The sequence below is a fragment of the Shinella sedimenti genome, assembly GCF_022601905.1.
GTDB lineage: Bacteria > Pseudomonadota > Alphaproteobacteria > Rhizobiales > Rhizobiaceae > Shinella > Shinella sedimenti.
The window spans coordinates 1-46,662 of the sequence record NZ_JAKVIN010000014.1 but is presented as its reverse complement, the minus strand read 5'-3'; the positions used below and the strand labels follow the sequence as shown (position 1 = coordinate 46,662).

The 46,662-nt window shown below is 61.3% G+C and carries 39 protein-coding genes and 4 pseudogenes; 19 read left to right on the top strand and 24 right to left on the bottom strand.

The genetic code is table 11. From position 1 onward, the window contains the following. Positions 1–18: 18 nt before the first annotated feature. The 3 genes from MKI86_RS23010 to traG are packed head-to-tail and all read left to right on the top strand — an operon-like array spanning position 19 to position 2,460. Positions 19–306, top strand: coding sequence for a TraC family protein (locus MKI86_RS23010; RefSeq protein ID WP_241605717.1), 288 nt, complete (start codon positions 19–21; stop codon positions 304–306). Then, positions 296–538 (top strand): conjugal transfer protein TraD, encoded by a 243-nt coding sequence (locus MKI86_RS23005; protein WP_241605715.1) that lies wholly within the window; start codon positions 296–298, stop codon positions 536–538. The genes MKI86_RS23010 and MKI86_RS23005 overlap by 11 nt, the downstream gene beginning before the upstream one ends. After that, on the top strand, positions 535–2,460 hold the full coding sequence (gene traG, locus MKI86_RS23000; RefSeq protein WP_241605714.1) for a Ti-type conjugative transfer system protein TraG: 1,926 nt from the start codon (positions 535–537) through the stop codon (positions 2,458–2,460). Before MKI86_RS23005 ends, traG begins: the two co-directional genes overlap by 4 nt. 469 nt (positions 2,461–2,929) lie before the next feature. Here traG and MKI86_RS22995 read toward each other — a convergent pair whose 3' ends face one another. The 13 genes from MKI86_RS22995 to MKI86_RS22935 form a co-directional block, all read right to left on the bottom strand. Then, the gene (locus MKI86_RS22995) at positions 2,930–3,097 is read right to left on the bottom strand and encodes a hypothetical protein (RefSeq protein WP_241605723.1); all 168 of its coding nucleotides are present in this window, start codon (positions 3,095–3,097) and stop codon (positions 2,930–2,932) included. 333 nt (positions 3,098–3,430) lie between these two features. Then, positions 3,431–3,754, bottom strand: coding sequence for a DUF736 domain-containing protein (locus tag MKI86_RS22990; RefSeq protein ID WP_241605712.1), 324 nt, complete (start codon positions 3,752–3,754; stop codon positions 3,431–3,433). Between the two features lie 911 nt (positions 3,755–4,665). Beyond that, positions 4,666–6,048 carry an NAD(P)-dependent oxidoreductase gene (locus MKI86_RS22985; RefSeq protein WP_370880055.1) on the bottom strand — a complete coding sequence of 461 codons (1,383 nt, stop codon included), beginning with the start codon at positions 6,046–6,048 and terminating at the stop codon, positions 4,666–4,668. 22 nt (positions 6,049–6,070) lie between these two features. Beyond that, a complete protein-coding gene (locus tag MKI86_RS22980) occupies positions 6,071–7,504 on the bottom strand; it encodes an NAD-dependent succinate-semialdehyde dehydrogenase (protein WP_241605710.1) in 1,434 nt (477 codons plus the stop codon). Positions 7,505–7,551: 47 nt separating this feature from the next. After that, positions 7,552–8,811: an NAD(P)/FAD-dependent oxidoreductase gene (locus MKI86_RS22975; RefSeq protein WP_241605708.1), complete on the bottom strand. Its 1,260-nt coding sequence runs from the start codon at positions 8,809–8,811 to the stop codon at positions 7,552–7,554. Positions 8,812–8,835: 24 nt separating this feature from the next. Next, positions 8,836–9,618, bottom strand: a complete 783-nt coding sequence (locus tag MKI86_RS22970; RefSeq protein ID WP_241605702.1) for an HpcH/HpaI aldolase family protein — start codon at positions 9,616–9,618, stop codon at positions 8,836–8,838. Positions 9,619–9,642: 24 nt separating this feature from the next. Continuing rightward, entirely contained in the window at positions 9,643–11,334 is a 1,692-nt protein-coding gene (locus MKI86_RS22965) for a GMC family oxidoreductase (protein ID WP_241605700.1), read from the bottom strand. 11 nt (positions 11,335–11,345) lie between these two features. Then, positions 11,346–12,824: an aldehyde dehydrogenase family protein gene (locus MKI86_RS22960; RefSeq protein WP_241605698.1), complete on the bottom strand. Its 1,479-nt coding sequence runs from the start codon at positions 12,822–12,824 to the stop codon at positions 11,346–11,348. Positions 12,825–12,939: 115 nt separating this feature from the next. Next, complete coding sequence (locus tag MKI86_RS22955; RefSeq protein ID WP_241605696.1) at positions 12,940–13,752, bottom strand: amino acid ABC transporter ATP-binding protein; 813 nt, start codon at positions 13,750–13,752, stop codon at positions 12,940–12,942. Further along, positions 13,749–14,411: an amino acid ABC transporter permease gene (locus tag MKI86_RS22950; RefSeq protein ID WP_241605693.1), complete on the bottom strand. Its 663-nt coding sequence runs from the start codon at positions 14,409–14,411 to the stop codon at positions 13,749–13,751. Before MKI86_RS22950 ends, MKI86_RS22955 begins: the two co-directional genes overlap by 4 nt. 82 nt (positions 14,412–14,493) lie before the next feature. Further along, the gene (locus MKI86_RS22945) at positions 14,494–15,234 is read right to left on the bottom strand and encodes a transporter substrate-binding domain-containing protein (protein ID WP_241605691.1); all 741 of its coding nucleotides are present in this window, start codon (positions 15,232–15,234) and stop codon (positions 14,494–14,496) included. Between the two features lie 141 nt (positions 15,235–15,375). Further along, on the bottom strand, positions 15,376–16,368 hold the full coding sequence (locus MKI86_RS22940) for a proline racemase family protein (RefSeq protein ID WP_241605689.1): 993 nt from the start codon (positions 16,366–16,368) through the stop codon (positions 15,376–15,378). Beyond that, positions 16,365–17,054 carry a GntR family transcriptional regulator gene (locus MKI86_RS22935; RefSeq protein WP_241605688.1) on the bottom strand — a complete coding sequence of 230 codons (690 nt, stop codon included), beginning with the start codon at positions 17,052–17,054 and terminating at the stop codon, positions 16,365–16,367. The genes MKI86_RS22940 and MKI86_RS22935 overlap by 4 nt, the downstream gene beginning before the upstream one ends. A gap of 800 nt (positions 17,055–17,854) precedes the next feature. Between MKI86_RS22935 and MKI86_RS22930 the strand changes: the two genes are divergently transcribed. Both MKI86_RS22930 and MKI86_RS22925 read left to right on the top strand, forming a co-directional pair. Continuing rightward, complete coding sequence (locus tag MKI86_RS22930) at positions 17,855–18,070, top strand: antitoxin (protein ID WP_241605686.1); 216 nt, start codon at positions 17,855–17,857, stop codon at positions 18,068–18,070. Then, positions 18,067–18,482: pseudogene (locus MKI86_RS22925) on the top strand (type II toxin-antitoxin system VapC family toxin). The gene MKI86_RS22930 and the pseudogene MKI86_RS22925 overlap by 4 nt, the downstream one beginning before the upstream one ends. A gap of 486 nt (positions 18,483–18,968) precedes the next feature. On the opposite strand, the pseudogene MKI86_RS22915 reads toward MKI86_RS22925, so the two are convergent. The 3 genes and pseudogenes from MKI86_RS22915 to MKI86_RS22905 form a co-directional block, all read right to left on the bottom strand. Beyond that, positions 18,969–19,223, bottom strand: a pseudogene (locus tag MKI86_RS22915) (type II toxin-antitoxin system Phd/YefM family antitoxin). Between the two features lie 63 nt (positions 19,224–19,286). After that, entirely contained in the window at positions 19,287–20,225 is a 939-nt protein-coding gene (locus tag MKI86_RS22910) for a DUF2493 domain-containing protein (RefSeq protein ID WP_241605684.1), read from the bottom strand. Positions 20,226–20,527: 302 nt separating this feature from the next. After that, positions 20,528–21,573, bottom strand: a pseudogene (locus MKI86_RS22905) (DUF7146 domain-containing protein). A gap of 326 nt (positions 21,574–21,899) precedes the next feature. Here MKI86_RS22905 and MKI86_RS22900 point away from each other — a divergent pair. After that, on the top strand, positions 21,900–23,090 hold the full coding sequence (locus MKI86_RS22900) for a DUF1173 domain-containing protein (RefSeq protein WP_241605682.1): 1,191 nt from the start codon (positions 21,900–21,902) through the stop codon (positions 23,088–23,090). A 175-nt stretch (positions 23,091–23,265) separates the two neighbouring features. On the opposite strand, the gene MKI86_RS22895 is transcribed toward MKI86_RS22900, so the two are convergent. The 3 genes from MKI86_RS22895 to MKI86_RS22885 form a co-directional block, all read right to left on the bottom strand. After that, positions 23,266–24,456 carry a DUF932 domain-containing protein gene (locus MKI86_RS22895; protein WP_241605680.1) on the bottom strand — a complete coding sequence of 397 codons (1,191 nt, stop codon included), beginning with the start codon at positions 24,454–24,456 and terminating at the stop codon, positions 23,266–23,268. Between the two features lie 97 nt (positions 24,457–24,553). Beyond that, positions 24,554–24,976, bottom strand: a complete 423-nt coding sequence (locus MKI86_RS22890) for an antirestriction protein (RefSeq protein WP_241605678.1) — start codon at positions 24,974–24,976, stop codon at positions 24,554–24,556. 78 nt (positions 24,977–25,054) lie between these two features. Continuing rightward, entirely contained in the window at positions 25,055–27,202 is a 2,148-nt protein-coding gene (locus tag MKI86_RS22885) for a ParB/RepB/Spo0J family partition protein (RefSeq protein ID WP_241605676.1), read from the bottom strand. A 779-nt stretch (positions 27,203–27,981) separates the two neighbouring features. Between MKI86_RS22885 and MKI86_RS22880 the strand changes: the two genes are divergently transcribed. The 3 genes from MKI86_RS22880 (at position 27,982) to MKI86_RS22870 (ending at position 29,287) form a co-directional block, all read left to right on the top strand. Continuing rightward, complete coding sequence (locus tag MKI86_RS22880; RefSeq protein WP_241605674.1) at positions 27,982–28,401, top strand: GNAT family N-acetyltransferase; 420 nt, start codon at positions 27,982–27,984, stop codon at positions 28,399–28,401. Positions 28,402–28,493: 92 nt separating this feature from the next. After that, complete coding sequence (locus MKI86_RS22875; protein WP_241605672.1) at positions 28,494–28,922, top strand: hypothetical protein; 429 nt, start codon at positions 28,494–28,496, stop codon at positions 28,920–28,922. 191 nt (positions 28,923–29,113) lie between these two features. After that, positions 29,114–29,287 (top strand): helix-turn-helix transcriptional regulator, encoded by a 174-nt coding sequence (locus MKI86_RS22870; RefSeq protein ID WP_241605721.1) that lies wholly within the window; start codon positions 29,114–29,116, stop codon positions 29,285–29,287. A gap of 179 nt (positions 29,288–29,466) precedes the next feature. On the opposite strand, the gene MKI86_RS22865 is transcribed toward MKI86_RS22870, so the two are convergent. Then, the gene (locus MKI86_RS22865) at positions 29,467–29,607 is read right to left on the bottom strand and encodes a hypothetical protein (RefSeq protein ID WP_241605670.1); all 141 of its coding nucleotides are present in this window, start codon (positions 29,605–29,607) and stop codon (positions 29,467–29,469) included. Here MKI86_RS22865 and MKI86_RS22860 point away from each other — a divergent pair. The 3 genes and pseudogenes from MKI86_RS22860 to MKI86_RS23945 form a co-directional block, all read left to right on the top strand. Continuing rightward, positions 29,606–29,860 (top strand): type II toxin-antitoxin system HicA family toxin, encoded by a 255-nt coding sequence (locus MKI86_RS22860; protein ID WP_241605669.1) that lies wholly within the window; start codon positions 29,606–29,608, stop codon positions 29,858–29,860. The two genes, MKI86_RS22865 and MKI86_RS22860, sit on opposite strands and share 2 nt — an antisense overlap. Further along, entirely contained in the window at positions 29,857–30,189 is a 333-nt protein-coding gene (locus MKI86_RS22855) for a type II toxin-antitoxin system HicB family antitoxin (protein ID WP_241605667.1), read from the top strand. The genes MKI86_RS22860 and MKI86_RS22855 overlap by 4 nt, the downstream gene beginning before the upstream one ends. Before the next feature lie 41 nt (positions 30,190–30,230). Beyond that, positions 30,231–30,478, top strand: a pseudogene (locus MKI86_RS23945) (recombinase family protein); the annotation flags it as partial. Between the two features lie 132 nt (positions 30,479–30,610). Here MKI86_RS23945 and MKI86_RS22845 read toward each other — a convergent pair. From MKI86_RS22845 to MKI86_RS22835, 3 genes are read right to left on the bottom strand one after another with little or no spacing between them, the layout of a single operon-like run. Then, the gene (locus MKI86_RS22845; RefSeq protein WP_241605665.1) at positions 30,611–33,874 is read right to left on the bottom strand and encodes an error-prone DNA polymerase; all 3,264 of its coding nucleotides are present in this window, start codon (positions 33,872–33,874) and stop codon (positions 30,611–30,613) included. Beyond that, positions 33,871–35,385 (bottom strand): Y-family DNA polymerase, encoded by a 1,515-nt coding sequence (locus MKI86_RS22840; protein WP_241605663.1) that lies wholly within the window; start codon positions 35,383–35,385, stop codon positions 33,871–33,873. Before MKI86_RS22840 ends, MKI86_RS22845 begins: the two co-directional genes overlap by 4 nt. Continuing rightward, positions 35,303–36,061 (bottom strand): ImuA family protein, encoded by a 759-nt coding sequence (locus tag MKI86_RS22835; RefSeq protein WP_241605662.1) that lies wholly within the window; start codon positions 36,059–36,061, stop codon positions 35,303–35,305. The genes MKI86_RS22840 and MKI86_RS22835 overlap by 83 nt, the downstream gene beginning before the upstream one ends. Positions 36,062–36,736: 675 nt before the next feature. Here MKI86_RS22835 and MKI86_RS22830 point away from each other — a divergent pair. Both MKI86_RS22830 and MKI86_RS22825 read left to right on the top strand, forming a co-directional pair. After that, a complete protein-coding gene (locus MKI86_RS22830) occupies positions 36,737–37,021 on the top strand; it encodes a helix-turn-helix transcriptional regulator (RefSeq protein WP_241605719.1) in 285 nt (94 codons plus the stop codon). Beyond that, positions 37,011–38,327, top strand: coding sequence for a type II toxin-antitoxin system HipA family toxin (locus MKI86_RS22825; protein WP_241605660.1), 1,317 nt, complete (start codon positions 37,011–37,013; stop codon positions 38,325–38,327). Before MKI86_RS22830 ends, MKI86_RS22825 begins: the two co-directional genes overlap by 11 nt. Before the next feature lie 26 nt (positions 38,328–38,353). Here MKI86_RS22825 and MKI86_RS22820 read toward each other — a convergent pair whose 3' ends face one another. Beyond that, a complete protein-coding gene (locus MKI86_RS22820) occupies positions 38,354–38,662 on the bottom strand; it encodes a hypothetical protein (protein ID WP_241605658.1) in 309 nt (102 codons plus the stop codon). Positions 38,663–39,147: 485 nt separating this feature from the next. On the opposite strand from MKI86_RS22820, the gene MKI86_RS22815 reads away from it, so the two are divergent. From MKI86_RS22815 to MKI86_RS22795, 5 genes are all read left to right on the top strand, one after another. Continuing rightward, positions 39,148–41,217: an ATP-dependent helicase gene (locus MKI86_RS22815; protein WP_241605656.1), complete on the top strand. Its 2,070-nt coding sequence runs from the start codon at positions 39,148–39,150 to the stop codon at positions 41,215–41,217. 1 nt (position 41,218) lies between these two features. Continuing rightward, positions 41,219–42,307 (top strand): DNA polymerase IV, encoded by a 1,089-nt coding sequence (gene dinB, locus MKI86_RS22810; RefSeq protein WP_241605654.1) that lies wholly within the window; start codon positions 41,219–41,221, stop codon positions 42,305–42,307. Between the two features lie 100 nt (positions 42,308–42,407). After that, positions 42,408–42,998, top strand: a complete 591-nt coding sequence (locus tag MKI86_RS22805; RefSeq protein ID WP_241605652.1) for an SOS response-associated peptidase — start codon at positions 42,408–42,410, stop codon at positions 42,996–42,998. A 1,167-nt stretch (positions 42,999–44,165) separates the two neighbouring features. Next, positions 44,166–45,047: a hypothetical protein gene (locus MKI86_RS22800; RefSeq protein ID WP_241605650.1), complete on the top strand. Its 882-nt coding sequence runs from the start codon at positions 44,166–44,168 to the stop codon at positions 45,045–45,047. A 433-nt stretch (positions 45,048–45,480) separates the two neighbouring features. Next, on the top strand, positions 45,481–46,563 hold the full coding sequence (locus MKI86_RS22795; protein WP_241605648.1) for a glucosamine inositolphosphorylceramide transferase family protein: 1,083 nt from the start codon (positions 45,481–45,483) through the stop codon (positions 46,561–46,563). Positions 46,564–46,662 lie beyond the last annotated feature (99 nt).

Genomic DNA, 46,662 nt, shown 5'->3' with positions numbered 1-46,662 from the left:
CCATGAGGAGGACAAACCATGGCTGCCAAACTATCTATCACGGACATAGACGCTCAGATCGAGAAGCTGCGAGAGCGTAGAAAAACGCTGATAGTAAAATCTGCCGAGCGCTTCGCACGCGCCGCGACGAAAGCGGGACTGGCGGAGATGGAAATCGCCGACGAGGAGATCGATCGCATCTTCGCAGAGATCGCTTTGCGATTTCGCAAAACGCATTCCAAGGAGGCATCTGGCAAAGCTCATTCGCCGCGTGGACAACCAGATAGTAGCGCTGGAGCGGCGTCGGAGGTTTCGCATGACGGCTGATCGAAAAAGAGACGCCCGCGAGGAAATCCTGCTCGGCGCAATCGTCATCCGCGCGGGATTGTCGAAGGTCGACCGGGCGTTCCTGCTTGGTGGTTTGCTGGAACTGGCGCGTGTGACGCCGCGCTCGTCCGAACATCGACGCATGCAGGCCATTGGTGAGGAAGCCTTCAGGACCCTTGAACGCGAAACGAGCGGCCGGGTTATCGGCCACGTCGTGGAGGCGACGGGATGACGGCAATGTCCAAACCCCATCCTAGTCTGCTGCTCGTTCTCGTGCCAATCGTCGTCACAGGATTTGCTTTCTATGTGGCCAACTGGCGCTGGCCGGAATTGGCAACCGGGATGGCCGGCAAAACGCAATACTGGTTCCTGCGCGCTTCGCCCGTGCCGGTGCTTTTGTTTGGTCCCATCGCCGGGCTTGTGGCCGTATGGGCACTACCGCTGCATCGACGGCGGCCAGTCGCCATGGCGAGTTTACTTTGCTTTGTGACGATGGCCGGCTTCTACGGCCTTCGGGAGGTTGGACGACTATCGCCCTATGTCGAAAGCGGTGCATTGTCATGGGACAGCGCGCTATCCTTCCTTGACATGATCGCAGTCGGGAGTGCGGCACTCGGCTTTATGGTCGCGGCGGTATCGGCGCGCCTTTCCAGCGTCGTACCCGAACCAGTGAAGCGCGCCAGGCGCGGCACCTTCGGGGATGCCGACTGGCTGCCGATGTCGGCTGCGGCTCGGCTCTTCCCGCACGACGGCGAGATCGTTGTCGGGGAGCGCTACCGCGTCGACAAGGAGCGCGTCTATGCGCTGCCGTTCGATCCGAACGATCCGGGGACATGGGGGCAAGGCGGAAAGGCGCCACTTCTTACGTACAAGCAAGACTTCGATTCCACGCACATGCTGTTTTTTGCGGGTTCCGGTGGCTACAAGACCACCAGCAACGTCGTGCCGACCGCGTTGCGCTACACAGGTCCGGTTATTTGCCTCGACCCTTCGACCGAGGTCGCACCTATGGTCATCGATCATCGTCGAAAAAATCTCGGGCGCGAGGTCATCGTTCTTGATCCGACCAACCCGATCATGGGATTCAACGTCCTCGACGGAATCTCGACGTCGAAGAAAAAGGAGGAGGACATTGTCGGCGTCGCGCACATGTTGCTGTCGGAGAGTGTCCGCTTCGAAAGCTCGACCGGCTCCTATTTTCAGAGCCAGGCGCATAACCTGCTGACCGGCCTTCTCGCCCATGTGATGCTGTCACCGGAATATGTCGGCCGGCGCACCCTAAGAAGTCTGCGGCAGATCGTTTCCGAGCCGGAAACGTCGGTGCTTGCCATGCTGCGCGACGTCCAGGAGCATTCGACCTCCGCCTTCATCCGCGAGACGCTCGGGGTTTTTGTCAACATGACCGAGCAAACCTTCTCGGGCGTCTATTCGACCGCATCGAAGGACACACAGTGGCTATCACTCGACAATTACGCCGCACTTGTTTGCGGCGATACCTTCAAATCCGCTGAGATTGCCGAGGGCAAGAAGGATGTCTTCCTCAACATCCCGGCGTCGATCCTGCGGTCCTATCCCGGCATCGGGCGTGTGATCATCGGTTCGCTGATCAATGCGATGATGGAGGCTGACGGGGCATACGAGCGTCGGGCGCTGTTCATGCTCGATGAGGTGGATCTGCTCGGCTATATGCGGGTCCTGGAGGAAGCCCGCGATCGCGGCCGCAAATACGGCATCAGCATGATGCTGATGTACCAGTCGGTCGGTCAGCTGGAACGACATTTCGGCAAGGACGGCGCCGTGTCATGGATCGATGGCTGCGCTTTTGCGAGTTACGCCGCCATCAAGGCGCTCGACACGGCGCGCAACGTCTCAGCGCAATGCGGAGAGATGACTGTCGAGGTAAAAGGCAGCTGTCGCAATATCGGTTGGGACACAAAAAACAGCGCATCGCGCAAATCCGAGAGCATCAATTTCCAGCGCCGGCCATTGATCATGCCGCACGAAATCACGCAATCGATGCGCAAGGACGAGCAGATCATCATCCTACAGGGGCACAGCCCGATCCGCTGCGGGCGAGCGATCTATTTTCGGCGCCGGGAGATGGATGCAGTGGCCGCGGTCAATCGTTTCGTTAAGGCTGGAAGGTCGCGGTAGCGTGACAATAGACGCTTCCATCGACACGTCGATAGCGGCCGCCGGAGCGTCCATGAGCACGCCGACGGGTTCACATTGTCGATGGACGAGGAAGTTGTGAGGGCGATCGGGCCGATATGCTGGCACTACCCTGAAATTCTATGTCGTGTGGGTGGCAGCAATCGAATTGCCGGTCCTGGACGCTAGCGGTTTAATGCACCGTGTTGGGACGAACCCATGTCTTGCACCATTGGGCGGGCTTGGCGCACGCCGTGGCAGCATGGTGCAACGTCTTGCTCGGGGACGCCGTTGCGCCACTCTTGTCCCCTGCGAGAAGCGAGAGCGCTCACATGGGGCAAAACCGATCGCACCAAAGTCCTGCATGGACGGTGCAAAACGAAAAGATATAGGACGGGGTGGGGCGTAGCCTCGGGCCGAGGCGCCGGTCAATCCGGTGCATCGGCGCCTGCGTCAAAGGTGTAAGCCTCCCTCATTGGGGAGGCTCGGCCGCATGCGCGTCGTCCGCGACGGTGATCATCGACGCCAGTTCGGCGCGGGCTTGTTCAAGTTCCGCAGCGATCTCGGCGCGCTCGGCAGGATCGGCGTTGCGGAGTTCGGCGCGCAGTTCTTCGATCTGGGCTTCAAGGCCGTAGGTCATTGTGGTCATCTCCTTGGATAGTGTGAAAGATGACGCCCCGGGTCGTGAGGGTCGGGCCGGGTCAAGGATCGCTGAAGGCGACCGGCAGCGCCGGCGAGCGGAGGAGCCGATTTTCTGATGGCGCCCGCAGGGCGACGGCTGAAAATTGGAGGAGCCGCTCGTCCTTGAGGCGGTTCGGGCCTCACGGCATCATGGGCTTACTGAGCAGAGAGGTTTTTCTCTCGTTGGGCACCTGGGTGCGAAGACGGGCTCGATGCCCGTTTTCGCACCCGTCCGGACACAGCAGATCACCAAACCGACCCCGATTGCTCGGGGTCGGCTTCGGCGCCATTCTCAGTTCGGGTTGTTCCAAAGAATGACCTTCTTGGTCGGATCACCGCCTGGAGCCTGGGCGATGTTGCCGAAGATGACGCCAATCTCGGGAGCTTCCAGTTTGACGGAGAGGTATTCTTCGCCGGTCTGGCGGGCGATGCGGTTCCAGGCAGCGCCGATTTCGAAGCCGGTCTTCCGGTGGATGACACGGAAGTCAGGGGCTTCCTCGCTCGCCTTCTGGGTGTTGGGGACGATGGCGATCGGGGCATTGACGCGGATGGTGGCGAAGACGCCTTCGAGAATGCCGTCGTTCTTCTGCGTCAGGGTTGCGATCGTGGTGGCCATGGTTCTGTCTCCTTTGGTTGTTCGGGACCATTCCCGATGGCGCGCGAAGAGACGGCCGATCTGCTGCGGTCAGCTCGGCGGAAAATTTTGCAAAATTGGATTTGGCAGAGGAGAAGAACTGAAATCGAATTTTGCAAAATTTTCAGGCGGGTCTTACCCCTTCAGGGGTTGGGCGCAAAGGCAGGCGGTCGTCTATACGAGCGACATAAAACGGGAATGGTTCGGAGCAACGAAAGGTCGTCAGACTGACATGGTCTCCCGCCTGAGACTGCGGCGCAGACTCGCCAGGCTTGGTAGACGTTTCATCGCCCCCCGGCACTGCGCCGTACTGATCGCGCCAATGCCAGACTGAGCATCAAAGGTCGCCATTCGCTACAATCTCACGCGGACAAGCGTTACGATCCAGAGCTACACAGCAACACTGCCGTCAGCGACCTAATTGACCGTATGTGATCTTTCAGACGCGAAATGCGGGCGCTCGCCCTATGGAAACCTATATTTTGGTTCTCCACGGGCGGGGCGTCTCGAAGGCTGACCACGCAGACGTCTCAACGGATTTCAAACGCTGAATTCGGCAGTCCGAGTGAAAACGTCACAATCTCAATGCCTGTCCCAAAGTCCGGACCATCCACACGCGTGAACCAAATGACCTTGTGTGTATTTCGGCGTGAAGTTCGACCCCACAATCGGCGCCGATGGATCACGCGACTAACAACGCAGAGACGAAAGTTTCGTCAGCACATTAAGCGAGCGTGACCGTAGCCATACTACCATACCGAATGGGGTCAGATTCAACGCTTAAACACAATCACCAACGATGCTTTGACGGTGGGCAGCGCCAGCGGTGCATTGAGGCATATTAATCGCAGCAGACGTCATCTTCAGACGCTTAAGCTTGAAGGGTTCTGAACCTAGGCTCGATTCCGGTAAGGCCCGTCCAGCGACTCACTGCGCAAAACTGTGGCAAGTCGGTTGCTGTCGAGCAGCAGCTGTTCTCCCGTCAATGCTGGTCCCTCTTCAATCAAACGGTCTAGCGCGGACAAGAAGGCTTGCGCCGACGTGCGGAGGGCGCTAATTCGCGCGGCGTCCAGGCGAAGAGCTTCCAGCTGGCTTGCGCCAGTGCCGATCGGCGAGTTGATACCAGCATCGGTATAACCTGCGGGCAAATCGCCTTTCAAGTTTCGCGTGACGCCCGTCTGGATAGCATCGAGAATCTGATCCACGGCCTGTAGTGCACCTGATACGCGGGTAGGGTGATCGGTATCGGCGGCGGCATGCGGCAAGAGCGACATTCTTTCGGCATGCATCGGCAGAAGCGAAAGATACGGGACCATTGGTCCAGATAGAATCCCCTTTTCAGTGTCCTGGAACAGATCCGCATCGATCGCGGCGTGTGCAACGCGACCGGAAGAGAGTGCGGCTGAAAGTGCGGGCACATCAATCAGTTCGCCGCGATCATAGTTGATCACCACAGCTCCAATAGCGAGTGCCGACAGCACCTCGTCGCCAATGAGCCTGGCATTTGCGTAGCCGTTCGCACCGAGTGGACCGAGTCCGATATGCACGGAGAGCACGTCGGCGTCGGCCGCCGCATCACGTAGCGTGGCGGCATACTGAAAACCTTCGCTCTCGATCCATTTGCGATGGTGGGAACGGGCATGGACACGTACGGTCATGCCGAAGGCGCGCGCGATCTTCGCTACTTCACGCCCGATGTTGCCGTAGCCAACGATTGCGAAGATCCGCCCTTCCAACTTGGATGTGGGGAATCGCACAAGATCGCGACCTGTATCGAAGCGACCGGCTGCCACGAGCGCGTTCATCTCGTCGACCGGCAGGTCCGGCCGAACACGCAGAAGTGCTTTCATTACCATCTGCGCAGTGGCGCCAGCGTTGATGCCCGGCGTATTCATGAGCGGGGCGTGTCCGCCCCTCCCGTCTCCGCCCCCCCAGCTGGCGGAGCCCATGTTGCCGGTCCCCGATCCGATCCGCACGCCGCCAAGGTCGAATCGCGTATCCTTAGGCAAGAAGGTGGCCGCCGCAATTACCGCGTCGTAGAGACCGTCGCCGGCCTCCGCCAAAAGCTCAGCCTCTGTGGAAAGCATGGGTTGGTAGTAAAAATGCGGGCGGCCCACTTCCGGGGTGGGCAGACTACGGGCGGAGCCTTCGTGGAACGTGCCGCCGCGGGCCTCGATATGCGCCTTGACGGCTGAGTGGTCTGGACGGCCGTCCGATCCGGGGGCTAGGCCCACCAGGTCGACGATCAGGATCTTTGGCGTGGTCTTGTCGGTCATCTTGCTGGGCCTCGTCGAGGTGTCAGAACAATTCGGAAACGAACTTGGTGCGCTGGAAAGCCTCCAGTCCCTCGATGCCGCTTTCGGAACCAAAGCCGGATTCGTTGACGCCGCCGAACGGTGTCTCGGGGGTCGAAATCATCGTATGGTTCACGCCGACAAGCCCGGCATCCAGAGCCATTTCCGCATCACGCGCTGTCGCACCGTCCTTGGTGAAGATGAAAGAGGCAAGGCCGTAAGGCAGGGCGTTCGCTCGGGCGATCACGTCATCAAATGTCGAGAACGAAACGATGGACGCGACAGGGCCGAACGGCTCCTCCGACATGATCCTTGCATGCTCCGGCACGTCGGCAAGAACCGTCGGGGCGTAGAAGTTGCCGGGCCGGTCGATGCGATGGCCGCCGGCGAGGAGCTTGGCGCCCTTTGCAACGGCGTCGTCCACCAGCGACTGGATGGCATCGCAGCGGCGCGGCGCGATCATTGGTCCCATCTGCGTCTCGGGATCGAGCCCGTCGCCGAGCTTCAGCGCGGCGGCCTTCGCGGCCATACCGGCGGCAAAGGCGTCCGCGATGCTCTCATGCACGAAGAAGCGCGTGGGCGATGTGCAGACTTGGCCGGCATTGCGGAACTTGGCGGTCGCGAGCGTCGCGACGGCATGATCCACATCGGCATCGGCGAAGACCAGCACGGGCGCATGGCCGCCGAGTTCCATCGTGGTGCGCTTCAGCGTGTCGGCAGCGCGCTTCTGCAGGAGCTTGCCGACGGGGGTCGATCCGGTCAGCGAAACCTTCTTGGGGATCGGCGAGGCGATGAGATGGCTCGACACCTCGTCCGGCACCCCGAAGACGAGGTTCAGCACGCCCTTCGGCAGGCCGGCGTCCTGGAAGCAGCGGGCGAAGGCTACGGCCGTGCCGGGGGTTTCCTCGGCGGTCTTGAGGATGATCGAGCAGCCGGCGCCGAGCGCGCCCGAGATCTTGCGGATGACGTTCGAGGCCGGGAAGTTCCAGGCGGCGAAGGCGACGACGACTCCCACCGGCTCCTTGTAGACCATCTGGCGCTGGCCGGGCACGCGGCCTGGCACGATGCGTCCATAGGCGCGCTTGCCTTCCTCGGCGTACCAGCGCGTCGCCTCGGCGGAGAAGGCGACCTCGCCCTTCGACTCGGCGAGCGGCTTGCCATTCTCCATCGTAAGCACGCGGGCGATGGTCTCCAGCCGCTCGTCGATCAGGTCGGCGGCCTTCATCATGAACTTGTAGCGGCTGATTGCCGGCAGCGCCTTCCAGGGGCCGAAGGCGCGTTCGGCGGCGGCGAGCGCCGAGTCGAGATCGGCGGCCGAAGCGTGCGGCACGGTGGCGATTTCCTCGCCCGTGGCGGGATTGATCAGCGGCTGGCTCTTGCCTTCGCTGCCCTTGCGGAACACGCCGTCGATCAAGAGGTCGATTGTTTCTTCATACATGGGTTTCTCCTTTCCGGCGCCTCGGCCGGGTTGCCACATGCGTCCGGTCAGAACCGGGACGAGCGGAAATGAGATAGGTCGATCGAAGTCGTACGGCCGACGGCGAGTTCGGCGACAAGGCGACCTGTCACCGACCCGCCCATCAGACCCTGGTGGCCGTGGCCGAAGGCGAGGATGACGTTGTCGTGGCGCGGTGCGGTCTCGATCACCGGAATGCTGTCGGGGGTGCCGGGACGGTTGCCCATCCAGCGCTCAACGCCGCTGAGGTCGGCGTCGGGGAACATATGAGCCGCCTGACGGACGAGGATTTCCGCCCGCCGCCAGTTCGGCGCGGTTTCCGGACGGGCGAATTCCACCGTGCCGGAGAGGCGCAGGCCGCCCTCCATGGGCGCGGCGACGAATTTGCGCTCGGCGGCGTTGACATTAATCTTCAGGCCGGTGTCGGCGTTGGGCAGCATGATGTGATAGCCCCGCTCGCTGATCAGCGGCACGCGCACGCCGACCTGTCTGGCGAAGGGCGCGGAAAACGCCCCGGCGGCGATCACCGCCTTGTCGGCGGCGACAACGCCCGCCTCGGTCGCGACGCCCGTCACCCGGCCCTGTTCGAGCACAAGTGCGCGCACGTTCTGACGGGTGAACACCGCGCCCTTGTCGGCCGCAAGCCTTGCGATGGCGGCAACCAGCCGGCCCGGATTGGGGCACTGGCCCTGCTCGGGTAGGAAGACGCCGGCGCGGTAGGCGGGCGAGATCGCCGGCTCCAGCTCCCGCATCTGGGCGTCGTCAAGGATATCGACCTTGACGCCGCGTTCGCGGCGCATGGCGATGGAAAGCGTGCTGCCCGCCGGCCCGTTGGGGTTCTCGTAGGCGAAGAGCTGACCGCGATGGACGATGAGGTCCTCGCAACCGGCTTCCTTGACCAGCGGCTCGTAGCACAACAGCGTCAGCCGGTTGAGTGCGATCATCGCATCCGAAATCCGCTTCACGCGCGAGAGGCGCGAATTGGCAAGGAAGCGCAGCAGCCAGGGCAGGGCATGGGGAAGGTCGAGCAGGCGCAGCCCGATTGGCCCATCCGGATCGAGCAGCATGCCCGGCACCTGCGCGGCGATGCCGGGCATGGAGTTGGGAATGCACGAACCCGGCGAGAGCCCCCCGGCGTTGCCGTAGGAGCACTGCCCGGGGCTGCCGGGCTCGACCGGGTCGATGATCTCGACCGAAAAGCCTTCGTCAACGAGGGCGTTGGCGGCGCAGACACCGATGATGCCCGCGCCGATGACGATCACTTTTTCGCGGCTATGCGATCCAGCCATGTCCCGGCTCCGTCCTTTTCCGCCTCAGGGCACGTTCGGCTCGGGCTTGCCGGCGCGGAAGGCCGGAAGCGCGCGGGCATATGCGATCTGCAGCATGCGGAAGTCCGAGAGATACGCGATGAACTTGTAGCCGAGGTCACGCATCTTCTGGCCGTATTCGACCGAACCGACATGGATGCCCGGCACGACGCCGGCCTTGATGCAGCGGTCGGCGATCATGGCGATCGCTTCGTTCACATCGTCCCATTTCGGATCGAAGCCGGGAGTGTGGCCCATGGAGACGGCGAGGTCGGACGGGCCGACGAAAATCGAATCGAGGCCCGGCGTCGCGAGGATCTCGTCAAGGTTGGCGACGCCTTCCTTGTGCTCGATCATCGCCATGGTGATGACCGTCTTGTTGGCATTGGAGAAGTAGTCGGCACCGCCATAGAGGCCGGCGCGGATCGGGCCGACGGAGCGGCCACCCTCGGGGTAGTAGCGGCATGCCTCGACGAACGCGCGGCATTCTGCGCCGGTGTTGACCATCGGGACGATTACGCCATAGGCGCCGGCATCCAGCACGCGGCCGATGATCGCCGGATCGTTCCACGGCACGCGCACGAAGGGCGTCCTGTCGGTGGTGGAGATCGCCTGCAGCATCGACAGCATGTCGGAATAGTCGGCGCAGCCGTGCTGCATGTCGACGGTGACGGCGTCGACATCCTGCTGGGCCATCATCTCGGCGGAAAGACCGGACGGGATCGCCAGCCAGCCGGTGACGGCGCATTCGCCCTTGGACCAGAGGGTCTTGACCTTGTTCTCACGCATTTCGGGTTCCTCTTCGGATGTGGTTCAGGAGTTCAGGATGAGATCGGCGGCCTTCTCGGCCATGGCGATCGTGGTGATATTGGTGTTGGCGGCGATGACTGAGGGCATGGCAGAGGCGTCGACCACGCGTAGCCCCTCGACGCCGCGCACGCGGCACTGGTTGTCGAGCACGGCCATCGGGTCGTCGTCGCCGCCCATCCGGCAGCTGCAGGAGACGTGCCAGCCCGACCAGACCGCCTTCTTCGCCCAGTCGACGATCAGGTCGCGGTTCTGCATCATATGATGCATGCGTTCGGTGGTGCCGAACTTCTGACGCAGCAGCGTCTCGCGGAAGAAAGGGGCATAGTCGAACAGCAGCGCCGCCGTGCCTGTCTTGACGTAATTCGACAGCTTGCGGACGGAAAGCGAGCGCGCCTCCTCGGTATAGCCGGCGAGGAACCATGTGTTGACATGGGCCTGCACGCGCGGGTCCTCCATGATGCGGTAGATGCGCTCGAACCCGTCGACGAGCCGCATCAGGTCGCGTTCGTCACCGGCAAGGTTGAGATTGACGACCGGTTCGTCGCGCCAGTCGGCGGTCTTCAGGCTGACGGTGCCACGCGAATAGGACTTGTTCACGCAGACGTTCAGCGCGCCCATCGCCTTGCCGAGCGGATGCCAGCCGGCGCGGTTCACCGGCATCAGCAGCATGTCCGAGGGCGAGCATCCCTCGTAGCCGGAGGAATAGCGTACGCCGAGGAAGATGTGGCGGCGCTGGCCGCGCCTCAGTCGGGCGGAACGCCTGAAATGCGCGCCGACGGACAGATGCGGATGGTCCATCAGGTTGGCGCCGACGCCCGGCAGGTCGGCCAGCACGGGGATGCCGAGCGCGCGCAGGTCCGCCGCCGGGCCGATGCCGGCGCGAAGCAGGATCGGAGGGGTGTGCAGCGCGCCCGAGCAGAGGATGACTTCGCGCGCCCGCCAGAGTTCTGACGGACGATCCCCAGTATGGGCGTGGACGCCGGTGATGCGCTTGCCATCGACCTCCAGCGCTTCGACCTGGGTGTCGGCGAAGATGTACAGGTTCTTGCGGGCGCGGGCCTCGCGGGTGAGATAACCGAGCGCGGTGGAGACGCGGTGGTCGTTCTCGTTGGCGAGCGGCATGGGGAAGGAGCCTTCATCGAAGGAGGCGTTGTAGTCCTCCCTATAGGGAGCGTCCTTCTCGGTCACCGCGAGCACCGATCGGGTGAAGCCCGCCCAGTCCTTGGGGAAGACGCGTCGGATCGGCATCGGGCCGTCCTTGCCGTGCAGCGGGCCGTCGAAATCGAGATCGCGCTCCAGCTTCCTGAAATAGGGAAGCATGTCCTCCCAGCTCCAGCCCGCAACGCCCATCGCCTGCCATTCGTCGTAGTCGGCGGGCAAGCCGCGCACGGCGAACTGGCCGTTGATCGACGATCCGCCGCCCATGACTCGCGCCTGTTCGAGGCGGGTGGGCGGAATGACTTCCGAATTGGAGCGCGGATTGCGCGCATAGACCCTGAGCTTCGACCAGTGGAACTTCGGATCGAAGTAGGAGAGGCCGGGATAGCTGTCGGAAATCACATCCGGCACATTATTGGGCGGCGTGTCCGGCCCGGCTTCCAGCAGCGCCACCTGCTTGGAGGGGTTTTCGGACAGGCGGCCCGCAAGCGCCGCGCCTGCCGACCCGCCTCCCACGATGACGTAATCGTAGATCATTTGGGATGTCCTTAGAGATAATTGATCCATACAGCCTTCTGCCGCGTGAATTCCTCGATGCCGGCGCGGCCCATGTCCTTGCCGAAGCCGGAGCCCTTCCAGCCGCCTGCGGCATATGTGAATTCGGGGTCGCGCCCATGCTGATTGACCCAGACCATGCCGGCCTCGACGGCATCGGCGACCTTCATCGCCAGCTTCAGGTCCTGCGTGTGCACGGAGGCCGAGAGGCCGTAGGTCGGATGCTGCGCCTCGGCGATGGCCTGCTCGATCTCGTCATAGGTCGTCACTGACATGACGGGACCGAAATATTCCTCGCTGAAGCCGACATTGTCGCGCGAGACATTGGCAAGCACTGTCGGGGCGTAGAAATTGCCCTCGTTGGGGCCTTCCAGCCGAGTCGCGCCGGTCATTACCTCTGCGCCCTGCTTGACCGTCTCCTGCACCAGCGCGTCGATGCGCTCGAACTGCTTTGCGGAGATGACGGGGGCGAAGGTGGTGGCCTCGTCCCAGGTCGGGCCGGCCTTGATCGCCTTCGTCTTGGCGATCACGCGATCGGTGAGTTCGTCGGCGACGGCGCTGTCGACGATCAGCCGAGAGGCGAGCGTGCAGACTTGGCCGGCATTGACCATGAAGCCATTCGCGACGCGGGTTGCCACGGCGTCCATGTCACCGGGATTGCGGGTGACGATCTGCGGGCTCTTGCCGCCGAGTTCCAGCACGACGGGTTTGATGCCCGACTGCGCGGCGAGCGACATGACCGCAGCTCCCGTGGCGGTCGAGCCGGTGAAAGAGACGATGCCAATCTCGGGATGGGAGACGATCGCGGCACCAGTCGTGTGGCCCCAGCCATTCACCACGTTGATGAGACCGCCCGGCAGCCCTGCCTCGGCGGCACATTCGGCGAGCGCCAGCAGACTGTGCGGCGTCAGTTCCGACGTCTTCATCACCACGGCGTTGCCGGCCGCCAGCGCGGGGGCGAATTTCCACGCCGCCGTGATCATCGGGAAGTTCCACGGCACGATCGCGCCAGCGATGCCATAGGGTTCGCGCCGGGTATAGCTCAGCGTGTCGCCCTTGGTTGCCGTGACAATGCCCTCGAGCTTGTCGCAATATTCGGCGAAATAGCGCACGACGCTGGCGGTGCGGACCGCGTCGCCGGTGATCGTGCCCGCCACCAGCCGGCTCGATCCCATGGCCTCCAGCCGACCGAGATATTCCGCCTTCTCCTCAATCCGTTCCGCAAAGCGGAAGAGGGCCTTCGCCCGATCGCGAGGGTTCATGCGGGCCCAGCTGGAGGTGGCGAGCGCGGATTTCGCAGCTGCGACCGCCATGTCGACGGCAGCCTTTCCGCCATCGGTGATCGGGCGCATCGGCTGCACGTCCGAGGGGCGCAGAACGGCGATCTCCTCGCCAGGCAAGTCGATAAAACGGCCGCCGATATGATGGCCGGAGGGGACGGTTACGGTATCGGGATTGAAGCTGAGGGACATGAGCTTTCCTTCGTATCTTGCCTGCGCCGGGACGCAGCGTACCGGCCGGCCCCGGAGCGGGGCCGACGCGCGGATTGCGGACAGGGCGGGTACTTGCCCGCCAGAGCGTTCTGGATCAGCCGCCTTCCAGGAAGGGGCGCAGCAGATCGGCGGTCTCGTGGAAGCGGCCAACAAAGCTTTTCAGTCTTGGATGCGTTGGTCGCAGCAGCACCTCCTTCGGTGGGCCGTCCTCGGCGATCGTACCGTGGTCGAGGAAGATCACCCGGTCGGCGATCTCGAAGGCAAAGCCGAGCTCGTGGGTGACGATGACCATGGTCATGCCGGTCCTGGCGAGATCGACCATCGCCTTCATCACTTCGCCGACCAGTTCGGGGTCGAGCGCGGAGGTCGGCTCGTCGAAGAGCATGACCTGCGGATGCATTGCGCAGGCCCGCGCGATGGCGACGCGCTGCTGCTGGCCGCCCGAGAGCTGGCGTGGATGCTTGCCGACATGGTCCTGCAGCCCCATCTGGGCGAGGAGGTCGAGCGCTTCCTTACGGGTCGTCGCAGGGTCGGCCTTCTTGACAGTGACCGGACCTTCCATGACGTTTTCGAGCGCGGTCATGTGTGGGAACAGGTTGAACTGCTGGAACACCATGCCGGTCTGGGAGCGGATCCGATTGACCGTCTTCGTGGGCACGCGATTGCCTTCGCGTGCGGCCGGATCGGCCTCGTAGATCGCCTCGCCGCCAATGGTGATGCGGCCGTCGGAGGGGAGGTTGAGCAGGTTGATGCAGCGCAGCAGCGAGGTCTTGCCGGAGCCGGACGCGCCGATGAGCACCACGACCTCGCCCGTGTCAACGGAAAGGTCGACGCCCTTCAGCACTTCGCGCTGGCCGAATGTCAGCCGCAATCCCTCGATCTTCAGAAGCGGGTCGGACTTGCTCATTTGACGCGCTCCGAAATGGTTTCAAGCTTGCGTGAGAGGAATGTCAGCGGCACGAGAAGGGCGAGGAACATGACGCCGACCATGGTGTAGACTTCCATGGGCCGGTAGGTGAAGGAGCTGACGTAGCTCGCCTGATAGAGCAGGTCGGGCACGGTGATCATCGACATGAGCGTGGTGTTCTTGATCTGGATGATGGACTGGCCGGCAAGTGGCGGGATCATGCGGCGGAAGGCCTGCGGCAGGATCACGCGGCGCATGCGCTGGCCGTAGGTCATGCCGAGCGCGGTCGAGGCGTCGGTCTGGCCCTTGTCGATCGACTGCACGCCCGCGCGCAGGATCTCGGCATAGAAGGCGCCGGCGTAGAGGCTGAGGCCGGCAAAACCGGCCCAGAACTTGGTGACGGCGAGCCCGGCGAAGATGGGGAATGCATAGTAGATCCACAGCAGGATCACCAAGAGGGGGATGTTGCGGAATATCTCGACATAGACCCGGCCGAGAATGGACAGTGCACGGGATCCCGTGAGCTGGATCAGGCCGATGATCAGGCCGATGACGAGGCCTGCGGCGATGGAGATCGCCGAGTAGAACAGCGTGACCAGGAGCCCGTTCCAGAACAACGGCCAGTTCTGCAGGATGACGGAAAGATCGAACAAGTGCATGACTCCTGGGCTGGCTTGACCAACATGCGGGAGCGGGATTGAAGGGCCGGCCGGACAATGGCCTGGCCGGCCCAAAGGTGGATCAGAAGCTGAAGTTGGTCGGCAGGATCGAAAGGTCGATGCCGCGATCTTCCCAGGCCTTCGCGAGACGGCCCTGCGCCAGACCCAGCGAACGCTGCTGCTGGATCCAGTTGGTCAGGAAGTTGATGAAGCCCGCATTGCCCGGCTTGCGGGCGACGGCCAGCGTCGCGGGATTGCGCAGCATGGGCTCGGGCACCGAGACCTCGCCGCCAACCTGCTTGGCGATCTGCAGGGCGTCGAAGACGGACTGGACCATCGCATCCGCACGGCCGGCCTGAAGTTCCATGATCGCAAGGTTGCGATCCTCGACCACCGTGATCGTGGCCTTGGGCAGAAGCGCCTCGGCCACGATCTGCATGGTAGAGCCCTTCTGGACGACGACGGTCTTTTCAGGCGAGTTCAGTCCCGCCCAGGTAGCGACCGGCTTGCCCTTCGGTGCGAAAACGCCCCAGGCATCCGTGAAGATCGGTTCCCAGAGATAATCGACGACGAGGCCGCGCTTCGGGTTCGGATTCACGCCGATGGCGACGTCGATCTTGTTAGACTGGAAGTCGGCGGCAAGATTACCCCAGGTGGTTTCGACCGGTGTGACCTTCACACCAAGTTCGGTTGCGACGTCCGTCAGGAAGTCGACGTAGAAACCGCTCCAGGTGCCGGTGGCCGGATCCTTGATATAGCCGGGTTCTTCGCCTATCATGACGGGAATCTTCAGTTCGCCGCTGGCGCGAATCCCATCGATCACTGCCGAGGGGTTTTCCTGCGCGGCTGCCGGGGTTATCGCGGCAATAGCTACCGCCGCCCCCAGGGCGCAAGCCCGGAGGATGTTTCCAAAAAACGACATTTTAACGCTCCCTGTTTTGCTTGAAAAATGAGTCCGGCCTTTTCACCGGCTCAAGAACCCCCCGGAAAGCGGATCACCCTTTTCGAGGTATAGTGTGCCCTGGGAGACGACGTGTGCTGTTCCCCGGACGATGATGGCGTAGCCTGTCGTGCCATTCACTTCGCTCTTTTCGGCAAGTGTTGCAGTAAACGGCACACCGAATATATTTTCGGCGTGATAGGTTTCGGCCTCTGACAGTTCACCGTGAATCAGAAGCTGCGCCATGCGGGCACAGGTGCCGGTACCACAGGGCGAACGGTCAAATTTGTTGGAGGCGAGGACGAGGAACTGGCGCGCAGCGCCGCGCCCCCGGTCGCTGTGGAAGAGAACCGAGGGGGCGGGAAGGCCCTGCATCTCGGGTCTTCCGTCCGTCGCTTTCGCGATGGCCTCCTTGATCTTCCAGCCGAGCGCGAGGCCGGCGGAGGCGTTCTCGGGCGTGAGGGCAAGGCCAAGCGCGTCGGCGTCGACCATCGCATACCACATGCCGGAATACAGGATGTCCGTGCGGATCGTGCTCAGCCCCGGAACAGCCACCTCCAGCGCCTCGATGCCCATATAGGCGGGCACGTTCTTCAGCGAGACAGCGTTGAGCCGCCCCTCAGCGTCCCACTCCAGCTGGACGTCGACCACGCCGGCCGGCGTCTCCAGCGTGAAACTGTTGCCGGTCTCCGGCGAGATCGCGCCGGTGAAGGCCAGCGTCTTGGCAATGCCGATGGTACCGTGGCCGCACATGCCGAGATAGACATAGGATGACACGAATATCGCGCCGAAATCCGCCACCTCGGATGCGACCGGAATGAGCCCGACCATGGCCGCATGGCCGCGTGGTTCGTGTAACAGGGCGGCGCGCAGGTGATCGAAGCGGCGCTCGAAATCCTCGCGCTTCTCCCGCACGCTGCGCCCCTGAAGCGGCGGAATGCCGCCCAGTATGGCGCGCGTGGGATGACCCGCGGTGTGGGTGTCGATATAGGGGAACGCCGCCTCGAGGTCGATCATTTGCGCCCTTCCCCGAAGTCGACGCGGATCACATCGCGGGCTTCGCTCCAGATGCGCTCGATCAGGGCGCGCTCGAGCGCGTGGGACTGTCCCGCATCGCCATCGACGATGGCCCGGAAAACCCGGGTCGTGTCGTTGAACGAAAGATCCACGACATCGCGGTTGCGCTGATACAGATGATAGCGATAGCGCAAGGCCTGCTTCTCCAACCCCCGCAGCAGTCGACGGAGGGTGACGTTGTCGGCCATCTCGTAGATCAGTTCTGAACCGCGTACGTCATGCTTGAAGAACAGGCGGGCGTCGCCTGCATCACGCGCTGTCTTCATGTCGTCGAGGACCTGCCAAAGCCTGCCCTTCAGAGCCGTGTCAGTCGAGCGTGCCGCCTGCTCGGCCGCGATGGCCTCAAGCGCAATGCGGCAGGTATAGACTTCATCAAAATCCCTCAGCGACATCGGCGTAACCCAGATGCCCTTTCGTGCCTCGCGTGTCACAAGGCCTTCGCGCTCCAAAGATCGCAGAGCGTCACGCACTGGCGAACGGCTTACGCCATACCGTTCCGCGACCTCCTCCTCCGTCAGCCGCTCGTTCGGGCGCAGCTCGAGAAAGACGATTGCATCTTCAAGAACTGCGACAAGGTTGTCCGCGATTCCCGCCGAAAGATTATAATGTGTGGCGCCAACGTTCATGTGCTCACCATACTGTACTCTGTATACAATTCAAGTCCCTCTCATTTGAAATCGTCAAAATTTCGTGACGCATTTCCCAATCGGTTTCGTTTTTCGACCTGATTACGCAATGTGCGCATTGCAGCCCACGTCGGATGATTAGCACATTTCGTGATATTGCAGCCGCGCCTCATCGTCTTTGGATGACTGCCGCCAAGGCGCGGTGCCAACATAGTCGATCTGACAGCGGGCGACAGGCCGCCATCCGTTCCCATCTTCTTACAAAGTGTCGCACCGCGGGGAACTCACCTCCTTAGTGGGCTACGATCAAAATATCGCTTTCGCCAGTGCGCCAACAAGTAGGCAGTCTTCGGACCTGCATCTGTCGGGTGCTGCAACTGGTGACCTCCCTGCGAGCATGGTGACAGAAGGTGCGCCGCCTTATCTTCAAGCTTGCCGGTTCGCGACCGGATTGACCGCCCCCTGACGCGAGCACCACATGCGGGTGCCGAACCTTAAAATCCGGGCCAATACGAAACCCATGTCTCTCTATGGAACCATCCTACCAGTGCGGTGACAGGCATGAGGCTGTCGGGGCTGGCTTCATTCGCGCATACAAAGCGGCCGGGAATTTCCACAGCAGCTCGGATCAAGCGTAAGGGTCAAGGTGTTCTCGGTATATACCGAGCCCCCGGCGCGCTTAGATTAAGAGCCAGCTTAAACTCCCGATTGAGACGGAGTATATACGTCGTGGTATGTACATCGAGGCGCTTCCCATGCCCCATGTCGCACGCGTATTCCAACCCGGTAATTATTAAGCAGTGCGACTCCCGAAAGAGTTCCGTCTCGACGTTCATCGTGTGGAAATCACGCAGGAGGGCGACGCCCTCATCCTGCGTCCGCATGTGGATCGACGTGAACCATGGGCCTCGTTGAAGGCGGCGCTCTCGCGCGGCATGAGCGAAGACTTCATGGAAGGCGGACGCGAGCAGCCAGATTCGCAGGATCGGCCTGACCTTGACGCGAAATTTTCGTGATTTCGCATCTTCTCGACACCAATGCGGTCATTGCGTTGATAGGTCGTCTATCCGAGAATCTGGCCAACCGGGTACTCCAGAGCACCGTCGGGACGATCGGCCTTCCGTCGATCGTCGCACATGAACTCTATTTCGGGGCGCAGAAAGCGTGAAGGTCCAGCGCAATATGGAGGCTCTGCGCTTGCTGTTTACGGATTTCCCAATCCTCGATTTGGACCAGCGCGACGCCTTCGCAGCGGGCGAAATCCGCGCAACTCTCTCCGCAAAGGCAACACCCATCGGCGCCTACGACGTCTTGATCGCTGGCCAAGCCAAGGCCCGCGGTCTCGTGCTCGTCACAAATACCATCGGCGAGTTCGGCGGCGTAGACGGGCTGCGGGTAGAAGACTGGTCGGCGAACCTCTGCCGGTAACGCATTTCGCCGGACAGGTTTGGATTTGCCTAACCGGTTGGATGGGCAGGATGGGCGATAAACCAAGTCGGGCAACCGCCAGTCGAGACGGTTAACTCGACGCCCACGGTTTCGCGCACCTGCAAAGGCCGCCGCGATCTTCATCATGAAGGCTTTGCTGAAACGGCCAATCGTTTTCCCATCGAGCTTGATGTACCGGGAGCGCTCGGCGATGTCGTGATTATACGCATGGACAATCACCCAGCATTATTTGAGATCGCCAAGCCAAGCGCGCCGGCACGCGATCGCGGAGACATCAAGCGCGATGCGACCTGCCTGTGGGGACTTGGTCGTGATGGCAAGCAGGGCAAGATGCGTCAGGCCATCGTTAGCGCCACACACCGCGACGACGAAATAGGTCCGGCGGGCCTTCCGTCTTTCGGGTTCCCCACGTTCACTTTGCCATGCGCAGAGATATGAATAGCGATGACCTGACCGGCTAGTCACTCACGTCTCACCGTTATAGCCTTCACCGCGCGCCAGGCTGTCGATCGCGGCGCCGAACGGTTCCTTGTGCTCGCTCGGCATTTGCGAAGCGCTATGGGCCTGGCGTGCATCGCCATGGATGCGCTAGTAATGTTCGTAACTCATCAACACGAATCGCGGTTTTCTGTGTTTCGTGAGCACGACGGGTTCGCAGGCTGCGGCATCCGTAACCTCGCCGACTTGCTTGTTGAGATCGCCTGTTGTGAAGTGCCGCATGGGCTTGCTCCTTCTTGCATCTCCATAATTTCCAGATTTTCCATATTTGCCAGAAAACGGCGCTTACGCGCCGCCCCCTTTCAGTTCCCAGACGGTGATGCCGAAGGCGCGAGCCCTGTCTCGAAGGTTTTCAGTAATGCCAGACCCCGGAAAAATGATGACGCCTACTGGCATAACGGAAAGCATATCGTCGTTTCGCCGGAACGGGGCCGCCTTTGCGTGCTTGTTCCAATTCGGCTTGAACGCGATCTGCGTCACGCCACGAGCTTCGGCCCAGCAAGCGGCGATCCGTTCAGCGCCCTTCGGCGAGCCACCATGCAGCAGCACCATGTCAGGATGCTTTGCGAGGGTCTTGTCGAGCGCAGCCCAGATCCGGTCGTGATCATTGAAGTCCAGGCCGCCACCGAAGGCAATCCTGGTCCCAGCCGGGATCAGAACCTCGGTCTCCGCGCGGCGGCGGGCGGCAAGGAAGTCCCTGGAATCGATCATCGCAGCTGTCATGTTGGCGTGATTGACCTTGGAACCGGTGCGTGGCCGCCATGCCGAGCCGGTGTGCGCGTCGAAGAGATCGGATGCAAAATCGCGCATGAACTCAAAGGCATTGCGGCGCTCAAGCAGCGAGATGCCCTCCATGATATGGCGTTCAAGTTCGACGCTCTTGACCTCGGAGCCGTCCTGCTCCTGCTGTCCATTGCGCTGGGCATCCTCGTTGCGCTGCAACTCGCGCTGAATGCGTTCACAGGCGCGATGGAAGAGATTGACGATCGACCAGAGCAGGTCTTCGAGATCGGGTTCAAGCCGCGTGTCGCCGAGCATCTCTGCGACGGCATCGAAGATCGCGGTCAGCGCGGCCTGGACGAGCCGCTCTTCGGGCAAGGGGCGCGGATCCGGTTCGTCCTGGAACGGACGATAGCCGTAGACCTGCATCACGTGGATGAGGCGGTCGGTCGCGGACGATGCGTGCGACTCGGTGGCGACATCGAAGGGGAGCTGGACATTCATCGTGGTCTCCGTCGGTTGTGGCCGCGCCTCTCGCGGCCTGACGGCGATCCCCTTCTATCCGGCGGGCGGGCCGGAACCGCGGCGCTCGCGCCGCGGCCCAGCGCAGTGCCGGGCCGCCGGGGTCAGGTTTTTTGCTCCGCGAGGAGCGCCGGCTTTGCTGGCGCGGGGAAAAAACCTGGCCTACGGCGGTTGGAGGCGCGAACGCCGGATGGTAAGGGTCGCCCCTCGGCAGGCGCGCAGGCGCGCTCGTCCGGGCGGTGACCGGCAGACCGGCTTCCGCCGTCGCAGCTGCGTCCCTCCGATCAACCGCCTCCTTCCAACGGTAGGAAGAGCTCGGCATCTTCCGGAGTAAGTTGAGCCCTGAGACTGGCGATCAGTTGGCGTGGGCCAATAGCAGATCGTCGTTGAAATCACCGCGGTCCGGGCGGAGCACGAGCGGCAAGATCCCGCGAGTCTGCGCGCGTTGGCTCAATCGCTTGATGCTGTTTTGGCCGGCTGCATCCGCGTCCGCGGCAATGTAGAGACGCACGCAACCGGGCGGCGGGTCGAAGGCTGCAAGGTGATTGGCCGTCAGGGCCGAGACCATTGGCATTTTCGGCATGACGTGCACGAGTGACAGGGTGCTTTCCAGGCCTTCTCCAGCGGTTATCACCGACACGGCGCCGTGCGCGGGAAAGCCGAACCGTACCGCATTGCCAAGCAGACTGCCGAGCGCGCGGCGGGGGTCATCGACAGGCGCTTTTCCGCCGCTGTGCGCATCGAGCCAAGTGCGATGGACGCCGGTTACCGCGCCTGCGGTATCGGTCACGGCCGCCAGCAGCGCTGGCAACCTGCTTGTCCGGCCCGTCGCCAGATCGCGATAGTAGCATGTCGGGTGATAGCGAAGCGCTGGATGCTCGGATGCGCGAAGAATGCCGCGCTGGCTGAGGTACCTTTCAGCCAAGCTATCCTTCAAGGGTTGGGCCATGCGGAATAAGCGCCGCGCACGCTCGTTGGCCGGTCTGTCGACCGGCGGGTTGGTTTGGGCGTCGCCCCTCCGGGACGTCGCCGGGGCGGGTAGCGGGAGGCTGAGGAACCGGCGTGCCTCGTCCGCAACGTCGTGGAAATCCACGAGCCCGCAGGTCTCCTGGATAAGATCGAGCAGGTCGCCATATTCGGCCGTTGCGGCATCGGTCCACCGGCCGGAACGGGGGCCGGTGAGATGGACATAGAGCGACCTTCCCTTGTTGTTTGCGGTATCTCCGACGATCCAGTAATTGCCGGCCCTGCGACCAGCGGAAAGGTAATGGCGGCAGACCGCCTCGGCATTGCGCGCGAGACGGTTCGCCAGTTCAGAGGCGGAGCGCATATCGGATCTCCATAAGGGGGGCTTAATGACATCGGGCGGCTGATGGTGCTGCACCAGACGGTGACGTACTGCAGGCCATCGCCGGTGGACCGGGCAGTAAAGTGCAGCTTCCATGCGGTTATCGCGGAGAACAGGCTGCTGTAGACAAACTAATCGTAGATCCTCTCCATGACGCCGACCAACGCGAAAGACGCGGTAAGGGGCGATCTCAAAGATCCCACCGTGGGCCAGACATGAAACGGCCTACCCCAGGATTTTACTACTTTTTTTACGATAGTAAAAGGCAGGATTATGGTGTAGCCTCGCTCGGGCAAAGGAGAGTGGTGGTGCGAACATTCCTTATTGGCGAGCAGACATATGATGAGACCTCCCCTGAGCTTCGAGCGCTCCTACCGCAGGCCTATGAACAGCAGATACGGCCCATGTGCATGTGCAAGGAACCCGCAGTCGCCATGTATATCGCGCGTCTGGACGACCAGTTCGTGGTCAAACGGATGCCCCTATCAGGCCGCGCGCATGATCCGGTCTGCCCCTCCTATGCACCGCCTTACGAGCTGTCGGGTCTCGGGCCCCTTATCGGAAACGCTATCCAGATCGAGGCGAGCGGCAAGGCCGATTTGAAGCTGGATTTCTCGCTGACGAAACGCGGGCCGAGGACAGCGGCCGCGGCACCGACGGAAGCGCCTGGGTCAGGGATACGAAGCGAGCCCCGCAGATTGTCATTGAAAGCGATGCTCCACTATCTCTGGGACGCGGGGGAGTTGACCGAGTGGCGGGCGGCGTGGGCTGGCCGCCGTGGTTGGGGTCGGATCCGCGCCAGTCTTCTCAACGCCGCCTCGCAGATGAGCGCACGCGGCAGCCCCTTTAGCGATATGCTCTTTGTGCCGGAAGTGTTTCAGTCGAACGATAAGGATGGCATCGCCGCCCGGCGAGCGGCTGCGCTGAAGGGTGTGCAGGCGACGGGATCGGGGTCGCGCAAGTTGATGGTCATCGTGGCTGAGGTGAAAGAATTTTCCCGGGCCCGCGAAGGCCAGAAGATCGTCGTGCGGCATATGCCCTTCCCGTTGATGATCGAGGAAGGCGCATGGCGACGCCTCACGGCCCGCTACAACACCGAGCTCGAACTGTGGCGATCGAGCGAGGCCTTTCACCTGATCGCCATTGCAACCTTTGGCATTTCGGCTGCAGGCATCGCAGCGGTGGAAGAGGTCGCGCTGATGGTGGTCACCGAACATTGGCTGCCCTTTGAGGATATTCATGAACTACGCCTTCTGAAGAAGCTCGGTCATCTGAACCGGAAGACCGTGAAAGGTTTGCGGTTTAACCTGCCGCGGTCGGCGCCGACGGTTTCCGTGATGCTTCCAGAACAGAAGCCTGCCCCAGTCGCCATGTTCATCGTCCCTCCAAATGCCGACGAGAAATACGAGCGCGCCCTCGCGGACTTGATCGAAACGCGATCGGAGATCACCTCTTGGATCTGGCGCGTGGCAGAGGGCGAGATCCCGAAACTTCCCTAAATCGGGACACGGCGCCGCAGAATGGTGACCGATTTCGGGCGATGATGATGCGCGAGCAAATGGGCGGGTCGGGGTGAACCTGGGCTTAGAGCGTGGTCGCGAAAATGCCCTGTCTCGAATAGCAAGAACCCGGCCACATGGCCGGGTTGGTCGACGTGTCTGATGGTGTGTACGGTCAGGCTGCACTTTCAAGCAACTGCCTTGCCTTGCCCTCAAGGTCCAGCCGCGTGTCCTGATGGGCCTTCCCGCGCGCCATAGCGGTCATCCCCTGCACAAAATCGAAGATGGTCTCAGGAGGTCGGCCCTCCTCTAGCAGTACGGTCTCAATAATCCGGCCTGTCTCGGCCTTTGAGAAACCGCGCTTGCGCAGGAAATTGGTACGGTCCTCGTCATTGCGGGCAACGACCCGGGCGCGCGCGGCGCGGATACCGGCGATGAACGGGACGGAAGAAGAATTCGCAAAATTCCTCAGCGCCGGGGCCGCCTCATGCGCGAAACGTTGGGCGGCGAACTTCGAGTGCCGAATGGTAATTTCCTGGAAGTCTTCCGCCCCCCACAGGTTTCTGTTGGCGCAAACGGCCCGAAGATAGAACGAAGCAATGCCGAGCGTCTTAGAACCGACCTCGGAGTTCCAAGCATAAAACCCCCGGAAATAGAGGTCAGGATCGCCATTCGGGAGGCGACCGGCCTCGATCGGATGAGTGTCGTCGACAAGAAACACGAACACGTCCCGGTCGCTGGCATAGAGCGTGGTCGTATCCTTGGTAATGTCGACGAAGGGATTGTGGGTCATGGTCGACCAGTCCAGCACGCCTGGCACCTTCCACATCGTATCGCCCACGCCATCGCCGGCGATGTCCATGACGGCGGCGACAAGATCCTTATCCCAGATGCGGCCGTATTCGGGACCGGTCACGGCGCGCAGCTCAACACGCCCATCCTCCATTTCGAGCGTTTTGATCATCTCGGCGCGATGGTTGAGAAGGCCATGCTGGAGGTTGATCGCGGCAAGCGGCGCGGGGAGCTGACGCATGTAACTTGCTGGCGCACCGACAAGGCTGCAGAGCTGTCCATAGCTCCAATGGGTCGGCGCCAGCGGCAACCGGCTGCCGGGGAGGACCAGCAAAAGGCGCTCGGCGTTGTCGCGGGTCGCCTCCACGCGGATCTCGGCGCTTTCAACCGTCCGAACGCGGGCGCGCTCCTTTCGCTCGCCAACGGCGCGATAGAGTTCCGACAGCGAGTTGTAGCGTTCGTCATCGGGACGTGAAAACCATTCCGACGACACGCGGCCGATGCGCTCGCCGCGCGCGATGTCGACCTTAAAGCCGGAGGAGACTGGCGATCGACTGGGGATCATGATGCTCATATGGATTGCTCCTGCGCTGGAAGCGCCCGGCCGGCGCGATTGCGCCCACCGGGTCGATGGGGGTGAGAAAGGGGATCAGACGACATGGCGAGGCGCCTCAGTCGATCGCCTGGAAGATTTCGGAGGCTTCGGGATGACTGGCCGAGTAAGCGTACAGACGACTGTAACCGTCACAGAGACGCTCGGACTGATACCGGAAGGAAAGGTGCGAGAAGGTGAACATCGTGGCGATCACGCCGGCAGCCTCGGCGGAAACCTCACCCTGAAATCCGGTGACGTCGCCAGTGATCCGGAAACGCGCTGTCGATCTCGGCGCAAGGAAGAGAGGCTGCCCGTCCTGTTCGTAGAAATCCCAAAACCCACCGGCATAATCGAGCGGGCTGAGCTTCTCCATAAAGCCATAGACAGCGTTTTCGGCGATGATCAGGAGCGATCGTCCGAAGAGGCTTGGCAGGAACGCCAGACGCCCCTCCTCAGAAACGATCGTGGCGGCTTTCCGCCTGGATTTAGATGTCGGCATTATCGTGTCTCCCACTGAGAAATAGGAAAGGCCCGGCGCTATGGCCGGGCCTTGGTTGGATCGATGCTGATTTGAAGGCTATTCCGCAGCGTCGTGATGGCCGCCTTGAGTGTCTTCAGGCTCGGCCCACTCTATCGCAGCGACCGAACCGTTCGATTCAAATGCGGGAAGATCGACGATGGCGTCTGGTATGCCCTCGTCCTCGACACTTGGGGAGTTCCCCCGGTTGGAGCCGGCCAATTTGGCCAGTGCGTCATCGGCCGGATAGCGCAGAATTTCCGGAAGCCATCCGCTGCCCTCGAGAAGCCGAGCGGCCTCACGGGCCATGTCCGGCTTTTTCAGGTGGTCGATCGACCGCGCCGCTTGCTCGCCCTTGGCTTCGCGGACGGCCTGCAGAATATGCGCCTTGGTGACACGGCCGAGATAACTGTCGACCGTTGGCGTCCAGCCAGCATTCACCATGCCGAAGCTTATCGCCTGGGCCAGTTGCCAAGCATGGTCGTTCTCGCTCGCGCGGCGGTTCCATTGCTGGATCGTCGCGTTTAGCGTTAACGCGGCGCAATGGGCGAAAAGCGCCATACGGCTTTCCTGATCCAAAGCCACGAGGTAGGTCCAGACCTCATCTGCATCGTCTGGAAGGTCATGGCCCCAGTTCTCGTGGCGCTGGTCGATCTCCTTTGCCCAGACGGTTTCGGCAAGGCCGTGCATCTGGTTGGGAACACTGTTCTGGACCGTGATGTCCAGGCACGAGGCCGTCCCGTAGTAGTAGAAGGTCTTCAGGACGAGCAGGTGCAGCACGGCGATGAATGCAATGGTCGGGTCATTGGCGAGTGCATTCCTGAGCGCAAGGGTGCGGGCCGCCGTCAGATCCTCGATGAGACGGTCCGAGAGTGGGCGAACCCTTCCATCGTCCTCGTCCGGTTCCTCCGTGCTGACCGGTTTGCCGTTGACCGACACGCCACTGGTAGACTTTTCGACGGTGTTCTCCTCTCCCTCATCCTGATCGAAACCTCCGCCGAGCGGTTCGTCTTGTTCGACGACAGGCTCATCTTCCGGCCGGACATAGCCTCGTTCGATTTTCAATTCACCGGTGGCAGCCAGCGAGATGAAAACGCCGCCCCGCGCAACGTCATCAGGGTCGAAGATGTACGGTCTATCGTTCAACGCATCCAGTTCGTTGCCGAGGCCTTCGAGCCGGCTCTCGGTTTCCTCGCAATAGGTTTCGGCTGCTGCATAGTCAGCGTCGAGCTTATCGTATTGCGCCTTAACGACATCATGGCGGACGCGGTCGTCCTCGCTCCATTCGGCCGACTTGCCATAGAAGCGGCGAAATCCGGCGCCATGGCCGTAATGGAAATCAATCGCGGCATCGACCCATTTCCAGCCTTCTTTCGCCTTCAGCGCCTCGGCATCGGTGGCAAGCTTCTCCAGCACGAGTTGCTCGAGCAGCGTCGGGTCTTGGAGCCAGCCGCCATTGTCCGGCTCAAAGAGGTCACGCATGATCGCGCCGCCGGCAACCTCGTAGGCCTCGATACCGACATACACTGCTCGGCGATCCGTTGCCCGGACGGCCGTTTCGGTGAGGAGCCGACGGATATAGTAGGGGTCGGCATTCTGCGCCCGAGACACCCCCTCCCAGACCTGCTCCTGGCGAGCGTGGTCCTTGGTAATGGAGAATGCCATGACCTGTGCAAGCTTCATCTGGTCATTAGCATAGAGGTCGAGGAGGCACGGCGAGACCGACGCGAGCCGCAGGCGCTGCTTCACGGTCGCAATCGAAATGTGGAAGCGGGCGGCGATCTCCTCTTCATCGAAGCCCTCCTCGCGCAGCGCCATCATGGCGCGGAACGCGTCGAGCGGATGCAGGTCTATGCGCTTGACGTTTTCGGCAAGCGAGTCTTCTGCTTCGAGGGTTGTGCCCGTACTGACGATGCACGGAACGCCCGTGGTTTTTGAAAGCTGCTTGCGGTCGACCAGCAGCTTCAGCGCGCGGTAGCGGCGACCGCCAGCTGGGACGCGATAGATGCCGGTCTCCTTGCCCTCGGCGTCGAGTTCGGCGCGGACATTGAGACTCGTCAGCAATCCGCGGCGAGCGATATCGTCGGCAAGCTCCTCGATGGAGATGCCCGCCTTCGTCTTTCGCACATTGTCCTGGCTGAGAACAAGCTTGTGGAAGGGGATATCGCGCCCGACGTTGAGCGCTATTTTCTGAATGGCCTGTGCCATGTCGTTTCTCCGCGGCGGACCCGCTGAAGCCTTTCTCCAGCAACCTCAATCCGCCAAAAGACACCCCTTCCCCCCTCTGTCTCTTTCCTCACCTGCCGTCCTCACCCCTTGCCGCCAGCGTCCGCATCGTCTCAGGGACTGCAGAAACAGTTGAGCGGCATCTTCAACGGCACGAGGATACCGATTGAGCGACAGACCGCGGCGCGAAATGATGGGGCGGGAGTATGATGCATTCAGTCATTGCTATGAAAGACGAGAACAAGCGAAGAGGTAGAGCTCCAACGGCGGTCGCATGATGTCGAGACGCTCGTTGCTCGGGATGACCGCCGCTTTCGAACACCCTTATCTCCGGTCAGCTCATGGTAATGAAACCGGCAACGTTGCGCATAACGCTGCAACATTTCGGCGAGGTGGCCGAGCCGAATATGCAAAGCGGAGCGATCAACGCAGTTGTATCCCGATGACCGCAAGTCGAGGAATTGACACGATCATCGGAAGACCGCGTCCGCGACTGCGTTCGCGGGGGGCCACGCCCGACGATGATGAGCACTACGTCTACGCTATAGCCCTCTAACGCCGCCCGGTGCGACTTCCAGTATTCACCGGCGCAGTTTCATGTGCGGTTTTGGCCATTTTCTGAATGGCCAGGTCGGGGTATAATGCGGGACGTCTGCTGTTGGCAGGCAGCGGGCCGAATCAACCATCCTCGCCACCTATTCGTTGACCAAATCAGCGTCCATATCTCTTGAAATTTTCACCGGATCTGCCACGCATGGGCCATGCACATTCGCGTTGTAACCTTTGACGACCTCCCCGCTCTATGCAAGCTGGACACTTTTGCTGCGGAGTATCCGGAGCGTCGAGAAGCTATCCATGCCTGGATCGGTCAAGGCATCTGCCGACTGGCCGAAGTGGATGGTGAACCAGTTGGGTATGGAGCCCTTACTTACCATTTTTTCGGGTCGGCGTTTATTGAGATGCTGATGGTCGATGTTCGGTTTCGCGGTCGTGGTGTAGGGCTCGCTCTTGTTGAGCATTTCCAAGCCATATGCCTTGGACCAAAGCTCTTCAGCTCAACAAACCTGTCCAATCGCCCGATGCAAAGCCTCTTGCTGAAAGCAGGCTTCAAGCCGAGCGGCTACATTCACAATCTCGACGAAAACGATCCCGAATTGGTGTTCTTCTATCCCGTTCCGTAATGGACCAAGAGTGCTCGCCCTTTACCGCCGCTTTCGGGCGTGTCCATCGTACCCTCAAATGGCGATATGGGGTCAACGAGGCCGGCGCAGCCTTGAATGATCTCCGGCCTAACGGCTCCCACGATGCCGAGGCGGTTTTCAAGCGGAACCCCGGCTTTGCGGCTGATGTGGCTTCTGGTGATCGTGAGCGAGCCATGCCCGCAAGGCACGCCGTGCAACGGGAAACCGAGATGCGCCAAAATCCCGAACTGCGCGCCGACCGCTTCGTGGAGCGGTTCCGGGACCTCAGGCAGATCGGCGACCGCCAGTATGCGGCAGGCAACTATTCCGGCTACAAGGCCGCGCGGGCAGAGATGGGCAACATCGCAAAAAGCCTTGAGCGCGATCCCCAGATGGAACCCCTGCTCGAAGGTCTCAAGAAGCAACTTGGCATCGACATTGAGTTCAACTCAGGCATGAGGCTGGGGCGGCAACTTTCCCTCAGTCATGGCCTTGGCGGAGGCCGGGGCATCGGATTGTAGAGCGAAGAGCTTTCCTATTTGCCGCCGTTTCTACGCCATAGCCCTACGCTGCCTAAATATCAATTGCACAACGATAAATCACTGTTCTGTCTGGTCTCTGTAATCGTCAGAAACAACCAGCAGGAGGCAGCACAGCCATGCGCCAACCGGACCGTATCGTCCGTTAGAAGACCGTTCTCGCCCGCACCGGGCTGTCCCGATCCACCATCTATCGCAAGATCGCCGAAGGCACCTTTCCCGCACAGATCAAGATCAGCACCAATGGCGCTGGCTGGAAGGAATCCGACATCAATCGCTGGGTCGCCAACCCGGTCGGATGGCGGCAGCATTCGTTCAACGAATTTGATTTCCTTGATGACTTCTGACCGCAACGGCGACCACAAGCCGGTGACGGCGTCCCGTTCCCGGGACGCCAAACGGCCGCCTACGGCATCGGAACAGCTTGAGGAATTGCTGGGCTATCCGTGGCCGTTCCCCGGCAGGCCGCCTAAGCACGACCTCAGCACATGGACCGTCACCGAGGACTGGTCCGACCCCGTTCCGGTCACAAGCCGAGATTGAGGTGTTCGAGCGATAGTTCGGCGACCTGTTCGGTGAACTCTTTGACCCCGACGCTGGATTGCCCGATGCCGGGGCCGAAATTGACCTTGAAAACGGTACTAAATAATGATACTGGATACTCCATGAAAAAGCGTCACCGAGCCACGCTGGAACGGATATTCGCCCGTCCGGTCAACGGTTCGATCCGCTGGGCCGACATAGAGGCGCTGTTTGTAAGCCTCGGGGCGGAAGTCAGCGAGCGAGAGGGCTCTCGCGTTGGCGTGTTCCTGTTCGGCGAAGTGCGCGTCTTTCATCGTCCGCATCCTTCGCCGGATACGGACAAAGGTGCGGTTGCCAGCATCCGTAAATGGCTGGACGAACACGGAGTAAAGCCATGAACAATGTCATTGAAATCAATGGCGAGAAGGCGGTTATCGCTTTCGATCCCGAGATTCAGATGCTGCGCGGCGAGTTTGTCGGCCTCAATGGCGGGGCCGACTTCTATGCCGAGAGCGTCCACGATCTGATCGAGGAAGGCCGCAAGTCGTTGGCCGTCTATCTGGAAATGTGCCGGGAGAAGGGCATCGAGCCGCGCCGGAAGTTCTCCGGCAAGTTCAATGTCCGCCTCACCCCTGACGACCATGCCGCCGCAGTCATTGCCGCAGCAGCATCGGGCAAAAGCCTGAATGAATGGATCGTCGGGACGATCAGGGAGGCTGCTGAATAGCGGCCTCTTTCGTTCGACCGCATTTGAACGGAGACATCGCCATGACCGCTACCACCGTGCCGCTACGCGCTGCGCTTTATCTGCGCGTCTCAACGGCGCGGCAGACCGAACATGACGTATCCATTCCCGACCAGAAGCGTCAGGGCGAAGCTATTGCGAGGCACGCGGGCTACAACTGGTTGAAACCTTCATGCGAAGCGGTTTCGGCGAATGCAGGTGCAGTCTTGCGGGTGAAGAGAACGGAGCGCGGGCGGAATTTATTTCCGCTTTGCGCCTTCATACCGGTCGCTCGGTGGCCTGAACGGTTTTCCCGCAAACTGCCGCTCGCTCAAGCTTGGAGCGGGCTTGTACAGAAGAGCCAAAAGCAACGGAGATCCGACGCTCTATCAACCATCAACGGCGCTGCTAGATAGCTGCACGATCAATGGAAATTCCGGCTCTTGACCTTTAGACGATCGATCAACAGGTCCGGGATGTAGATGTCCCTCACCGGCGCGGCTGGCTTCGGCCGCTCGCGCGAGTCCGGAGCACCATTGCCGCGTGCAAACTCGTCGCCGCGCCCATGAGGAAGCGGGAAATCCTCGCCGCGTTCGCCCAGCCCGCCGAGATCGTCGGACAGATCGAACAATCGCTGTGCGACAAGATGAACGACATCCCCTTCCCGTTGGATCTTGCCATTGATGGAAAGCATCGAAGCGGAGAGGACCAGACGGCGCTGGCGTTCGAATAGCGTCGGCCAGACCACGGCATTGACGATGCCGGTCTCATCCTCAATCGTCATGAACATGACACCTTTGGCCGAACCCGGCCTCTGGCGCACAAGCACGAGCCCGCCGGTCATCAACCAGCGCCCGTCGCGCGCGGCCATCGCCTCGGCGCAGGTGACTATCCGCCTCTCGCGAAGGTCTTTTCGAAGGAAGGCGACCGGATGTTGGCGGAGGGTAAGACCGGTATGGGCATAGTCCTCGACAACCTCATGTCCTGCCCTCATCGACGGCAGGGCGACCTCGGGCTCCTGGAGTTCCGCGACCTGGCGCGCCTCGCGCTGAGCGGCGGCGGCCCACAGTTCAAGCGGCTCGTCGCGCAGCGCCTTGATTGCCCATAGCGCATCCCGGCGTTGGAGCCGAAGCGACGGCAGGAAGGCATCCGCTTCGGCAAGCTTGACGAGAGCGGCCGGAGGCACGCCTGATCGTCGCCAAAGATCATCGACCGAGGCAAAGGGTTCATCCCCACGCGTCGCCACGATCCACGCGGCATCGGCGGTAGACAATCCTTTCACCATCCTCATGCCCAGGCGGACCGCGCAGAGGCGGCTTCCCACACTTTCCTCCAGCGTGCAGTCCCAACGGGAGGCGTTGACGCAGACCGGCCTGATCTCGACGCCGTGCGCGCGCGCATCCGAAACGATTTGGGCAGGGGCATAAAATCCCATCGGCTGGGAGTTCAGCAGCGCTGCGCAGAACGCATCGGGGTGGTGGCATTTCACCCAGCTCGACGCATAGGCGATCAATGCAAAGCTGGCGGCATGGCTTTCTGGAAAGCCGTAGCTGCCAAATCCCTCCAACTGCGAGAAGGTCTGCTCGGCAAATTCGGACGTGTAGCCGTTCTTCACCATGCCAGCGATGAGCTTGTCCTTGAACTTCGAGACGCCGCCCGAGAACTTGAACGTGGCCATCGATTTTCTCAGCTGGTCCGCTTCACCGCCGGAAAAGCCGGCGCAAACCATGGCAACCTTCATGGCGCTCTCCTGGAACAGCGGTATCCCAAGCGTTTTAGACAGGACGGCCTCCAGTTCCGGCGTTGGATAGTCGATCGGCTCCTTGCCCTCTCGCCGGCGCAGATAGGGATGCACCATGTCGCCCTGGATCGGCCCCGGCCGCACGATCGCCACCTGGATGACCAGATCATAGAAGGTCTGCGGCTTGAGGCGCGGCAGCATGGACATCTGTGCGCGGCTTTCAATCTGGAAGGTGCCGAGCGTGTCGGCACGGCGGATCATGGCATAGGTCCGCGAACATTCGGCCGGGATCGAAGCGAGGTCACGACCGTCGCCCTTGTGCTCGGCCATCAGGGCAAAGGCCTTGGCCATGCACGTCAGCATGCCGAGCGCCAGCACGTCGACCTTCATGAATTTGAGCGCCTCGATGTCGTCCTTGTCCCACTCGATGACCTGGCGATCGTCCATGCGCGCCGGCTCGATCGGCACGAGATCGTCGAGCCGGTCATGGGTCAGCACGAAGCCGCCGGGGTGCTGGCCGAGATGGCGCGGTGCGCCCATCAGTTGCTGGGCCAACTCCAGCGCCAACATCAGCCGGTAGTCGGCAGCGTTTAGATTGTTCTCTCGAATCTGGCGCTCGGATACTCCCTCAGACCAGCCCCAAACTCCGGACGATAGTTGCCCGATCATGTCTACCGGCAGGCCCAGTGCCTTGCCGACGTCGCGCAGCGCGCCCTTTGCCCGATAACGGGTAACGGTCGAACAGAGGGCAGCTCGGCTCCGACCGTAGGTCTCGTAGATCCACTGGATGACCTCCTCGCGCCTTTCGTGCTCGAAATCCACATCGATGTCGGGCGGCTCGTCCCTTTCCTGGCTGACGAAGCGCTCAAAGAGGAGGTCATTGGTGTCCGGGTCGATGGACGTCACACCCAGGCAGTAGCAAACGGCGGAGTTGGCGGCGGAGCCCCGGCCCTGGCAAAGGATGTCTTTCGAGCGAGCGAAACGAACGATCGAAAAAACCGTAAGGAAATAGGGGGCATAGTTCATCTTCCGGATCAGTTCGAGTTCACCCTGCAGCGACTTTCGAACCTTGTCCGGCACGCCCTCGGGATAGCGACCCGCGGCACCTTCCCAGGCGAACTTGACCAGAGATTGCTGTGGATCAAGGCCAGGGACGATGGCTTCCTCCGGATACTGATACTGCAGCTCCTTGAGATCGAATTTGCAGCGCTCGACAATCTCGCGGCCGCTGGCGAGCGCTTCCGGGTATTCGGCAAAAATCCGGTGCATCTCCTCAGGCGCCTTGAGAAACCGATCGGCATGCCGCTCGCGGTCAAAACCGACATCATCGATTGTGGTTCGCGTCCGGATGCATGTGACGACATCCTGAAGCTGGCGCCGGCCCGGCTCGTGAAACAGCACGTCATTGGTGACGACGGTGCGAACCTTGAAGCGCGCAGCCATCGTGGCAATGCCGTGGAGGCGTAGGCGGTCATTCGGCCGTCGCCGCAGACAGAGGCTGACATAGGCACGATCGCCGAAAACCTCAGCCATTTTTCGAAGCTGGACCGCGCAGGCGTCGTCGGCCTCATCGGGCACGAGCACCCCCACCATGCCGGCGGCATGATGGGCGACATCAGCGAAATCGATCAGGCAGTTGCCTTTGCCGCCGCGGCTCTTGCCGAGGGACAGCAACCGGGTCAGCCGGGAATAGGCTGGCCGGTCCATGGGATAGACGAGGAGCGACATGCCATCGGTGAGATCCAGGCGGCAACCGACGACCAATCGAACGCCCGTGGTCTTGGCCGCTTCCCAGGCTCGTACGATGCCGGCGAGGCTGTTGCGGTCAACGACGCCAAGCGCGTCTATGCCGAACGCTGCAGCCGTCGCGAACAACTCGTCCGCGCTTGACGCGCCCCGCAGGAAGCTGAAGTGGGTCGTGACCTGAAGTTCGGCATAGCGCGTCATCCAAACACCCCATGCACAAACCAGAGATGCGAGCCGGTTTCCGGATCGATGCCGTCCCCGGCGCGATAGACCCAGTAGCGTTCGCCGAGCTCATCCTCGACCACGAAATAGTCCCTCACGGCGTGGAATTCGCGCGGCCGGCGCCACCACTCGCCAAAAATCCGCTCCGGTCCATCGGCGCGCACGACCTTGCGTCGCTTGCCCCGCCAGGTAAAGACCGCCGGCGGCTGGTCGGGCAGGAGGGCAATGACCTCGATGCGTTCCGGATTGGCGAAGAGCCGTGACGGCCGCGGCCATTTCACCGCCCATGCCTCACCGATGTCAGGCGCGGTCGCGGCAATCCGCCGGACTGAGCGCTCCGGCACATCGGAGGCAACGGGCGCGACGCGAAAGAGCCGGTGGCCGCGATTGCCGAGAATGTCGACGAGCGGCGTGATGTCGGCGACCTCCTCTTCGATCAGCGAGGAAGCAATCTGACGTTCCTCCAGCGGCTCGGCGAAGACGGCGACCAGCACCAGCTTCTCGATGCCGAAGCCGGGATCGATGGTCTCGATGCGGTCGCAGAGAAGCTTCGACAGCCGAGCCGGATCTCGAACCGGCTTGGCAAGACCGGCACGCAGATGTTGCCTTGTATTGTCGACGCGATAGACGAAGAGGTCGCAGCGCCGTGCACCAAGACCATTTTCCGCAAGGCGCGCTGACAGTTTCCCGACCAGCCGGCGGACATATTTGGCGATCGTTTCCGGCGCCCCGATGGGTTCGGCGAAATTCTTCGCCACCTCGACAAGCTCAGGCGTACGGATAGGTTCGATCGGTTCGGCGATCCGACCGAACATCTGATCGAGCCGGCGCGCGGGCTCGGGCCCAAACCGTAGCGTCAGCGGCGCGCGCGCCATGGCCGATATTTGGCCGACCGTGTCGATGCCAAGCACGCGCAAGCCTTGGACTGTTTCTGCCGGCAGCCTGAGCGCGACGACCGGCAGGTCGATGACCGCCATCGTCACACCACCAACTGGGACGATCGTCGTCTCCGCGGAAAGCAGGCGTGCGAGCGCATGGGCGGCGCCCCAGCTGTCCGCCAGGGCCGCCCGTGCCGTCAATCCGTGGCTGCGCAGGCGATTGACGAGACCTGACAAGAGAAGGTCTTCACCACCCTGGAGGTGATCGGCGCCTTCGGTGTCCATCACCAAACCATCGGCGCCGTCGACGGCAACGACGGGGCTGTATTGCCTGAGTGCCCAAAGCGCGAGCCGTTCCACCGCCGCCGCATCCTCGGCGGGCGCGGCGTCGACCATCAGGAGATCGGCGACCATGGCCTGCGCTTTGCTGGCGGGCATGCCGATGCGCAGGCCGAGTTTCAGGGCTGTCGGATCGGCTCCGGAAATCCAGCGCTTGGAGCCGCTGCGGGCAACGACGACCAGTGGCTTGTCAGCCGGCAAGGCTTGGCCAGCGTGCCGTCTGATCCGCTCGGTCGAGAGCTGTGGGAAGTAGACAGATACGACCCTTGGCATCGGGGGCTCCAATTTCAAATTCGGCGCATTCACCCGCCTTCACCCGCATCAGTTCCGCAAGCCAGCGCGCCCTTCCAACACCGGCGACCGGCAGCCTTTCCGACGGCAGGGTGCTGATGCGCCACCGCGTCGTCGAGGCTGTTGGCTGCCCATAGTCCGAGGCCTCGTTTTGTCGTCGCCAGCGTCGCAGCACGATGCCCATCGCGCCGGTCTTTTCGGCAGCAAGCTGCAGCCGTCGCGACGCGTTCATCGGCAAACGGACCAATTCCCCGACCACGGCAGCGAGCCCGCCGAAGGACAGCCCTTCCTCCATGGCGGACAATGCCTCTTCTTCCCGATCACTTTCGCAAAACACGACGCGATCCGGATGAAGCCCCGCTTGGGCAACTGCGGGGAAAAACAGATCTGGGCGCGTCATGCACCACAGGACTTTCCCGCCCGAACGGGCAGCGATGCCGGCCACGAAGAGCGCAGCCGCAGCCCCATCGACCGTCCCTCCCCCACCGCCGGCGACCTCGTGCAACGCGCCGAAAGCGAGCCCTCCCCCTGGAAGTACCCGGTCGAGCTGTGCAACGCCGAACGGCAGGGCCTGCCTTGCGCGTTGTGGGCCGCCTTCCAGCTGGCCGATGCGTTCGCGAAGCTCCGCCAGCAAGGGGTTGAGGGCATGGTTGGCCACGGCAGAATTGTTGCTCCTTCAGGGTGTTCAGCGGTTTTCCAAGCTGATACGTTCATTATTTGTTCCGATTACTTTCGCGAGTCAATCGGCCCCACGGCCCGAAAACCAGCCCTGGCTAAGTTGTTGAAACGAATCCCTCAGCGGCATCAAGGAGATATCCTGTGACCGAAGGCGAGGAAAATTTTCTTAAGATGTCTAGTGACGAATAACAGCCGTTTACACGAGAACTGAATGGTCAGCAGCGCCGAACAGGCGTTCGTGCAGCCACCACCGGAACTCCCACACACTTTAACAGCCGCAGTCTTCGGTCAGGTCTTTAGAAAAGCCCTGACCCCGGTCGGCTGATTGCAGTTCGTGTCCAGATCCTTTGGATAGCCGATTTGCTTCGCGCCAGCAGAGCGGCAGAGATTATGGGTGATGTCGCTCTCCTGCCCCAAGCCGGGCGCGCTTTATCGCGCCGACCCCACGGCTCGCATACGCGATATGTTTAAAATTCTGGTCGCGAACTCGCCTTATGACCAATCAAATGAACAGAAGTTGACTATCTACCCAGCCTATGACACGGTGTACAAAATTCTGGTCGCGAGCACGCCTCATGTCCACTCAACTGAACAAACAGGTATGACCGTGCCCCGTCAGAGAAGCTACTCCAGAGTCACGCACCAGGCGCTTGCCATGCTCGGCAAGCTGATCCGCGTTGGGCGGGCCGAGCGCGGCCTGACCGCGCAGGAACTGGCGGACCGCGCCGGCATCAGCCGCACGACCCTATCCAGCATCGAAAAAGGTGCGCCGGGCCCTGAGATCGGCATCGTCTTCGAGGTTGCTTCAATCGTCGGCGTGCGCCTGTTCGACTATGACGAGCGCATGCTTCAGATGCACAATGCCCGCCTCGACGAAAAACTGACGCTGCTGCCCAAGAGCGTCCGCCACAGGGTGAAGGAGGTCGATGATGACTTCTAAGGCGGATTTGACCGAAGCCTTTGTCTGGATGTGGCTGCCGGGGGCAACAGAACCGGTGGTGGCCGGCCGCCTCGACCAGGATGGCGAGCGCCTGCTCTTCACCTACGGCGCCAGCTATCGGCGCCGTGAGAGGGCCATTTCCCTCTACGAGCCGGAACTGCCCCTCCAGGAAGGCGTCATTGCACCCATCGACGGCCTTCAGATGGCCAGTTGCATTCGCGACGGCTCTCCGGACGCGTGGGGCCGACGCGTCATCATTAACAGGCTGACAGGCAAGAAGCCTGATGCTGCCGGCGCACCCGAGATCAGCGAACTGACCTTCCTGCTGCAGTCAGGTTCCGACCGCATTGGCGCCCTCGACTTTCAGGCATCGGCCACAGAGTATGTCCCCCGTCTTGCCACGCAGGCCTCGCTGGACGAGCTCATGGAAGCGGCTGCCCTTATCGAAAAAGGCGTCCCGCTAACCCCGGCACTCGACCAAGCCCTCAATCACGGCACGTCGATCGGCGGCGCGCGCCCCAAGGCGCTCATCGATGACGGCGCGAAGAAATTCATCGCAAAATTTTCGGCCGTCAATGACACCTACAGCGTCGTGAAGGCCGAATTCATCGCGATGAAGCTGGCAGCCTACTGCGGACTCAACGCAGCGCCCGTGTCGATGACCCATGCCGCCCATAAGGACGTGCTGCTTATTGAGCGCTTCGACCGCACACATACAAAGGATGGCTGGAAAAGGCACGCCATGGTGTCAGCCCTGACCATGCTCGGCCTTGATGAGATGATGGCCCGCTACGCTTCCTACGAAGACTTGGCCGAGCTCATCCGCCACCGCTTCACGGACCCAAAGGATACGCTGAAGGAACTCTATGGGCGGATTTGCTTCAACGTGCTGTGCGGCAATACCGACGACCACGCCCGCAACCATGCCGCCTTCTGGGATGGCCGTATGCTGGCGCTGACGCCAGCCTATGACATCTGCCCGCAAGGCCGAACCGGCCGTGAAGCCACGCAGGCCATGCTCATCAAGGGCGAGGGCCGCGCCAGCACGCTCGCCACTCTGATTGCCGCCGCGCCGGATTATCACCTGAAACAGGCGGAAGCCGCCGTGCTGATCGAACATCAGATCACAACCATCGCCAACCTCTGGCAAGAGGTCTGCGACGAAGCGGACCTCAGCCCTATCGACCGCAAGCTGTTTGCCGGACGACAGTTCCTCAACAGCTACGCCCTCGAAGGCCTCGATGACCACAAGGCGCTGCAGGACGCCTTCCGCGCCGCTCACAACACGCTCCTCGCAAGCGCTTAGCCGGCACCGTTTGCCATGAATAAAGTTCAATCAAACGGGATTGGCGGGTAATAGCCAGTCGTTTCGAGCTTTGACGAGCACGCAGCTTCGAACTCGCGGATCACATCAGGCGTGTTGTCATCACGCAGCACCGCATCTGCACCGGCAAGGCCTGGATCCAACTGGGCCGCTTCTTTTGTATAGGAGGAGATGAAGAATGCCTTTTCACCCTCCCAGACTTCACGGTCATCGACAGTCCCAGAGCAAAGGTGCGCCCCATCGAAATCAGATTGCAGCTCATCGACCGTCGGCTGCGTGGCGGCGAGCGAAACTGTCAAAGCCAGAACGAAAAACATTGTAACCTCGGCGCTGTGAGAAACTTCCACTCATCAGATTCTTTTCTGCAAGTCGACGGCCTCACGAGATCTCTCACGCATGGGTGATCAGAGTTTTCTATCTAAACGACGATCAGCGAGAAGGGTTCAACGCCTTGGGTCAGCCTGTTGCCGGCGCCGAACACACGTGGCAGATCGGAAGGTCGAGTGGCCGACAGTATGTCACAACAGCCGGTCACATTGACCGGCCGCGCATATGCTTGCGCGAGAGCGCTGCCATAAAAAATGGCGCGATCTGCGAATACCATTCGGGAGAAGTTTGCTCGAGAGAGAGTAAGGTCATCATGACCATGTTCAGCTTACCGGGGTTCTCAGCTAGCGCTTGACCTGCTATGTTCCTTTTTTGTTCGCGCGCAATCGGAAACTGCCTGGACCATAGTCTCGATTTTCCAAGGGCTGAGCCGAGACGAAATACGTAGGGGAACTTCATTGGACTGTTCGGCAAGATGACCGCAGCCTATCTCGAGAAACTGAACGACCGGCAGCGCGATGCGGTTAAGCACGGCGTAGGAGCACCTGACCGATCAATCGGTGGTCCTCTCCTTATCATCGCCGGCGCGGGAAGCGGCAAGACCAACACCTTGGCCCACCGCGTCGCGCATCTTATCGTCAACGGTGCCGATCCGCGCCGTATCCTGCTGATGACCTTTTCGCGGCGGGCGGCGTCGGAGATGGCGCGGCGGGTGCAGCGCATCTGCCGACAGGTCCTTGGCGACAACGCCGCCGTGATGACGGACGCCTTGGCCTGGGCCGGAACGTTTCACGGGATCGGCGCGCGGCTTTTGCGGATGTATGCCGAGCAGATCGGCTTGAGTGTCGATTTCACGATCCATGACCGCGAAGACTCTGCTGATCTCATGAATCTCGTCCGGCATGAACTGGGCTTTTCCGCTAAGCAAAGCCGGTTTCCGACCAAGGGCACGTGCATCTCGATCTATTCGCGGGTGGTCAATTCGCAGATGTCGATCAAGGAGGTCCTTAAATCCTTCTATCCCTGGGTGCTGGAATGGGAAGATGAACTCAAGCACCTCTTCGCCGCGTACGTCGAGGCCAAGCAGGCACAGAACGTCCTCGATTACGATGATCTGCTGCTCTACTGGGCGCAGATGGTTTCCGAACCCGAATTAGCCGAGGATGTCGGAAATCGGTTTGACCACATCCTCGTCGATGAATACCAGGATACAAACCGCCTCCAGGCATCGATCCTGATGTCTCTGGCGCCTGGCGGCCGCGGCTTGACCGTCGTTGGCGACGATGCGCAGTCGATCTATTCCTTCCGCGCGGCAACCATCCGCAACATCCTCGATTTCCCGCAGGAATTTTCGCCGACGCCTGCAGACGTCATCACGCTCGACCGCAACTATCGTTCGACCCAGCCTGTTCTGGCCGCCGCCAATGCCGTCATCGAGCTGGCGCGTGAGCGCTACACGAAAAATCTCTGGACCGATCGCGCGTCGGAGCAGCGCCCGATGCTCGTCACGGTCAAGGATGAGATCGACCAGGCCGGCTATATCGTCGAGCAGGTGCTCGCAAACCGCGAGATCGGCCTCACCTTGAAGCAGCAGGCCGTGCTGTTTCGCACCTCCAGCCATAGCAGCGCGCTCGAAATCGAGCTCACACGGAGAAACATTCCCTTCGTCAAGTTCGGTGGTCTTAAATTTCTCGACGCCGCACACGTCAAGGACATCTTGGCGGTCATGCGGTTTGCGCAGAACCCACGCGACCGGGTTGCGGGTTTCCGTGTGCTGAAGCTGCTGCCCGGCATTGGACCGCAAACCGCCGGCAGAATCCTTGACACGATGGCAGCCGACCCGGAGCCATTGCAGTCGCTGGCCGAAGTTCCGCCGCCGGCCAAGACGGGCGATGACTGGCCCGCCTTCATCACGCTCGTCACGGCGCTCAGAAAGGCCGAGGCCGGCTGGCCGGCGGAGATCGGCACAGTGCGGATGTGGTATGAACCTCATCTCGACCGCATCCACGAGGATGCCGATACCCGAAAGGAAGATCTCGTCCAGCTCGAGCAAATCGCCAGCGGCTATGCCAGCCGTGAACGGTTCTTGACCGAACTGACGCTTGATCCGCCAGACGCCACGAGCGACCAAGCCGGCGTGCCGCTGCTCGATGAGGATTACCTCATCCTCTCGACGATCCATTCGGCGAAGGGCCAGGAGTGGCGCGCGGTGTTCATGCTCAACGTCGTCGATGGCTGCATTCCATCCGACCTCGGTGTGGGCACGACCGCCGAACTCGAAGAGGAGCGCCGGCTGCTTTATGTCGGCATGACGCGCGCGCGCGACTACCTTACCCTGATCACGCCGCAGCGCTTCTTCACGCACGGCCAGAACGCCCAAGGGGACAGGCACGTCTATGCATCCCGGACCCGCTTCATACCGGCGACGCTGCTGCAATATTTCGAGACGACAACATGGCCGAAGGTCTCGGCCGCGGCCAGTGAGCGAAGCGCAAATCAGATCCGCGTGGATGTCCGCGAGCGCATGCGGTCAATGTGGAAGTGAGATGGGCGAAGATGCCGCGCCATCGATAAGAAAGATCATCCATGTCGACATGGATGCCTTCTACGCATCGGTCGAGCAGCGCGACAACCCGGAACTGCGAGGCAAACCGGTCGCCGTCGGCGGCTCGGCAGCGCGTGGCGTGGTCGCCGCTGCGAGCTATGAGGCCCGCGCCTTCGGTGTGCGGTCCGCCCTGCCCTCGGTGACGGCGAAAAGACGCTGCCCGGAGCTTATTTTCGTTTCGCCGCGCTTCGACGTTTATCGCGCCGTCTCGTCCCAAATTCGGGACATTTTTGCGGAGCATACAGACCTGATCGAGCCATTATCGCTCGACGAGGCATATCTCGATGTTACCCATAACAAGCAGGGCATCCCGGTCGCAACGGAGATTGCCGCCATGATCCGCGCACGTATCAAGGACGTCACCGGCCTGAATGCCTCGGCCGGCATCTCCTATTGCAAGTTCCTCGCCAAGACGGCCTCGGACCTCAACAAGCCGAACGGTCAGGCGGTCATCACGCCAAAAAACGGGCCGGCTTTCGTCGAGGCGCTGGCCGTCAAGAAATTTCACGGCGTCGGGCCGGCAACTGCCGCCAAGATGGAGCGGCTTGGCATCCTGACCGGTGCTGACCTCAAGGCAAAATCGCTTTCCTGGCTTCAGGAGCACTTTGGCAAGTCGGGCGCCTGGTACTACGCTATCTCCCGCGGCATCGACAACCGCCCCGTCCAACCGGACCGGCCGCGCAAGTCCATCGGCGCCGAGGACACCTTCATGGTCGACATCGTCGATCCGACCGCCGCCCGAGACGAAATCACTCCGCTTGCCGCAAAGGTCTGGCGCCACTGCGAGGGAAAGGGCCTACACGGGAGGACGGTGACGCTGAAGGTCAAATATGCCGACTTCCAGGTGATCACCCGCAGTAAGACAACTACAACGCCGATCGGCAGGTTGGATGATCTCGAAGCCATCGCGCAAGCGCTTCTGGAGGCATTCTTCCCCACGACCAAAGGCATCCGTCTGCTTGGCGTCACCCTATCTTCCTTCATTGATGACCAGGTGTCCGAGGCAAGCCAGCTCGAGTTGCAGATTTGATCTTCGCAGAGGAGGCTAAAGGTCGAAATTCGAGCCACACGCGTTAAATGCAATGTATCGGCCGGGAATGCTGTGAAACCACCACCTATTCGGAGGAGCCATGTGTAACGATTATCGCCTGATGGTCGAGTTGGCTTCGGTCATTGATGAGTTCGAACACCTGAAGATCAAAATCCGGTTCCCGGAAGGGCGTCCCAATATCGAGGCACGCGAGGACATCAAGATAACTGACATCGCACCGATTGTGCGCAGCGCAGAGGGCGCCCGCCAAGGCGGGGAACTCGTGCAGCGCCGTTGGAGCTGGCCCAGTCCGACGAAAAGGCCGGTCTACAACTTTCGCTCTGAGGGCCGCGATTTCACCTCCAATCGGTGCCTCATCATCGCCGATGGCTTCTACGAGTTCACCACACCACGAGACACAAAGAAGAAGGGCAAGGACAAGTGGCTCTTTCGCAAGATCGGTGATCCCATCTTCGCCATAGCGGGCATCTGGCGCGAAACGCATGACGTCGGGCGAGCCTTTACCATGCTCACCATGGAGCCTGGCCCTGACATAGCGCCCTATCATGATCGTCAGATCGTCATCCTTGACCGGAGCGGTTGGGCAGATTGGCTTGATCCCTCGGTTTCGGCGACCTCGCTAATAAGGCCCCTTCCACGCGGGTCACTCTCGGTAGAGCAGATCGGCTGACGCTTCGCTTTCCGCCCGACAACATGGATCCGGGGCGGCAGACTTACACACGGGACGCGCGTGCGACCGCGGGAAATGCGTATCGGCGAGAAGCGATCTCGGATCTTCGTCCAGGAGCCAGCGCAGGAGCCAGATTTTGCGGGATGGACTCTCCAGCGTATGAGCGTACACTGTTACCATGGGTGGTAATTGAAGCCGATGACCACCCGCAAGAGCGGTGGTGCGCTCGCATCCCAGACAAGAGGGCCGACCATGAATAGTCATCCCTGCAAGGGCGCATTCGAGCCCGAGGACCTGAATTCGTTGCAACGGATCTATGATGAGATCACCTCGCAACGTTGGTTTCCCGCATGCCCCGAAGCTCGCACAACTTTTGCCAGATATCTCTTCGCGAAGTTCCCGGGCCCGACTTACGACGCGCGCCGCCACCGGTCCGCGATTGAGGCCTCGGTCCGTCTGGCCTATGCGACTGAAGACCCTCATTGAGGCGATCGTTTCGCGTCGGCTGTATCGCCTGCCGGCTTGCAGGGCGCCTCGCGCTCGACCACGCCGCAACAGGCGAATGGGGATCGGGATGCGTGGAAAACCGTCCGCGGACCCGCCAGTTGAGATAACCGCGTGCCATGACATTTTCGAAGCGCTATGGCGGGCCGAGAGAGCCCGTCCTTTGAGGCTTGAGATCGTGCGTGTAATCAGTTCCTGCTGATCAAGGGTTCGCTCTGGAGACCTTGAAGGACGCAGAGCTACGGCGCCGGCACGGCTGTCAGATCGGAGCTGCCGCCAGTAGGACCGCGACGGGGACTGTGATTGCCGACGCGCTCATCGCCACGGCAGCAGCAAGTCTCATCAAGCGCATACGGCGTGCGCGCCGTGGATCCCATTCGTACGCCATCACCGGTTCCTTTAACCAGGAGAACAGCATAGGGCAGCGGAAAAGTCCAGCCCGACGCAACCCGTGGGTCGCGTCAACATGACGTCGCGATTGAATGGTGAACGGGACACGTATTTCCTCATCACTCATGGCATAAGGGGAAGATCCGGCATGAGATAACGCGCCGCAACAACGGCGGGAACCGTCCGGACACACCAATAGATATATTTTAACAGTTATTACCTACCTTAAGGAGAAATGAAGGCCACGCGCAACGGCGTGCCAGGGGATACTTCATGGGTATATTAGGCAAACTCCCAGAAGGTTTGGCCTGCCGGACGATCGAAAAGGACGACTGGTGCGGTGTAATTGACTGCCTAGGGCGGGGCTTTCCAGAACATCCGCGGCGGCATTGGCAAGACGCACTCGAGCGCATGGCGGCCCGGCCCGTTGTCGATGACCACCCGCAACACGGCTACTGCCTTGCGAGCGAAGGGCAGATCGTTGGTGTTATGCTGACACTTTTCTTCCGCCAGCCGGCTCTGGCGGCGCAACCCGTCCGGTGCAACCTTTCAAGTTGGGCCGTTGATGAACCTTTTCGCTCCTACGCCGGCAAACTGATCATGACCGCAATGCGCCGCCGCGAGGTGACGTTTCTCAGCATTACGCCAGCGCCCATAACACTCAAGGTGACGGAGGGGCTTCGTTTCCAGCGCTTTGCTGATGGGCAACAGGCCTTCTTGCCTGCCCTGAGCACTGTGAAAACGTCCACGAGAGTCGTCGTGGCACGACGAAGCGCTGAACTCGAACTCCTACCGGAGGCGGAGCGTCGCCTCCTGATTGACCATGCAGATCTCGGCTGTGACGCGCTGATATGTGTCCAAGGTGCTCACGCCTACCCGTTCGTTCTCAAGTCGAGACGCATTCTGCGCGGACTCCTCCCCTGTAGCCAGGTCATATATTGCCGATCCGTCGAGGCGCTTGGCCAATGCGCTGGCGCGATCGGCCGTCATCTTCTTCGCAAAGGGCGCGTGCTCTGCGTGGTCGACGCCAACACGCCCATTCCTGGCCTTGTGGGTCGCTACTTTCCTGACATCGGCCCAAAATACTACAAAGGACCGAACCCACCTTTTCCTGGGGATCTTGCCTATACCGAATTCGTTCTGTTCAGCGCCTGACGCTATGACGGTCCCTCGGCTCAGCATTGAGGTCGTTGTTCCCGCGCAAACACCGCACCGCTGGCAACAAGTCGTCATCCAGCGTCTCGATGCGGATGGGCATGATGTTGCGGTCGCCTACGATCTCTCGTCAAACAAAACGCTGACCATGACGGGCGCCATCCTCGCCTTTGAGCGAAGATTGTTGAGCAGGCGGGAGGCATACCTTGCTGCACCTGTCGGACCGATACCAATGCGTTCACGGTCTCGAGATCCCGTATTGCGGCTCGTCCTTACGGAGGACACGTCACACTCTCTCATACCGACGATCACGCTAAGATGCGCAGACGCGCCATTCGGGGTGGCGCCCCTTGCACGAGCGGTCGCTGCCGGTGCTCTCCCCGACATTAAAGCTATTATAGACGGTCGAGCAGTTGTGGGTCGCGCGTTCCCGATGATCGACTGCCGCGAGGCGACATCGCTTGGCATCGAGGATATACTTGCTCGCGCGGTGACGCTGCTTCTGTCGATCGTGCACGCTTTTGCCGAAGATCGACTATCGTCTGTGGCAGAGGCAAGAGATGTCAGAACATCCAACGGTGGATTTCTCGCGCCTTACGTTACGCGGGCACTACCCCGTCTGGGTCGCGAAGCTATGCGGCGGGCTCGTTTTCAACATGCCCACTGGCGGGTCGGGTACAGGTTCCAGGATGGGCCTGGGGTGGCGGAAACCGGCCGTCTCGGCACGGGTTGGCGCGCCCTTGCTGACACTGCGGGCAGATTTTACGCTGACCCTTTCGCCTTTCATTGGGAAGGGCGGCCCTACATCTTCGTTGAGGACTACATCCAAGACGCCGGAAAAGCCGTGATCTCCGTCGCACAGTTCAGCAATGATGGAAGCGCGCAGACACCGCAGGTCGTCCTAGACGAGCTACACCATCTCTCCTATCCGCAGGTTTTTGAGCGCGATGGCGCCATATGGATGCTGCCGGAGGCAAGTGCGAGTGGTAGACTGACCCTGTACCGTGCTTCAAGATTTCCTGACAGCTGGCGGCCCGCAGCCGTCCTCCTTGAGGGTGAAATCTCCGACGCAACCCTGTTTGAGCACGATGGCAGCATGTGGCTCTTCGCCACCGCCCGCGACGGGTTTGGCAGCACGTCCGATACGTTGGTGGTTTTCCAGGCAACGTGCCTACTTGGTCCATGGCGCCCGCATCGTCTTAATCCGATCCTGATCGACCGACGTCGCGCGCGGCCGGGTGGCGCTTGTCACAAGGACGCGGGCGGGCGCATCCTGCTTCCTGTTCAGGACGGAACGCTCGGTTATGGCGGTGGTCTTGTCATCGCACAGCTGCTGGCCCTCGACGGTGAGACCGTCCTCTTTGGCGCACCGCGTGCGATCGTTACTGATGGAGACTGGCCTCATCCACGCATACACACACTGAACCGATCTGGCCCCCTTGAGGTGATCGACGGGATCGCCCTGATGCCGAAACCTTTGCTCATGAAATGCAAGATGGCGTCAATCCTAAGATAGGCACCTGTGACGTCTTAAGATCGTAAGCGGCAAGCAAACCCCATCTGGCAGGGATAATGACCATCAGGCTATGGCTTCAGGCATGTGATATTCTCTGAT

Bases quoted from the DNA above. Each gene is read 5' to 3' on its own strand.
- MKI86_RS23010 (WP_241605717.1), top strand. From the start codon at position 19: ATGGCTGCCAAACTATCTATCACGGACATAGACGCTCAGATCGAGAAG.
- MKI86_RS23005 (WP_241605715.1), top strand. From the start codon at position 296: ATGACGGCTGATCGAAAAAGAGACGCCCGCGAGGAAATCCTGCTCGGC.
- traG (WP_241605714.1), top strand. From the start codon at position 535: ATGACGGCAATGTCCAAACCCCATCCTAGTCTGCTGCTCGTTCTCGTG.
- MKI86_RS22995 (WP_241605723.1), bottom strand. From the start codon at position 3,097: ATGACCTACGGCCTTGAAGCCCAGATCGAAGAACTGCGCGCCGAACTC.
- MKI86_RS22990 (WP_241605712.1), bottom strand. From the start codon at position 3,754: ATGGCCACCACGATCGCAACCCTGACGCAGAAGAACGACGGCATTCTC.
- MKI86_RS22985 (WP_370880055.1), bottom strand. From the start codon at position 6,048: ATGACCGACAAGACCACGCCAAAGATCCTGATCGTCGACCTGGTGGGC.
- MKI86_RS22980 (WP_241605710.1), bottom strand. From the start codon at position 7,504: ATGTATGAAGAAACAATCGACCTCTTGATCGACGGCGTGTTCCGCAAG.
- MKI86_RS22975 (WP_241605708.1), bottom strand. From the start codon at position 8,811: ATGGCTGGATCGCATAGCCGCGAAAAAGTGATCGTCATCGGCGCGGGC.
- MKI86_RS22970 (WP_241605702.1), bottom strand. From the start codon at position 9,618: ATGCGTGAGAACAAGGTCAAGACCCTCTGGTCCAAGGGCGAATGCGCC.
- MKI86_RS22965 (WP_241605700.1), bottom strand. From the start codon at position 11,334: ATGATCTACGATTACGTCATCGTGGGAGGCGGGTCGGCAGGCGCGGCG.
- MKI86_RS22960 (WP_241605698.1), bottom strand. From the start codon at position 12,824: ATGTCCCTCAGCTTCAATCCCGATACCGTAACCGTCCCCTCCGGCCAT.
- MKI86_RS22955 (WP_241605696.1), bottom strand. From the start codon at position 13,752: ATGAGCAAGTCCGACCCGCTTCTGAAGATCGAGGGATTGCGGCTGACA.
- MKI86_RS22950 (WP_241605693.1), bottom strand. From the start codon at position 14,411: ATGCACTTGTTCGATCTTTCCGTCATCCTGCAGAACTGGCCGTTGTTC.
- MKI86_RS22940 (WP_241605689.1), bottom strand. From the start codon at position 16,368: ATGATCGACCTCGAGGCGGCGTTCCCCTATATCGACACCCACACCGCG.
- MKI86_RS22935 (WP_241605688.1), bottom strand. From the start codon at position 17,054: ATGAACGTTGGCGCCACACATTATAATCTTTCGGCGGGAATCGCGGAC.
- MKI86_RS22910 (WP_241605684.1), bottom strand. From the start codon at position 20,225: ATGAATGTCCAGCTCCCCTTCGATGTCGCCACCGAGTCGCACGCATCG.
- MKI86_RS22895 (WP_241605680.1), bottom strand. From the start codon at position 24,456: ATGAGCATCATGATCCCCAGTCGATCGCCAGTCTCCTCCGGCTTTAAG.
- MKI86_RS22890 (WP_241605678.1), bottom strand. From the start codon at position 24,976: ATGCCGACATCTAAATCCAGGCGGAAAGCCGCCACGATCGTTTCTGAG.
- MKI86_RS22885 (WP_241605676.1), bottom strand. From the start codon at position 27,202: ATGGCACAGGCCATTCAGAAAATAGCGCTCAACGTCGGGCGCGATATC.
- MKI86_RS22880 (WP_241605674.1), top strand. From the start codon at position 27,982: ATGCACATTCGCGTTGTAACCTTTGACGACCTCCCCGCTCTATGCAAG.
- MKI86_RS22860 (WP_241605669.1), top strand. From the start codon at position 29,606: ATGAAAAAGCGTCACCGAGCCACGCTGGAACGGATATTCGCCCGTCCG.
- MKI86_RS22865 (WP_241605670.1), bottom strand. From the start codon at position 29,607: ATGGAGTATCCAGTATCATTATTTAGTACCGTTTTCAAGGTCAATTTC.
- MKI86_RS22855 (WP_241605667.1), top strand. From the start codon at position 29,857: ATGAACAATGTCATTGAAATCAATGGCGAGAAGGCGGTTATCGCTTTC.
- MKI86_RS22845 (WP_241605665.1), bottom strand. From the start codon at position 33,874: ATGACGCGCTATGCCGAACTTCAGGTCACGACCCACTTCAGCTTCCTG.
- MKI86_RS22840 (WP_241605663.1), bottom strand. From the start codon at position 35,385: ATGCCAAGGGTCGTATCTGTCTACTTCCCACAGCTCTCGACCGAGCGG.
- MKI86_RS22830 (WP_241605719.1), top strand. From the start codon at position 36,737: ATGCTCGGCAAGCTGATCCGCGTTGGGCGGGCCGAGCGCGGCCTGACC.
- MKI86_RS22825 (WP_241605660.1), top strand. From the start codon at position 37,011: ATGACTTCTAAGGCGGATTTGACCGAAGCCTTTGTCTGGATGTGGCTG.
- MKI86_RS22820 (WP_241605658.1), bottom strand. From the start codon at position 38,662: ATGTTTTTCGTTCTGGCTTTGACAGTTTCGCTCGCCGCCACGCAGCCG.
- MKI86_RS22815 (WP_241605656.1), top strand. From the start codon at position 39,148: ATGACCGCAGCCTATCTCGAGAAACTGAACGACCGGCAGCGCGATGCG.
- dinB (WP_241605654.1), top strand. From the start codon at position 41,219: ATGGGCGAAGATGCCGCGCCATCGATAAGAAAGATCATCCATGTCGAC.
- MKI86_RS22805 (WP_241605652.1), top strand. From the start codon at position 42,408: ATGTGTAACGATTATCGCCTGATGGTCGAGTTGGCTTCGGTCATTGAT.
- MKI86_RS22800 (WP_241605650.1), top strand. From the start codon at position 44,166: ATGGGTATATTAGGCAAACTCCCAGAAGGTTTGGCCTGCCGGACGATC.
- MKI86_RS22795 (WP_241605648.1), top strand. From the start codon at position 45,481: ATGATCGACTGCCGCGAGGCGACATCGCTTGGCATCGAGGATATACTT.